General features: G+C 64.8%; 52 protein-coding genes and 3 pseudogenes (2 of these 55 running past the window's edge). 19 read left to right on the forward strand and 36 right to left on the reverse strand.

Translation table 11 applies throughout. The features are described 5' to 3' along the window. The 4 genes from EH231_RS28670 to mtf2 form a co-directional block, all read right to left on the reverse strand. Positions 1-6,899, reverse strand: partial view of a non-ribosomal peptide synthetase gene (locus EH231_RS28670; protein ID WP_124713806.1) — the 5' portion only. 3,436 nt of this gene lie to the left of the window's left edge; only the first 6,899 of its 10,335 coding nucleotides appear in the window; the start codon lies at positions 6,897-6,899; the stop codon falls past the left edge of the window. 25 nt (positions 6,900-6,924) lie between these two features. After that, positions 6,925-7,155, reverse strand: a complete 231-nt coding sequence (locus EH231_RS28675; protein WP_090423949.1) for an MbtH family protein — start codon at positions 7,153-7,155, stop codon at positions 6,925-6,927. 544 nt (positions 7,156-7,699) lie between these two features. Beyond that, positions 7,700-7,945, reverse strand: coding sequence for a hypothetical protein (locus tag EH231_RS28680; RefSeq protein WP_124713807.1), 246 nt, complete (start codon positions 7,943-7,945; stop codon positions 7,700-7,702). A gap of 80 nt (positions 7,946-8,025) precedes the next feature. Next, positions 8,026-8,832: a fatty-acid O-methyltransferase Mtf2 gene (gene mtf2 / locus EH231_RS28685; RefSeq protein WP_241178203.1), complete on the reverse strand. Its 807-nt coding sequence runs from the start codon at positions 8,830-8,832 to the stop codon at positions 8,026-8,028. A gap of 111 nt (positions 8,833-8,943) precedes the next feature. Here mtf2 and EH231_RS28690 point away from each other — a divergent pair, with 111 nt between their 5' ends. Further along, a complete protein-coding gene (locus EH231_RS28690; RefSeq protein WP_124713809.1) occupies positions 8,944-10,197 on the forward strand; it encodes a glycosyltransferase in 1,254 nt (417 codons plus the stop codon). Between the two features lie 81 nt (positions 10,198-10,278). On the opposite strand, the pseudogene EH231_RS28695 reads toward EH231_RS28690, so the two are convergent. The 5 genes and pseudogenes from EH231_RS28695 to EH231_RS28715 all read right to left on the reverse strand — a co-directional run. After that, positions 10,279-11,106: pseudogene (locus EH231_RS28695) on the reverse strand (class I SAM-dependent methyltransferase); the annotation flags it as partial. Between the two features lie 42 nt (positions 11,107-11,148). Further along, positions 11,149-11,934 (reverse strand): annotated as a pseudogene (locus EH231_RS28700) (TylF/MycF/NovP-related O-methyltransferase); the annotation flags it as partial. A 145-nt stretch (positions 11,935-12,079) separates the two neighbouring features. Beyond that, complete coding sequence (locus EH231_RS28705) at positions 12,080-13,348, reverse strand: glycosyltransferase (RefSeq protein WP_124713810.1); 1,269 nt, start codon at positions 13,346-13,348, stop codon at positions 12,080-12,082. A 31-nt stretch (positions 13,349-13,379) separates the two neighbouring features. Continuing rightward, the gene (locus EH231_RS28710; RefSeq protein WP_044515062.1) at positions 13,380-14,180 is read right to left on the reverse strand and encodes a TylF/MycF/NovP-related O-methyltransferase; all 801 of its coding nucleotides are present in this window, start codon (positions 14,178-14,180) and stop codon (positions 13,380-13,382) included. Between the two features lie 484 nt (positions 14,181-14,664). Then, a complete protein-coding gene (locus EH231_RS28715) occupies positions 14,665-15,921 on the reverse strand; it encodes a glycosyltransferase (protein ID WP_124713811.1) in 1,257 nt (418 codons plus the stop codon). A 489-nt stretch (positions 15,922-16,410) separates the two neighbouring features. Here EH231_RS28715 and rfbA point away from each other — a divergent pair, with 489 nt between their 5' ends. Beyond that, positions 16,411-17,277, forward strand: a complete 867-nt coding sequence (gene rfbA / locus EH231_RS28720; protein ID WP_090423942.1) for a glucose-1-phosphate thymidylyltransferase RfbA — start codon at positions 16,411-16,413, stop codon at positions 17,275-17,277. A 7-nt stretch (positions 17,278-17,284) separates the two neighbouring features. On the opposite strand, the gene EH231_RS28725 is transcribed toward rfbA, so the two are convergent. After that, on the reverse strand, positions 17,285-18,253 hold the full coding sequence (locus EH231_RS28725) for a sulfotransferase family protein (protein WP_420891979.1): 969 nt from the start codon (positions 18,251-18,253) through the stop codon (positions 17,285-17,287). A gap of 853 nt (positions 18,254-19,106) precedes the next feature. Here EH231_RS28725 and EH231_RS28730 point away from each other — a divergent pair. Then, entirely contained in the window at positions 19,107-19,445 is a 339-nt protein-coding gene (locus EH231_RS28730; protein ID WP_090423941.1) for a hemophore-related protein, read from the forward strand. 113 nt (positions 19,446-19,558) lie between these two features. Here EH231_RS28730 and EH231_RS28735 read toward each other — a convergent pair whose 3' ends face one another. The 4 genes from EH231_RS28735 to EH231_RS28750 form a co-directional block, all read right to left on the reverse strand. Continuing rightward, positions 19,559-22,489 (reverse strand): MMPL/RND family transporter, encoded by a 2,931-nt coding sequence (locus EH231_RS28735; protein ID WP_124713813.1) that lies wholly within the window; start codon positions 22,487-22,489, stop codon positions 19,559-19,561. Between the two features lie 10 nt (positions 22,490-22,499). After that, positions 22,500-25,382 (reverse strand): MMPL/RND family transporter, encoded by a 2,883-nt coding sequence (locus EH231_RS28740; protein WP_124713814.1) that lies wholly within the window; start codon positions 25,380-25,382, stop codon positions 22,500-22,502. Then, positions 25,379-25,798, reverse strand: coding sequence for an MmpS family transport accessory protein (locus tag EH231_RS28745; protein ID WP_090423938.1), 420 nt, complete (start codon positions 25,796-25,798; stop codon positions 25,379-25,381). Before EH231_RS28745 ends, EH231_RS28740 begins: the two co-directional genes overlap by 4 nt. A 712-nt stretch (positions 25,799-26,510) precedes the next feature. Further along, positions 26,511-26,882, reverse strand: coding sequence for a DUF2834 domain-containing protein (locus EH231_RS28750; protein WP_234927374.1), 372 nt, complete (start codon positions 26,880-26,882; stop codon positions 26,511-26,513). A gap of 89 nt (positions 26,883-26,971) precedes the next feature. Here EH231_RS28750 and EH231_RS28755 point away from each other — a divergent pair, with 89 nt between their 5' ends. Together EH231_RS28755 and EH231_RS28760 are read left to right on the forward strand one after the other, a co-directional pair. Further along, the gene (locus tag EH231_RS28755) at positions 26,972-27,601 is read left to right on the forward strand and encodes a TetR/AcrR family transcriptional regulator (protein ID WP_164481054.1); all 630 of its coding nucleotides are present in this window, start codon (positions 26,972-26,974) and stop codon (positions 27,599-27,601) included. A 26-nt stretch (positions 27,602-27,627) separates the two neighbouring features. Next, entirely contained in the window at positions 27,628-28,839 is a 1,212-nt protein-coding gene (locus EH231_RS28760) for an acyl-CoA dehydrogenase family protein (protein WP_090423937.1), read from the forward strand. 15 nt (positions 28,840-28,854) lie between these two features. Here the strand turns inward: EH231_RS28760 and EH231_RS28765 are convergent, their stop codons facing one another. After that, positions 28,855-29,121, reverse strand: a complete 267-nt coding sequence (locus EH231_RS28765; RefSeq protein ID WP_090423936.1) for a YdeI/OmpD-associated family protein — start codon at positions 29,119-29,121, stop codon at positions 28,855-28,857. A gap of 195 nt (positions 29,122-29,316) precedes the next feature. On the opposite strand from EH231_RS28765, the gene EH231_RS28770 reads away from it, so the two are divergent. Beyond that, on the forward strand, positions 29,317-29,985 hold the full coding sequence (locus tag EH231_RS28770; RefSeq protein ID WP_124713815.1) for an SDR family oxidoreductase: 669 nt from the start codon (positions 29,317-29,319) through the stop codon (positions 29,983-29,985). Positions 29,986-30,007: 22 nt separating this feature from the next. Here EH231_RS28770 and EH231_RS28775 read toward each other — a convergent pair whose 3' ends face one another. Continuing rightward, positions 30,008-31,099 carry a tartrate dehydrogenase gene (locus EH231_RS28775; protein WP_124713816.1) on the reverse strand — a complete coding sequence of 364 codons (1,092 nt, stop codon included), beginning with the start codon at positions 31,097-31,099 and terminating at the stop codon, positions 30,008-30,010. Between the two features lie 83 nt (positions 31,100-31,182). Next, positions 31,183-31,350 carry a hypothetical protein gene (locus EH231_RS34015; protein ID WP_090424774.1) on the reverse strand — a complete coding sequence of 56 codons (168 nt, stop codon included), beginning with the start codon at positions 31,348-31,350 and terminating at the stop codon, positions 31,183-31,185. A gap of 316 nt (positions 31,351-31,666) precedes the next feature. Here EH231_RS34015 and EH231_RS28780 point away from each other — a divergent pair, with 316 nt between their 5' ends. Further along, a complete protein-coding gene (locus tag EH231_RS28780) occupies positions 31,667-32,089 on the forward strand; it encodes a hypothetical protein (RefSeq protein WP_124713817.1) in 423 nt (140 codons plus the stop codon). A gap of 31 nt (positions 32,090-32,120) precedes the next feature. Here EH231_RS28780 and EH231_RS34490 read toward each other — a convergent pair whose 3' ends face one another. Beyond that, positions 32,121-32,477 (reverse strand): MerR family transcriptional regulator, encoded by a 357-nt coding sequence (locus EH231_RS34490; protein WP_241177821.1) that lies wholly within the window; start codon positions 32,475-32,477, stop codon positions 32,121-32,123. 244 nt (positions 32,478-32,721) lie between these two features. Beyond that, positions 32,722-32,988 (reverse strand): annotated as a pseudogene (locus EH231_RS34730) (hypothetical protein); the annotation flags it as partial. Here EH231_RS34730 and EH231_RS28790 point away from each other — a divergent pair. Next, positions 32,895-33,368: a DUF6194 family protein gene (locus EH231_RS28790; RefSeq protein WP_124713818.1), complete on the forward strand. Its 474-nt coding sequence runs from the start codon at positions 32,895-32,897 to the stop codon at positions 33,366-33,368. The pseudogene EH231_RS34730 and the gene EH231_RS28790 overlap by 94 nt on opposite strands. 38 nt (positions 33,369-33,406) lie before the next feature. After that, the gene (locus EH231_RS28795) at positions 33,407-33,955 is read left to right on the forward strand and encodes a VOC family protein (RefSeq protein WP_124713819.1); all 549 of its coding nucleotides are present in this window, start codon (positions 33,407-33,409) and stop codon (positions 33,953-33,955) included. A gap of 89 nt (positions 33,956-34,044) precedes the next feature. Here the strand turns inward: EH231_RS28795 and EH231_RS28800 are convergent, their stop codons facing one another. Continuing rightward, on the reverse strand, positions 34,045-35,208 hold the full coding sequence (locus EH231_RS28800; RefSeq protein WP_124713820.1) for an aromatic ring-hydroxylating oxygenase subunit alpha: 1,164 nt from the start codon (positions 35,206-35,208) through the stop codon (positions 34,045-34,047). Positions 35,209-35,277: 69 nt separating this feature from the next. On the opposite strand from EH231_RS28800, the gene EH231_RS28805 reads away from it, so the two are divergent. Further along, positions 35,278-35,877 carry a TetR/AcrR family transcriptional regulator gene (locus EH231_RS28805; protein WP_090423930.1) on the forward strand — a complete coding sequence of 200 codons (600 nt, stop codon included), beginning with the start codon at positions 35,278-35,280 and terminating at the stop codon, positions 35,875-35,877. Here the strand turns inward: EH231_RS28805 and EH231_RS28810 are convergent. Beyond that, positions 35,874-36,716 (reverse strand): PhzF family protein, encoded by an 843-nt coding sequence (locus EH231_RS28810; protein ID WP_124713821.1) that lies wholly within the window; start codon positions 36,714-36,716, stop codon positions 35,874-35,876. The two genes, EH231_RS28805 and EH231_RS28810, sit on opposite strands and share 4 nt — an antisense overlap. Positions 36,717-36,807: 91 nt before the next feature. On the opposite strand from EH231_RS28810, the gene thiD reads away from it, so the two are divergent. Then, positions 36,808-37,614, forward strand: coding sequence for a bifunctional hydroxymethylpyrimidine kinase/phosphomethylpyrimidine kinase (thiD, locus tag EH231_RS28815; RefSeq protein ID WP_124713822.1), 807 nt, complete (start codon positions 36,808-36,810; stop codon positions 37,612-37,614). 176 nt (positions 37,615-37,790) lie between these two features. Here the strand turns inward: thiD and EH231_RS28820 are convergent, their stop codons facing one another. Together EH231_RS28820 and EH231_RS28825 are read right to left on the reverse strand one after the other, a co-directional pair. Further along, positions 37,791-39,050 (reverse strand): glycoside hydrolase family 183 protein, encoded by a 1,260-nt coding sequence (locus EH231_RS28820; protein WP_241177822.1) that lies wholly within the window; start codon positions 39,048-39,050, stop codon positions 37,791-37,793. Next, positions 39,047-41,101 (reverse strand): DNA/RNA non-specific endonuclease, encoded by a 2,055-nt coding sequence (locus EH231_RS28825; protein WP_164481055.1) that lies wholly within the window; start codon positions 41,099-41,101, stop codon positions 39,047-39,049. The genes EH231_RS28820 and EH231_RS28825 overlap by 4 nt, the downstream gene beginning before the upstream one ends. A 152-nt stretch (positions 41,102-41,253) precedes the next feature. On the opposite strand from EH231_RS28825, the gene EH231_RS28830 reads away from it, so the two are divergent. Both EH231_RS28830 and EH231_RS28835 read left to right on the forward strand, forming a co-directional pair. Continuing rightward, complete coding sequence (locus EH231_RS28830; protein ID WP_090423925.1) at positions 41,254-41,886, forward strand: helix-turn-helix domain-containing protein; 633 nt, start codon at positions 41,254-41,256, stop codon at positions 41,884-41,886. Position 41,887: 1 nt separating this feature from the next. Further along, entirely contained in the window at positions 41,888-42,559 is a 672-nt protein-coding gene (locus EH231_RS28835; protein WP_124713824.1) for an FMN-binding negative transcriptional regulator, read from the forward strand. Here the strand turns inward: EH231_RS28835 and EH231_RS28840 are convergent. The 3 genes from EH231_RS28840 to EH231_RS28850 form a co-directional block, all read right to left on the reverse strand. Continuing rightward, the gene (locus EH231_RS28840) at positions 42,534-42,818 is read right to left on the reverse strand and encodes a hypothetical protein (protein WP_124713825.1); all 285 of its coding nucleotides are present in this window, start codon (positions 42,816-42,818) and stop codon (positions 42,534-42,536) included. The two genes, EH231_RS28835 and EH231_RS28840, sit on opposite strands and share 26 nt — an antisense overlap. A 205-nt stretch (positions 42,819-43,023) precedes the next feature. Beyond that, positions 43,024-43,434 (reverse strand): RidA family protein, encoded by a 411-nt coding sequence (locus EH231_RS28845; RefSeq protein WP_124713826.1) that lies wholly within the window; start codon positions 43,432-43,434, stop codon positions 43,024-43,026. Between the two features lie 166 nt (positions 43,435-43,600). Next, positions 43,601-44,083 carry a VOC family protein gene (locus EH231_RS28850; RefSeq protein WP_124713827.1) on the reverse strand — a complete coding sequence of 161 codons (483 nt, stop codon included), beginning with the start codon at positions 44,081-44,083 and terminating at the stop codon, positions 43,601-43,603. Between the two features lie 79 nt (positions 44,084-44,162). Between EH231_RS28850 and EH231_RS28855 the strand changes: the two genes are divergently transcribed. Together EH231_RS28855 and EH231_RS28860 are read left to right on the forward strand one after the other, a co-directional pair. Next, positions 44,163-44,942: an SDR family NAD(P)-dependent oxidoreductase gene (locus tag EH231_RS28855; RefSeq protein ID WP_090423920.1), complete on the forward strand. Its 780-nt coding sequence runs from the start codon at positions 44,163-44,165 to the stop codon at positions 44,940-44,942. Between the two features lie 82 nt (positions 44,943-45,024). Further along, positions 45,025-45,651, forward strand: coding sequence for a hypothetical protein (locus tag EH231_RS28860; protein WP_124713828.1), 627 nt, complete (start codon positions 45,025-45,027; stop codon positions 45,649-45,651). Between the two features lie 8 nt (positions 45,652-45,659). On the opposite strand, the gene EH231_RS28865 is transcribed toward EH231_RS28860, so the two are convergent. The 3 genes from EH231_RS28865 to EH231_RS28875 form a co-directional block, all read right to left on the reverse strand. Then, positions 45,660-46,637: a glycoside hydrolase family 6 protein gene (locus tag EH231_RS28865; protein ID WP_090424773.1), complete on the reverse strand. Its 978-nt coding sequence runs from the start codon at positions 46,635-46,637 to the stop codon at positions 45,660-45,662. A gap of 63 nt (positions 46,638-46,700) precedes the next feature. Then, positions 46,701-47,963, reverse strand: coding sequence for a sulfotransferase family protein (locus EH231_RS28870; protein ID WP_124713829.1), 1,263 nt, complete (start codon positions 47,961-47,963; stop codon positions 46,701-46,703). Next, on the reverse strand, positions 47,960-49,069 hold the full coding sequence (locus tag EH231_RS28875) for a DUF1214 domain-containing protein (RefSeq protein ID WP_124713830.1): 1,110 nt from the start codon (positions 49,067-49,069) through the stop codon (positions 47,960-47,962). The genes EH231_RS28870 and EH231_RS28875 overlap by 4 nt, the downstream gene beginning before the upstream one ends. A 70-nt stretch (positions 49,070-49,139) precedes the next feature. Here EH231_RS28875 and EH231_RS28880 point away from each other — a divergent pair, with 70 nt between their 5' ends. Then, positions 49,140-49,802, forward strand: a complete 663-nt coding sequence (locus tag EH231_RS28880; protein ID WP_164481056.1) for a TetR/AcrR family transcriptional regulator — start codon at positions 49,140-49,142, stop codon at positions 49,800-49,802. Here the strand turns inward: EH231_RS28880 and EH231_RS28885 are convergent. The 3 genes from EH231_RS28885 to EH231_RS28895 all read right to left on the reverse strand — a co-directional run bounded on the left by EH231_RS28885 (position 49,742) and on the right by EH231_RS28895 (position 53,404). Continuing rightward, complete coding sequence (locus EH231_RS28885; protein ID WP_090424771.1) at positions 49,742-50,305, reverse strand: TetR/AcrR family transcriptional regulator; 564 nt, start codon at positions 50,303-50,305, stop codon at positions 49,742-49,744. The genes EH231_RS28880 and EH231_RS28885 overlap by 61 nt on opposite strands. 115 nt (positions 50,306-50,420) lie before the next feature. Next, positions 50,421-51,713 carry a lipase family protein gene (locus tag EH231_RS28890; protein ID WP_124713831.1) on the reverse strand — a complete coding sequence of 431 codons (1,293 nt, stop codon included), beginning with the start codon at positions 51,711-51,713 and terminating at the stop codon, positions 50,421-50,423. Between the two features lie 86 nt (positions 51,714-51,799). Next, positions 51,800-53,404 carry an FAD-binding protein gene (locus EH231_RS28895; RefSeq protein WP_124713832.1) on the reverse strand — a complete coding sequence of 535 codons (1,605 nt, stop codon included), beginning with the start codon at positions 53,402-53,404 and terminating at the stop codon, positions 51,800-51,802. 93 nt (positions 53,405-53,497) lie between these two features. On the opposite strand from EH231_RS28895, the gene EH231_RS28900 reads away from it, so the two are divergent. Beyond that, positions 53,498-54,097 carry a TetR/AcrR family transcriptional regulator gene (locus EH231_RS28900; RefSeq protein ID WP_234927373.1) on the forward strand — a complete coding sequence of 200 codons (600 nt, stop codon included), beginning with the start codon at positions 53,498-53,500 and terminating at the stop codon, positions 54,095-54,097. A gap of 71 nt (positions 54,098-54,168) precedes the next feature. After that, complete coding sequence (locus tag EH231_RS28905; RefSeq protein ID WP_124713833.1) at positions 54,169-54,807, forward strand: DsbA family protein; 639 nt, start codon at positions 54,169-54,171, stop codon at positions 54,805-54,807. Here the strand turns inward: EH231_RS28905 and EH231_RS28910 are convergent, their stop codons facing one another. Continuing rightward, positions 54,808-55,185: an ArsR/SmtB family transcription factor gene (locus tag EH231_RS28910; RefSeq protein ID WP_090423914.1), complete on the reverse strand. Its 378-nt coding sequence runs from the start codon at positions 55,183-55,185 to the stop codon at positions 54,808-54,810. Positions 55,186-55,252: 67 nt separating this feature from the next. Between EH231_RS28910 and EH231_RS28915 the strand changes: the two genes are divergently transcribed. Continuing rightward, positions 55,253-55,672 carry a DUF5313 domain-containing protein gene (locus tag EH231_RS28915; RefSeq protein WP_090423913.1) on the forward strand — a complete coding sequence of 140 codons (420 nt, stop codon included), beginning with the start codon at positions 55,253-55,255 and terminating at the stop codon, positions 55,670-55,672. 11 nt (positions 55,673-55,683) lie between these two features. On the opposite strand, the gene EH231_RS28920 is transcribed toward EH231_RS28915, so the two are convergent. From EH231_RS28920 to EH231_RS28930, 3 genes are all read right to left on the reverse strand, one after another. Then, positions 55,684-56,622, reverse strand: a complete 939-nt coding sequence (locus tag EH231_RS28920; protein WP_090423912.1) for a M56 family metallopeptidase — start codon at positions 56,620-56,622, stop codon at positions 55,684-55,686. After that, positions 56,619-56,993: a BlaI/MecI/CopY family transcriptional regulator gene (locus EH231_RS28925; protein ID WP_090423911.1), complete on the reverse strand. Its 375-nt coding sequence runs from the start codon at positions 56,991-56,993 to the stop codon at positions 56,619-56,621. Before EH231_RS28925 ends, EH231_RS28920 begins: the two co-directional genes overlap by 4 nt. An 85-nt stretch (positions 56,994-57,078) precedes the next feature. Beyond that, positions 57,079-57,248 carry the 3' portion of a cytochrome c biogenesis CcdA family protein gene (locus EH231_RS28930; RefSeq protein ID WP_124713834.1) on the reverse strand. 727 nt of this gene lie beyond the right edge of the window, so 170 of the gene's 897 nt are visible here — the last part of the coding sequence; the start codon falls outside the window, past its right edge; it ends in the stop codon at positions 57,079-57,081.

Here is a 57,248-nt window from a genome sequence, read left to right on the forward strand (position 1 = left end):
CGCATCCATTCATCGAGCACGAAGAAGGCCAGGTGCTCCAGCGGCACGCCGATCGGGCTGGAGTTGCCCTCGACGTCGGCACGGCCGATCTCACGGTACGAGGCGTGGACCGTGGTTTCGGTGATGCCGTACATGTTGATCATCCGGGGCAGCCCGGGGTGACTCCGCAGCCAAACCGAAAGACGTTGCGGCTCCAGCGCTTCACCACCGAACACCACGGTCTGCAACTCAAGTTCACGCCCCAGTTCGGGCGCCAGCGCGTCGGCGGTCTGCAAGGCGTAGAACGCCGACGGAGTTTGACTCAGGACGTTGACCTTCTCGCTGACCAGCAGCGCATGCAGATCTTCGGGCGAGCGGACCACCGAATCGGGCACGACCAGCAGCCGGCCGCCGGACAGCAGCGGGCCCCAGATCTCCCAGACCGAATAGTCGAACGCCAGCGAATGGCACTGGCTCCAGACCCGGCCCACCGACAGTTCGGTGCCGAGGGCCTCGAGCAGTCTGGTGACGTTGCGGTGCGTGACCGCCACTCCCTTCGGCGCGCCGGTGGTTCCTGATGTGTAGATGATGTAGGCCACGTCGTCGGGCACCACGGCGAGCGGTGATTCAACAGTTGCGGCAGGCAGTTCGGCGCCGGGATGAGAATCGTGGTTGTCGATCTGGAGCACGGGCACACCGGATGGCTCCAGCCTGTGGCGCAGCCCCGCTGTGGTGATCGCGACGACTGGGCCGGCGTCGGCGAGCATGAACTCGATACGGGCATCGGGATGCGCCGGGTCGATCGGTACATAGGCCGCCCCGGTCTTCACCACGGCCAGGATCGCGACGACGGCCTCGGCATTGCGGGGCAGCAGCATCGCCACCCGCCCACCGGGGCCGGCGCCACGGCTGGACAGCAACTGCGCCAACTTATTTGATGAATCATCGAGCTCGCCGTAGGTCATCGACCGGCCATCGCAGGTCAGCGCCACCGCGGCCGGGTCACGGGCCACCTGCCCGGCGAACAGCTGCGGAATCGATACCGGCTCGGTCGCCGGCCGGGTCAGGACTGCGCGGTTGCCCCAGTTGTCCAGTCGGCCGTGCTCATCGGCGTCGAGCAGATCGATCGATGCCAATGTCCGAGCCGGATCGGCGACCATGGTATTCAGCACATGCCGCATCCGATTGGCAAGGGCCACAACATCATCCGTACCGAACACGCCACTGTCGAACTCGATCCGCAGTCCCAGCTCCTCCCCTGGCATCGCCACCACCGACAGCGGATAGTGGTTGTACTCGCGGCTGGTGAAGTCGGTGATGCCCAACTCCTGTGCGCCCAGCAGCGCCTGGGTGTCGATCGGGTAGTTCTCGTAGACGAAGAGCGTGTCGAACAGCCGGTCGTGCCCTGCCGCTCGATGGATCTCGGCCAGCGACAGGTGCTCATGCTCGACGGTGTCGTTGTGCACCCGCTGCAGCTGGTCCAGCAGATCGGCCACGGTGCTGGCCGCATTGATGCTGGCCCGGACCGGCACCGTGTTGATCAGCAGGCCGATCATCGAATCGGCGCCCGGCAGATCGACCGGCCGTCCCGATACCGCGGTGCCGAAGACCACGTCGCGCTGCCCGGTAAGTGCCATGAGCACCTGCGCCCAGGCCGCCTGCAGCACGGTGTTCACCGTGGTGCGCTGTGACCGGGCCAGCTCGGTGAGTGCCCGGGTGATCTCGGCAGGCAGGCGGTAGGACTCGGTGCCCCGGGGTCCTACCGGCGTCGGGGGCCCGACCAGGGTGGGAGTCTCGAACCCGGCCAGGACGTCGCGCCACACGACCTTTGCCGCCACGTGATCCTGACCCGCCAGCCAGCTGACGAAGTTGCGGTAGGAGGCGGGCGAGGGTAGCCGGTGCCCGAAGTACCCGGCGAAGATCTCCTGCAGGAGGATCGGCAGTGACCAGCCGTCGATCACGATGTGGTGAATGGTGAGGACCAGCTTGTGCTGCTCGTCGCCGGTGCGCATCAGCGCGGCCCGGAAGGTCGGCTGCTCGGCCAGATCGCAGACGGCGCGGCGTTCGGCAGCGCACAACTGCTCAAGCCGATCGTCGACATCTCCTGCGGTGTCGGCCGGCTCGGCGTACTGCCACGCGGTGACCGGGTCGGCCTCCAGTACCTGTACCGGCTCGCCGAACTGGTCGTGGAACCGCGCTGCCAGGTTGGGATGGCGCGCGATGACCGTACTCACCGCTTGGCGTAGCCGTTGTGGGTCGAGCTCACCGGTGACGGTCACCGCCAGTTGCACCGCGTAGACGTCGTCCCCGACGGTCCCGGCATCGTCGGCGACGCTGGACTGGAAGAGCAGTCCCTTCTGCAGCGGGGTCAGCGGAAGGACATCGGCGATCCGGTACTGCTGGGTGAGCTCGTCGACCTGTCCCTGGGTCAGCTGCAGCGGGACGACATCCGACGGAGTGAGGCCGCCGCCGCCGGACCCCACGTGGGCGCAGATGCCGGTTAGGGCCTCGAACCAGAGCCGGCTGAGCAGGTCAACCTGTTCACGACTCAACACCGAAGGCGCCCACATCCAATTGGCCTGCAGCCGGGGGCCAGTCGGGCCTTCCAGTGTGCCGGCGTTGAGTTCCACGCTGTGGGCCAGCGCCATCGGAACCGCCGAAGCCACCTCGGTCATCGACAGGTTGTCCTGGCTGATCCGCCACAGGTCCTCGGACAGGTCCACCGCGCCCACACCCAGTCGACCGAGGTAGTTGAATCCAACGGTCGGGTCGGATGCACCCAGGTCCACATCCGGATTGAGGTAACGCAACAGCCCGTAGGTCAAGCCGTCGGGCAGGGCCCGCAGCTGTTCCTTCGCGGCCTTGATCACCGGTCCGAGAGCCGCGGCACCGGCGGTCACGTGTGTCCAGGGCACCCGGCCCACAGTCAGCGCCACGGGGTACTTGGCCGTGAACCAGCCCACGGTGCGGGACAGATCGACATTGGGCGCCAGATCTTCGGCGCGCCCGTGACCCTCGACATCGATGCCGATCGGCACACTGCCGGCACCTGAGAACTCCGCCCAGGCCATGCCGAAAGCGATCAACAGAATGTCCTGCACCCCCGCGTGGAATGCCGCAGGGACCTCTCCCAACAGCATCCGGGTGGTCGCTTCATCCAAAGCCACGGTCAGCCGCCCGGCGCTGGCGAAGGTGTCCAACTCCGGCTGAACGGGTGGCAACGCGGCCGGGGTCGACGCGACTGTCCGCCAGGTGTCGGCGTGCCGCACGACATCGGTGTCCCGCGCGCGTTCGGCCAGCAACTCGGACCAGCGGGCCAACGACGTACCACCGGTAGGCAATGCCACCGACTGCCCATTGCTGTGCTGCACCCAGGCGATGTTCAAGTCTTCCAACAGGATTCGCCAGGACACACCGTCGACCGCCAAATGGTGGATGATCAGGGCAAGTTGATTGGTGTCCTGCGCCCACAAGGCACGCACCATCGCCCCATCGGCGGGGTTGAGCCGCGCCCGCGCGACCCGCACCGCTTCGTCCGACAGCTGCGTGACCGCGGTCAGGCAGTCGCGGGCGCTGACGGTCCCCTTGTCCGGAACGGTCAGCGACCAGTCACCACTGCCGTCGGTTCTGGTTCTGCCCGTGGCGTCTGTGACCTCGGCCCGCAGCCGCAACGCGGCGTGCCGGTCCAGCAGTGCCTGCAGGACGATCTCGGCATCGGACTGGGTCACCCCGGCCGGGGCCTGGATCACCAAGGTCTGGTTGAACTGGTCGATGCGGCCGGGCACGTCCTGAAGCCACTGCATGATCGGTGTCGGGTCGACCGCACCGATGCCCTCGTCGATGACGGCCTCGCCCCCGGCGAGCTTGGCCACGCCGCCGAGCCGGGCAACGGTCTGCTCGACGAAGATGTCACGCGGCCGGCACCAGACTCCCGCCGCCCGGGCCCGCGCCACCACCTGCATCGACAGGATGCTGTCGCCACCCAGATCGAAGAACGAATCGTCCACGCCGACCCGCTCCAAGCCGAGGACCTCGGCATAGATGCCTGCCAGGATCTCCTCGACCGCATTGCCCGGAGCCCGGTATTCGGTGTTCCCGCTTTGGTATTCGGGCGCCGGCAACGCGCGGGTGTCAAGTTTGTTGTTGGCCGTCAACGGCATCGCGGCCAGCACCACCACCGCGGCGGGCACCATATATGGCGGAAGTTGTTCCGCCAGTTGGGCCCGGGCTTCCACGGGGTCGACGCTTCCGGTGACATACCCGACGAGCCGTTTGTCGCCGACGCGGTCCTCTCGGGCGATCACCGCGGCGTGTTCCACCCCGTCCACCCGAGCGAGAGCGGAACGCACCTCACCGAGTTCGATGCGGTACCCGCGGATCTTGACCTGCTCATCCGCACGGCCCAGATATTGCAGCTGGCCGTCCTCGCCCCACCGCACCAGATCGCCGGTGCGATACATCCGCTGTCCTGACACACCACCGAACGGGCACGCCACGAACCTCGAGGCCGTCAGATCCGGCCTGCCGAGGTATCCGCATGCCACCCCGTCCCCGGCAACGTACAGTTCACCCACCACGCCGGTCGGCACCGGCTGCATCCAGGTGTCCAGTACGAACAGTGCGGCGCTGGGCACGGGTGAGCCGATGGGAACGACGGATTCGGCCGCTCCGGCCTGCAGCGGTGCGCTCATCGCCGCACAGATCGTGGTCTCGGTCGGGCCGTAGGCATCGAACATCACCCGACCGGCTGCCGCCCAGCGATCCACCAACTCGGTCGGGCACGCCTCGCCTGCCACCACCAGCACTGCAGATTCCAGGCCCTGCGGGGACAGCATCGCCACGGCGGACGGGGTCTGGGTGAAGACGCTCACCCCCTCCGCGACCAGCAGCCGATGGAAGTCCTCGGGAGAGCCGGCCACCGATTCAGGCACCACTACCAGACGGCCGCCCCGTAGCAGGGCATGTCCGATCTCCCACACCGAGGCGTCGAAGCCCAGCGAGTGGCACAGCGGCCACACTGCTCGCCGCGGCAGGCTGGCGTCCAGCGAGATCATCAGCTGGGTCAGGTTGTGGTGGGTGACCGCTACGCCCTTGGGCGTGCCGGTGGTTCCCGACGTGTAGATCACGTATGCGATGTCGGCAGGCGCAGGCGCCTGCACCGGGGTGCCGGGCTGCGCCTCGATCGCCGGATCGTCGATGTCGATCACGATGCCGCGGTAGCCGTCGAGCCGTGACCGTAGTTTCGCGGTGGTGACGGCGGCTATCGGTGCAGCGTCGGCCAGGATGAACTCCATCCGCGAGGCGGGCACGGCCGGGTCGATCGGCACGTACGCCGCACCGGTTTTGAGTATCGCCAGCATTCCGACGACGGCCCGGGCCGAACGGTTCGAGTACAGAGCGACCCGCTCGCCCGGGCAGACTCCCTGGGCTGCCAGCAGATGCGCCAACCGATTCGCCGCCTCGTCGAGCTCGCGGTAGGTCAGCGTGCGGCCTTCGAAGGTCAGTGCGGCGGCATCGGGCGCGGCGGCCACCTGTTCGGCGAACAAGTCGGGTATCGAGACCGGCGCCGCCTTGGGCCGGGTGAGCACAGCCTGATTGCCGATCTCGGCCAGCTCGGCACGTTCGTGCCCGCCCAGCAGGTCCAGTGAAGACAGCGGCCGCTCCGGGTCGGCGGCCATCTCCACCAGGACTCGTTGAATGCGGTCGGCCAGATCGGAGACCTCGAAGTCCGCGAACGGGCGCCCGGTGCCCGCCGTGCTCAGGAAGAGCTGGTCACTCGCCCCGATGAAGAACAAGCCGAAGTGCCCCATCGGTCCATGGTTGGTGTACGACACCGTGACGGGGGCGCCGGCCAGGTCCAGGGTGAGACGGGAAGGGATGAAGTTGACCGCCACCCGGTTCGACGCCTGCCGGGACCCGCCGTTGAGGGTGTGCACGGGAAAACGCTGATGCTGCAACAGTTCTCGGATACGCGAATCGACGTGCTGGCAGAATTCGCCTAGGGTCCAGTCCGGTGGCGCCTTCAGCACCAACGGCACCACCCCGGCGAGCATCGCCGGCAGGGTCTTCGACTCCGGCGTCACGCGTCTGCTGACCGGGAAGTCGAGTGCCACCTCTGAGGCGTTGGCGGTCCACGCCCGCACCAGAAGTGCGCACGCCGCGGTGGTCACGGAGTAGCGACGGACCCGCAGCCTCTTGGACAGTTCTTTTATGTGACCCACGGCGACCCGGTCAACTTCGACCGAGGCCGAGGGCGCGTACGCGTCCCGACCGTTCTCCGCCGAGGGCGGTCCCTGGTCGACACCGCCTTCAGATGGAAGGTTGTCCTGCCAGTACGCCAGATCATCCTGAAAGCTCTGGGATGCTTGGTATTCCGTCTCGCAGTCGACGAGATCCTGCAGTGTGCCGAAGTACGCCGGCGGCACCGGCTCTCCCGAGACCAGCGCCGTGTAGATCGTGGCGATCCGTCGACTGACCAGTGCCATGCCCAAGCCGTCGACAGATATGTGATGTCCCAGCCCGAACAGGAAGTACTCGTCCTGCCGCGTCCGGAAGAGCGCGAACTTCACGAGCTGGCCGGTCAGCGGCAGGGGCGTGTGCTGAATCGCCGACGCCATCTCCCGGGCTTTCTGCACGGGATCGGCGGAGCCCCTGACGTCGTGGAACACCAACTCCAGATCGGAGTAGTCAACCGCCTTCTGGAAGACCTGGCCGTCGACCTCGACGAACGCAGCCCTGGCCGGCTCCGCCTCTTGGAGGGCCTGGCGGATCGCCCGCTCCAGGAGGTCTCGCTGCACCGCGCCGTCAATTCGCCCCAAAAGGCCGAGTTGCCACTCGGTGCCGGCAAGGCCGCTCTCCTGGGACAGCCAGATATCCAACTGCCCGCGAGAAAGCGGCAGTGTTCCACCATCAGGTTCCATATATGTGTTCAACTTCCACTGACGATTAGCGCTGAATAGACCCGTCGCGCGCCAACCGCTCACGCAGGCTCTTGGGTCGGATATCCGTCCAATTCTGCTCAATGAACTCCAAGCAGTCAGAACGGTTCGCTTCGCCATAGACCGTCCGCCACCCTGCGGGCACTTCGGCAAAGCTCGGCCACAAGCTGTGCTGCTCCTCGTCATTGATCAAGACATAGAAGCTGCCGCTGTCGTCGTCGAACGGGTTATTACTCACGTTTCTCCAGGCTGGTCGGTGACTTCGCAAAGATATCGCAAACATACGGGAGCCCGCATCGCCCAGTTCCCAGTTTCATCCAAGTCGACCCAGCAACCCGCCACAGCGAACTCTAACTAGTCACGCTAACCAGTTAACTGCTCTTTCAACATCATGTGCTTTTGTGAGGTCATGATCTTTTGACGAAAGCGTCACGTTATTGCGTATTCAGTGAGATTGTGAATTTTGTGTGGTCTCACCGGCCGGCAACCGACCCCGAAACTCGAATTATCCCCGCAATGGCAATCGCAGCAAATAATTGGATTTGGGACGCAAACCGATAATCAGTCGCCACACATTGAATCGATAATGAGAGCAGCGTCGACAGTGGTTAACTGAAACTCGGTAGCCGCGAAGAACGCCCAGCCCACGGGGCGGACACTAGGGGCGGTGTGCGATTGCCATCTATGCAGGGGCGGGGCGCGCAGGCGGGCACGCAGAAGCCGGCGACGCGCCCCGCCCACAATCCGCGACAGGCAGCGCAGCTATAGCAATACAGCTGGGGCTACCGGTCGCTCTGTTCGGTGGGATCCTGGGACGACTGAAGCGCCGACGAGCCGGCAGGCACGACCATGACGAACACCGGCAGCTTCAGCTTGACGCCCCCGCCGACCGGCATTCGGATGGCCAGCGAGACAACTTCGAGTTCGACACGCTTCCCACGCTGCGTCTCCATCTCGAGATGACCGGGCAAGCGCTTGGGCGTCGCCAGCCAATCCAGGCCACGTTCGATCGACTCGAGCAGACTCATGCACTCACCATACCTGCGAGCAAAGTCCAGAACCCGTGAACGGCGACGTCGGATGCGCAAGGAGGACGCTAATTGCGAGGCTATGCACCGTGATTCGATGGAGCTGCGGAGTTCTGGAAGCAGTACATCCGATACTCGGAGGTTCCCCCCGGCCGCAGGCTCTCGCATGCCTTCCGAGCCGGTGAGAAGCGGCGGGTGAGACCCCGCAGCGGCCGTGGTGCGACCTGGTCGATCACGTACTGCCACTGGTGCATGCTCTTCTCCATTCCTCGGACCACGTCGGCGCTGATAGTCCGCTGGGACACCAACCGCAACGGCGCGTCCGCGAGCGCCTCCTCCCAGGCTGGAATGTCCCCGAGGAGACGGGCATCCGTGTAGAGGAAGTGCCCGCCCGGCCGCAGGACGCGGCTGACCTCGGTGAGGAACCTCTCGAACTGCGGGTACAGATGCGAGGATTCAACATTGATCAGCGCATCGAAGGTGTTGTCGGCAAAGGGAAGATCTTCCGCGGTACCCTCGACGAAGTCGAGATCCTTTAATTTATGCCGCTTTTGGCAAAACGCGATGGCCGACGGGTTCAGATCGAGTCCGGTGTAGGTCGCCGGATGCAACGTCCGCGCCAGGTAAGAGGCACCGCCACCATGGCCACAACCGACCTCGAGCACCCGTTTCCCCTGGATATCCACTTGCGTTGCGGTGGCGTGATATAGCTGGATGAAGTAGCGATTGCGTTCATCTGAGTCCGAGAGCGGCACGCCCATGGCCGGATCTTCTTCGTACCCGTAGTTGAGGAACACCACATCCTCGGCCTCCAGCTTGCGGGTGGCGTACGGGTAGATGAACTTTTGCACATACTGCGCGAGCTTCTCGTTCTGATTCTTGATCATCCGGTCACGAGACTCACGCACGCGATCTTTGAGGTCCATAAGCTAACTATCCCAAACTCAAAGGGCGGTAAGGTCAACTACGCGAGATATCGAGTGAAAGGCTAGGGCGGCATGAGATTTGCGCTGGCATGCTACGGAACTCGTGGCGACGTCGAGCCCTCGGTCAGCGTCGGGCGCGAACTTCGGCGCAGGGGCCACGACGTCTCGCTGGCAGTGCCTCCGGACCTGGTCGAGTTCGTTCAAGCGGCCGGCCTCGAAACCGTTTCCTACGGGCCCGAATTGGCGGACTTTCTGCAGGAGGACTTCCTGCGGGACTTTTGGACTCGGTTGCCACGCAATCCGATCGGCTCCCTGCGCGAACTCTGGGCACCCATCGCTCGCCATTGGCAGGAGACGAGTGCCACGCTGACGCAACTGGCGAGAGAAGCGGATCTGCTGTCCACGGGGCTGAACTATGAGCAGCCGGCGGCCAATGTCGCTGAGTACTACGGCATCCCATTGGTCGCGCTGCACCACTTCCCGATGCGACCCAACGGCCAGTTGATCCCCGCACTGCCCTCATCCCTGGTCCGCTCGGCAAGTGCGGTGTCAGAGTGGCTGATGTGGCGATCCACCAAGAAGGCAGAAGATGTGCAGCGCCGAGATCTCGGCCTGTCCGCAGCCTCGGCGCCCTCACCAACGCGGATGGCGGAACACGGAGCCCTGGAGATCCAGGCCTACGATGCGATCAGTGTTCCCGGGCTGGCGGCCGAGTGGTCGAAGTTGAACGGCCGCAGGCCTTTTGTCGGTGCACTGACGATGGGGCTCGCAACAGACGCTGACGACGCGGTCGCGTCCTGGATCACGGGCGGAACCCCACCTATCTGCTTCGCCACGGGCAGCATCCCGGTTGAATCGCCCGCGTCGACGATCGACATGATCAGTTCCGCCTGCGCCAGCCTCGGTGAGCGGGCGTTGATCTGCGCGGGCGGTACCGACTTCGGCGGCATCCCCATCCCCGAGCACGTGAAGGTGGTCGGGCCGGTGAACTACGCAGAAGTGTTCGGCGCCTGCCGGGCAGTCGTGCACCACGGCGGCTCCGGAACCACGGCTGCCAGTCTGCGGGCCGGGGTGCCTACGCTGATCCTCTGGAGCTCAGCCGATCAGCCGTACTGGGGAAACCAGATCAAACGCCTGAAAGTCGGTACCGCACGGCGTATCTCGAGTGCCAGTCGCGAAACGTTGGAGACGGACCTGCGCCGCATCCTGAGCCCGGGCTACGCGGCCCGGGCCCGATCACTCGCCACGCAGATGACCAGTCCAGGCGACAGTGTCGTCAAAGCTGCCGACCTGTACGAGCAGGCCGTCCGCCGAAGGGCACGCTGACGGCACCAGGACTCAGCCGGGGCGGCTGGATTCCGCGTGTTCGGCAGCCATCTCGGCAGCCACCGACGATGACCTGAACTGCTCCGGCGGCTTGACGAGGAGGCCCTGGCCCGTGGGCAGGGCGCATATCTGCACCCCCAGTTCATGCGCCACTTCGTCCATGGCGATCCGCTGATCATCCCGCCCACGATTGGCGTAATCGTCGAGCAGCACCAAGGCGCCAGGGGACAACCGCGGCCAGAAGTACCGCAGCGTCGCGACTTCTGGTGGAGCACAGTTCATGTCGATGTGGAGGAAGGCGATGGACTTCGCCTCGACCTGCTCGAGCGTCTCGGGCACCGCGCCGACGACGATGCGTTGGTTGCGCCACTGGGAGAAGTTGGCCCGGACGCTGTCCACCGAACTGCCGTAGATACCGAAGTCCAGCGCCGCCTGGTTCTTGATCAGCGCGCCGGCTTCGCGCTCGCCCGCGGTGACGAACCGCGGGTCCATTCCGGCGAAGGTGTCCAGCAGGTAGAACATCTTCCCCAGCTGATCCCAGTCCAGGTACTCCATCACCGCACTGCTCAGGAAGCCGTGACTGACGCCGCACTCGACGAAATCGCCCTCGATGGTGCTAGCGGTGGCAGCCGCCCACAGTCCGACATGCACCCTCCAGTGCCAGTGGTGGATGTCCTTTCCACCCAGTGCGAGCACACCGCGTTGGTAGGCTCGCCGGAATGCCGGATCCTCCATGAACGCATGGCTGTTGAAGCAGATCAGGGCATCGTCGGAGTACACGTCGGGCAAGACCTTGCGCGGGATCCAGTACGCCGTGCGCAGTGCGGCCCACGCGATCCGGAACTTGAGCGGCCACTTGTTCGCCGGGCGTGCGACCGGTGTCTGCCCATCTCCGAAACCCCGGGTCATCTTGGCGGGGTGGCTGCCCGGCTCGTCGCGCCGATCCGTCCGCCGTGGTGGCTTGATCAGCAATCCCTGACCGGTGGGTAGGGAACAGATCGAGACGCCCAGCTCATCGGCCACCTCGTCCATCGCGATCCGCTGCTCATCGCGCCCACGGTTGGCGTAGTCGTCCAGCAGGACGAAGGCGCCCGGGGCCAGCCTCGGCCAGAAGTGCCGAAGCGCCGCCACTTCAGGTGGGGCACAGTTCATGTCGAGATGCAGGAAGGCCACCGCGTCCGAGTCGACCTGTTCGAGCGTCTCAGGCACCGCACCGACGACTATGCGTTGGTTGCGCCACTGGGAGAAGTTGGCCCGGACACCGTCCACCGAACTGCCGTACATTCCGTTACGGACGAGCTCTTCGCTCTTCTCCAAGGCGCCGGCCTCCCGCTCCTCAGCGGTGACGAACCGCGGGTCGAGTCCGGCGAAGGTGTCGAGCAGATAGAACGTCTTCCCGAGCTGATCCCAGTCGAGATGCTCCATCACCGCGCTGCTCAGGAAGCCGTAGCTGACGCCACACTCGACGAAGTCACCCTCGATCTTGCTGGCGTTGCCTGCGGCCCACAAACCTACGTGCACCCGCCAGTGCCATTGGTACCAGTCCATGTCGCCGAGTGCGCGCGCGCCCCGTTCGTATGCTCGCTGAAACTCCGGATCGTCCATGAACGCGTGGCTGTTGAAGCAGATCAACGCGTCGTTGCTATAGACCTCGGGCAACAGGTTGCGCGCCAGCCAGTATTCGGCGCGTACCGCCTTCAGCCACACTCGGGTGCTGAGTTTGAGCCGTTCAGGCATGGGCACCACCCTGGCAGCGGTGAATACGGGACCGGTGACGGCGGGTCCCGGCCCGTCTGGATTCGGATGCTTCAAACATGTTGACTCACAGTGTGTTCAGGGAATTGGCTGGTTGACAGTTCGCATCGGCGGCGGTGTGTAGGGCTCAGGCCGAACACCTCTGACGTGCATAGCTCTCGATCAGGTCGGCGGTCCGCGCCACGCTCTCGGCAGCCGGGACCATCCGGGCGGCGACGCTGCGCGCACGGGCAGCGCACGCGGGGTCGAGGACCTTGCCCAGATCCGCGACCAATGTGTCTTGGGTGGTGCTGGAGAAGCTCCGTACTGCACCGACATTCAGCAGTTTGACGCGGGACGCCCACACCGGCTGCACGCCGTCGATCCACAGCACCAAGGTGGGCACCCCCGCGCGCAGGCTGGCCGCCAGCGTTCCCGCCCCGCCGTGGTGAACGGCCGCACGGCAGGCCGGAAAGACCGCGGCGTAGTTGACCGCGCCCACGACCTTCACGTGGTCGTACCGCGGGACGTCGCTGTAATCGCTCCATCCGGAACACACCAAAGCGCGCTGCCCGAGCTCAGCGCATGCCGACGCGATCATTTCAACTGTCGCAGACGGAGATTCGACCGGCATACTGCCGAAACCGAAGCAGATCGGTGGTGTTCCCTCCGCGACCCACGATGCGATCTCCTGGTCCGCCTCGGTCGCCAGTTCCATGGTCAACGTGCCGACGAACGGACGTTCGCTACGCCACTGCGCCCACTCCTCGGCCAAACCCGGGAAACACACCTCGTCGTAGGCCTGAACTTCGAGCGCTCCGCGGGCGGCGATGCGCGCTGACACCGGCCCCGTCGCCTTGGGCAGCCCCAACTCACGACGCTGAGCGTCCTCGACCTTCTTGTTCAGCCGCCACCCCAACCAGTCGTAGGCCCACATCGCAGCCCGCGCCAGCGGTCCCGGCAGCCTCGAGAGCAACTTGCCGTTGACCCGCACCGGGGTGTTGTGCAGGGTGGCGAACGGAATGTTGTGATACTCGGCCACATTGGCCGCCGGCTCCTGATAGCTCTGACCGGCGAACAGTAAATCGGCGCCCGCGGCCAGGGACGTCAGCGCCGTGCTCATCTCGGTCCATGAGCGATCGCTGAGATCCCACATCTCGCGCCACAACCGTCTGAGCTCGCCGACCCGCCAGAACCGGTGGAAGAAGCACGTCCAGAAGTCGCGGTACACGCCCAGCCAGGCCTGGGTGTCCAGCCCGTACGGAACCGCGACCAGGCCCGCACTCTCGGCGAAGCCGACCAGATCGGGCGGAACGGCCATCCGCACGTCATGCCCTCTGCGCATCAGCTCGCGGCCGGCAGCGACCGAGGGTTCGAGATCTCCGCGTGTTCCATAGGCGGCCAGGACAAGTTTCATTGCGAATCCCTGCCTTTCAGGTGCGATGGGCTCATTCCTTGCGCCAGAGCACCCCGGTGCCGTCGATGTCGACTATCTCGGCAGAGATTCCGTGCCTCGCACGATAATCCGTCACTGCCTTCCGGCACCCCTCGATCGCGTGATAGTCGTCGATGATGCAGAAGCCACCCGGAGTAAGCCGCGAGTAGAGTCCGTCGAGCGCCTGGATCGTCGATTCGTAGAGGTCGCCATCGAGCCTCAACACCGCGATGCGTTCGATCGGCGCATCGTGCAAGGTGTCCTTGAACCAGCCGGGGAGGATGCGAACCTTGTCATCCAGCAACCCATAGCGGGCGAAGTTCGCCCTGACGTCCTTCTCCGACACCGCCAGGATGGGCGCCGCCAGATGCAGCCGGTCCCCTTTGTCCGCCTTGTAGTTGGCGGCATCCGGCGGCGGCACACCTTCGAACGAGTCGGCAAGCCACACCGAACGGCTCTCATCGCCGTACGCCGCGAGTACCGCGCGCATCAAAATCGAGGCGCCACCGCGCCAGACCCCGCATTCGACCAGATCACCGGGGATGTCCTCGGCGATCACCGTCTCGACGCAGTGCTGCAAACTCGTCAGCCGCGTCATGCCGATCATCGTCAGCGCTTCCGCAGGCCAATCCAGACCCAGATCGCGTTTGTGGCGATCGAAGGGCCGCTTGCGGACAAGCATCAGATTGCCGATCTTGAAAACTGGGCGGTGCAACCAGTTCCAGCCAACCGGCACCAATTCGTCGACCCCGTATCTGGTGAGGTCCTGGCGGAGCAGGTCCAGGTATGCAGATCGGGTGTCGTGATCCGTCACGGTCAAAAAACTGCCCCCTTACTCGGTTGCTGGTCAGGCCATGAGCCTAGCCTCCCGACAGCGTCTCCAGTGCATTTCAGATAGGACCAATGTCCTTGGAAATCTGGCACTTTGGCAAATCGATGAATAGTTCGTCGAGGCAATGCAAAAGACGCGAATTCGATCGCTTCGGGATTCCCGCCCACCATGTGGGGGGATACCCGGCTGCGGCCAAACTGGCAAAGAAAGACCCACCCGAACTCGCCATCGAGCCTTCTCCTCAACACGTCGCAAGCCAGCCCCTTTGGCCCACCGGGACGGTGAACAAGACCGCGGACTCCACCGCCGAATCGGCTCGATGATCTGCACCGCAAATGCCGAAACGGGCAGAGCGGAGTTCCGGACAGCATCGGTTTAATTGACGCCGGCGGCAGTCACTTCCGAATATCAGGAGTTAGCTGTTCGCCGCCCGGCGGTCCGCCGAGATCGGCGAGACTTCCAGGCGTCACGCTCCGGCGAAGCGCTCGAGGAGATCCGCGGCTTTTGCGACGCTGTCGGACGGTGAGGTCATCCGTCGTGCCAGGTCGCGCGCCCTGGCCGCATATGCCGGGGTCAGGATGCGGCGCAGATCCGCTACCAACGATTCGCCTGTGGTTGCCGAAAATCTCCGTGCGGTGCCGACTTTCAGTCTCTTGAGCTGATTGCCCCACACCGGCTGATCGCCCACCGACCAGAGAATGAGGGTGGGAACGCCCGCGCGCAGGCTCGCAGCCGTGGTACCCGAGCCGCCATGGTGCACGACGGCTCTGCTGAGCCGAAAGACGTCCGCATAGTTCACCACGCCGACGACCTTCACGTGGTCGGACACCGGGATGGCGGTCAGGTCGGTGCCGCCCGCGCAGATCAGCCCCCGCTGCCCGAGTTCCGCACAGGCCGCGCTGATCATCGCCACCGTATCCGCCGGGGACTCAACGGGAATGCTGCCGAATGCGAAGCAGATCGGTGGCGGCCCGGCAGCCATCCACGCGGTCACCTCCTCATCGGCACGAGTGGACAACTCCATGGTGAGTGCGCCGACGAACGGACGTCGTCCATTCAGCTTCGACCACTCGGCCGCCAGCCCCGGAACGCAGACCTCGTCGTAGGCCTGGATCTCCAACGCACCCCGCTCGGCCATCCGCCGCGGCGACGGGCCAGTCGACCTCGGCAGACCGAGTTCACGCCGCTGCGCATCCTCGTGGTGCTTGGTCAGCCGCCAGGCCAGCCAGTCGTAGGCCGTCATGGCGGTGCGGCCCACCGGCGGCGGCACGACCGGAAACAGCCGTCCGTTGGGCCGCCACGGCATGGTGTGCAGCGCGACCAAGGGAATCCCGTAGTACTCGGCGACGTTGGCCGCCGGCTGCTCGTATCCCACGGCAGTGGTCAGCACGTCGGCACCGTCGGCGAATGCCATGAGGGTCCGGCTCAGTTCAGCCCACTGCTCGGTGACCATCTTGAGGGCCTCCCGGCACAGCACTACCAGATCCTGAACCCGCCAGAAGTGTCGCGCCCACGTGGTCCACAGGTCGCGGTAGCCGTCCAGCTGCGGCTCCACCTCCAACCCATAGCCGACCGCCGGCAGCCCCGCGGCCTCGACGAAACCCACCAGGTCCGGGGGCACCGCCATCCGCACTTCGTGTCCCCGGCGCACCAGCTCGCGTCCGACCGCCAGGGAGGGCTCGATGTCCCCGCGCGTTCCATAGCTCGACAGTGCGATTCTCATGACAGTGCTGCGACCCCCACCGGTTGGACACTAGTAGACACACACGACGATTGGCGGCTTCATCGCCGAATAGTCCACGCCGTCAACGACTTTTAGGGTAGTCGTCTGAAAAAATGTCATTTCGTACGACAGATTTCGCTAATCGACAAACATCCGGATCATGGGCCGTGGCACGGAACATTCCCGTGCGATATTCGCACTGGCAAATTCTGAGGGTCGCCACCTACGTGGTTGCCAACGCCACTTTGCCGGTGTGAGCATTCACGTGGACTCACGCTGACGGTTGGGGCGACCTGCGCAGAGCCCCGCTGCTCCACCCATGACGTCGTCAACATTCCGGCGTAGTCCGATTTCATCGCAAACCATTTCGTCGCGATTGCTCTGCTGGCACGATAAGGTGGCCCGTGTGTTGCCCGATGACAATCCAGAAAACGTCGCCGCGGCAACCGATCTCATCGATTCCTTTGTTTTCGAGGTGTAGGGGCACGCATGCGCGGAATTATTCTCGCCGGTGGTTCCGGCACACGACTGCATCCGATCACGATGGGTGTGAGCAAGCAGTTGCTTCCGGTATACGACAAACCACTCGTCTATTACCCGTTGTCCACGTTGATCATGGCCGGTATTCGCGACATCCTGGTGATCACCACACCGGCCGACGCGTCGGCGTTCGAGCGACTCCTGGGCGACGGATCGGCATTCGGGGTGAGCCTGACCTACGCCGTCCAGCGTGAACCCGAGGGACTCGCGCAGGCGTTCAAGATCGGAGCCCAGCACATCGGCACCGACACGGTGGCGCTGGCCCTCGGCGACAATGTCTTCTACGGCCCGGGCCTGGGCACCAGCCTGCGCCGATTCCAGAACGTCAGCGGTGGAGCTATTTTCGCGTACTGGGTGGCCAATCCGTCCGCCTACGGCGTGGTCGAGTTCGGCGAGGGTGGCATCGCCCTGTCGCTCGAGGAGAAGCCGGCCACGCCAAAATCTCACTATGCGGTTCCCGGTTTGTACTTCTATGACAATGACGTCATCGAGATGGCCCGTTCTCTGCGCAAGTCTGCGCGCGGCGAATACGAGATCACCGAGATCAACCAGATCTACCTGAACCAGGGGCAGCTGTCGGTGGAGGTGCTGGCCCGCGGGACGGCCTGGCTCGATACCGGCACCTTCGACTCCCTTCTCGACGCCAGCGATTTCGTTCGCACCATCGAACGCCGCCAGGGGCTGAAAATCGGTGTTCCCGAGGAGATCGCTTGGCGGGCCGGGTTCATCGACGACGATCAGCTGGCGGCCCGCGCCAAGGAACTCCCCAAGTCCGGGTACGGCGACTACCTGCTGGAACTGCTTCGGCGCAAGTAGAGGCGGCTCAGGCCCAGGTTCCCCGACGCCCGTGTACGAGGGCGACGCCTTCGAACAACGGCTTGATGAAGGCCCGGGAGAACCGGTACCGGCGATTGAACTGGCCCTGGAAATCCTCTATGGCCGTGCGGAACCCGTGCTCACTGGCCCGGAACCCGTCGAAGACACGGTCCAAGGAGGATTCCTCCCACGGTTCGTCGCGTGCCGCAGAGACCAGGGCCTCGTAGGCCGCGGACAACCAATCGGTCCCGAACGGTTCGATGATCGGGCCCCGCTGGCGTTGGTGACGCATGTCTTTCGCCAGGAACTTCTCCACGGCGGCCCGGTCGCCGGTATCCAGGTCCACACCGAGAGTGTGGGAGATGCGTTTGATCTCCCGGCTCCAGTCGTCGAGAAAGTTCGAGTAGTCGACGAATACCCGCGGCAGTCCACGGGTCTCACGTTCGGCCAACAGGTTGTACTTCAGCCACAGGGCGCTCGTCAGCTGCGGTGAGGCATCCATCAGCTTGGCCAGCGATCCGATGACTTCCTGTGGATCGCGCACGGCCAGCACCGCCGCGATGTCATATCCGGCCTGGTGGGCTGCGTCGAACCACATTCGCGCCAGAACCGAGATGTGCAGCACCTTCACCACCACTACCCGCGCGGCGGGCAACGTCTGCAGATAGTCCCGGATCTTGGCAGTGAAATCCGCGGTCTCTTCGGAACTCAACCCGCCTTCTTCCTGGAGACGCAGAGTCGGGTCGAAGTAGCTGCTGCCGTGGCGGTATAGGAACTTCTCGTTCAGATAAAGCCCGGCCCGGGGCTCCCAATAGCCGCGCTCATTTCCACTGTCGGCTCCCATCATCCCGCCGGGCAGGGCAGCCCCGCACAGCGAGAGAACCCGGGTCAGTGCCGAGGTCCCGGACCGTCCCATGCCGAGCACGAACAGCACGATCGGGCGGCCAGGTTCCTGCGTGCGCTCGTCCGGCGCGATCATGAACACGCCTCCGAGCTCAATACCGAGTACGAGAACGAATTACTTAACTCGAGCAACAACTTCGGCAATTTCAGCGCAGCACCGACCATCATGTTTCCCCGTCTCCGAATCTTCCCGACCGTACGTATCCAACCAAACGCACGAAAGCCACTGCGGCACAGAGGTTAGCCCTGCTTCGATGTTGAATACAAGGCTTATCGGTGAGAATCGCTCTATTTGACTCGACTGCAAAATGTGCGCCCTGAACAGCCCCATCAGCAATTCGACGGCACGGAGTATTCACGTTTATTGGCTGGCCTGCGACCCGATCGGGATCACAAGTGGCCACCGTCGTGGCCGCCCTCCTCCGACCGTTTGCCATGACAGGAACACCCGTCGCGCACCCACTTTCGGGGAGCGACCTTCCAGCATCGGAGATCGGACCTAACCTGCTGATTTCCATCGGTTCTCCGACACGAGGGCGCACCCGGCGCGTCGTATCGTGCAGGCTCCTTGTTGCTCTCCGCCCATCGGCTGGCGGTCCGCACCCCCATCGGTGGCCGTCGGCTAGGCAACACCCTGGATCGGTTGTGAAATCTTTTTCACACTGCTCCAGCAACCATATCGAGAACTCTCCGACGACGGCTGCGCTGGGAAAGACGCAATCGCCCGGACTATCGGGAAATATTGCCGCAATGCCGCCCCTGAATGGGGTGTAACACCGCGGAAGCAAAACCGGAAATTGGAGGTGGGCGTCCGGCATAAAGTTTGGTATTGATGAGTTAGTGGTAAATACCTCGACGAGGCCGCACGGCCCCGGGTCGTCGCCTGACTACCCGAGTTTGAGCCACAGTCACCAGGAGGGGAACCAATGAAGAAACTTCCACTTGCCAGGCTCGCGGTCGCCGTGGCCGGCGCCGGCCTGCTGCTCAGTGCAGGAGCCGGTCTCTCGTCGGCCGAGCCTGATCTCGGGCCGTTGGTCGACTCGCCCTGCACCTACGATCAGGCGATCGCAGCGGTGCACGCCGAGAATCCGATGGCCGCGCAGTACCTGGACCAATCGCCGCCCAACCTGCAGTTCCTACGGGTCTTCCTGAGCTCCCCGAAGGACGAAAGGGTGAATCTGCTGAATCAGATCAAGAACAACCAGGGCGCGGACCAAGCCCTGCCCGTGTTCAAACAGATGCTGACCAGCTGCGTCAAGTACTGACCCAAGCACAGCAGAGGGATCGGGCGCCGGCCATCAGCCGGCGCCCAATCTCGTTTCTGCGCAACACCTTGAGATGAAAGCTGCTGCCCCGCTGACGATCCGGCCGACGGCGGCTAGTCAGACATCCTGATCGGCTGTGTCACCGTGTCTTTGGGGAGGCCCTGGCCCAGCAGTGAGCGGACCGCGGGACGTGGCCCATGCGGACGCAGCATGGCACTGGCCGGACGCGGACGCACCCGCTGCGGCCACCAGAACCAACGCCCCAGCAGGGCAGCGATCGACGGTGTCATGAAGGACCGCACAATCATCGTGTCGAACAACAGACCGAGGCCGATGGTCGTGCCGATCTGACCGATGATCTGCAGATCGCTGACCGCCATCGCCGCCATGGTGCACGCGAACACGATGCCCGCGGTGGTGACGACCTTGCCGGTGCCGCCCATCGCTCGGATGATGCCGGTGTTGATGCCGGCGCCGATCTCCTCTTTCATCCGCGACACGAGTAGCAGGTTGTAGTCCGATCCCACCGCCAGCAAGATGATCACCGACATCGCCAGCACCATCCAGTGCAGATGGATTCCAAGGATGTACTGCCAGAGCAGCACTGAGAGCCCGAACGACGCACCCAGCGACAGCACCACCGTCCCGACGATGACCAAGGCCGCGATGAAACTTCGGGTGATGAACAGCATGATGAGGAAGACCAGGCAGATCGCGGCGATCCCGGCGATCCACAGGTCGTACTTGGAGCCGTCCTGCCAGTCCTTCGCGGTCGCCGCGGCGCCGGCGATGTAGATCTTGCCGCTCGCCAGCGGGGTGCCCTTCAGTGCCTCCTCCGCCGCCGTCCGGATCTGCTCGACGCGTTGGATTCCCTCCGGTGACTGCGGGTCGCCGTTGTGGGAAATGATGTACCGCACCGATCGTCCGTCGGGAGACAGGAACGATTTCATCGCTTTCTGAAAGTCCGGGTTCTGAAACACTTCCGGCGGAAGAAAGAACGAATCATCGTTTTTCGCGGCGTCGAAGGTCTGCCCCATGACGGCGGCGTCCTTGCTCGTCTCGTCCATCTGAGCCATCAACCCCGACATGGTGGTGTGCATCGTCAAGGTGCTCACGCGCATGGTCTTCATGATCGCGATCATCTTCGGGAACTGGACCAGCAGCTTCGGCATGATCGAGTCCAGCTCGTCCATGTTCTCCACCATGACCTGCAAACTGTCGTCGAGCTTGTCCACACCGTCCATGGCGTCGAAGATCGACCTCAGCGACCAGCAGATCGGGATGTCGAAACAGTGTGGCTCCCAATAGAAGTAATTGCGGATCGGTCGGAACATGTCGTCGAAGATGGCGATACTGCCGCGGAGATCTCGAGCGACTTCGTAGACTTCGTGGGTTCGCTGAACCATGTTGTGCGTGGTGGCGGCCATCTTTTGCATCACGTCGTACGTGTGTTGCATGGTGTCGATCATCACCTGCATGTCGGCAGCCTGCCTGACCATGTCGTCGATGCGAGCCTTCTGGAACTCCGTGGCCTGGACCTGGCCCGCGCTCTGCAGGCTGAGCATGAACGGGATGGAGGTGTGGTCGATAGGGGTGCCCTCGGGCCGGGTGATGCCTTGAACTCGAGAAATGCCGCGCACCTTGAATATTGCCTTGGCCAATCGGTTCAGCACGATGAAGTCCGCTGGGTTCCGGAGGTCACGGTCGGTCTCGACCATGAGGACCTCCGGTGTCATCCGCGACTGGGAGAAGTGGCGTTCCGCGGCAGTGAAACCCATGTTGGCCGGGATGTCCCCGGGAATGTAACGCCGGTCGTTGTAGCTCGTCGTGTACCCGGGCAGCGCGAGGAGGCCGACGAACGCTGCCGCCAGCGACGCGATCAGGATCGGCAGCGGCCACCGGACGACCGCGGTACCGATTCCACGCCACCGCCGAACCCGCAACGTGCGTTTGGGTTCCAGCAATCCGAACCGACTGGCGAGCGCGATCCCGGCCGGCACCAGCGTGACCGCGACCGCGACCGCCGCGGCCATACCGATCGCGCACGGGATACCCATGGTCTCGAAGTACGGCAGCCGGGTGAAGGTCAGGCACAAGATCGCTCCGGCGATCGTCAGACCGGAGGCCAGCACCACCGGCGTGACCCCGCGATACATGCTGTAGTACGCCTGCTCCCGGTCTTCACCGGCCTGACGCGCCTCCTGATATCGGCCGAAAAAGAAGATGCCGTAATCGGTTCCGGCCGCGATGGCGAGGAAGACGAGCATGTTCACGGCGAACGTGGAGAGCACGAAGACTTCGTTGGCGCCCAGAAAGGCGACTATGGCCCTGGCCGCCGCCAACTCGATGCCCACCATGGTGAGCAGCAGGATCACCGTGACGACCGACCGATAGACCATGTAGAGCAGGATGAAGATGATCACGACGGTTACCGCGGTGATCTTCAGAATCGACCGGTTTCCGCTGTGCTGCATATCGGAAGCCAAAGGCGCAGCGCCAGTTACGAATACTTCCACACCTGACGGCGGTGACGACCGGTCGACGATGTCGCGCACGGCGGCCACCGATTCGTCGCCCTGCGGTGTGCCCTGGTCCCCCGCGAGGTTGAGCTGGACGTAGGTGGCCTTGCCGTCGGGGCTTGTCACGCTCGACGCGGTCAGGCGATCGCCCCACAGATCCTGCACGTGCTCGACATGCTTCGGATCGCTTCTCAGCGCACGAATCAACTCGCTGTAGTAGCGATGCGCCTCATCGCCCAGGGGTTCTTGTCCCTCGAGCACGATCATCGCGGAACTGTCCGAGTCGGACTCCCCGAAGTTGTGACCGATGCGTTTCATCGCCTGCGCCGAGGGCGCGTCCTTGGGCATCAGGGACACGGCGTTCTTCTCCGCGACCCGCTCGAGTGAAGGGATCGCAGCCGACCAGTCCCCGCCGACCGATGCCAGCGTCAAGATCAAAGTGACAGCCAGCCAACCCACGATGATGAGCGGCGACAGCGTCCGTACGGTGCGCGCGATAAACGGCCGCCGAGTGTTCTCAGTCATGCAGCCGCCGCTAATCCCTCAACATCAAGTTGCGCACCAGCGGACGCGGACCCATCGGCCGCAGCATCGCACTGGCCGGACGCGGACGCACCTGCTGGGGCCACCAGAACCAGCGGCCCAGAAGCGCTGCGATCGACGGGGTCATGAACGCGCGCACGATCAGCGTGTCGAACAGCAATCCGAGGCCGATCGTGGTGCCCACCTGACCGATCGTGAGCAGGTCACTGACGATCATCGACGCCATCGTGGCCGCGAACACCAGACCCGCGGCCGTCACAACCTTGCCGGTCCCCGCCATCGCCCGGATGATGCCGGTGTTGATGCCCGCGTGGATCTCTTCCTTCATCCGAGAAACCAGCAGCAAGTTGTAGTCCGAGCCCACCGCCAGAAGGACGATGACGGACATCGCCAGTACCACCCAGTTGATCTGGATCCCGAGGATGTACTGCCACACCAACACGGACAGGCCGAAGGACGCCCCCAGAGACAGCGCGACCGTACCCACGATGACCAGCGCGGCGACAAAGCTACGCGTCATCAGCACCATGATCAGGAAGATGAGGGCCAGGGCGGTGACACCCGCGATCAGAAGATCGATCTTCGATCCGTCCACCAGGTCCTTCACCCCTGCCGCGGTACCGGCCAGGTAGAGCTTGGAACTCTCCAGCGGGGTGCCCTTGAGAGCCTCCTCAGCCGCGATCCGCATCGGCTCGACCCGGGAAATGCCTTCCGGCGTCGCAGGATCGCTGCGTTGAGTGATCAGCATGCGCGCGGCTTTCCCGTCCGGGGAAAGGAAGATCTTCATGATGCGCTGGAAGTCCTTGTTCTCCAGGACATCCGGCGGCAGATAGAACGAGTCGTCGTTGTTCGACGCGTCGAAAGCCTTTCCCATTGCGGTGGAGTTGTCGCTGGATTCATCCATCTGGGTAAAGAGCCCCGACATCGTGCTGTGCATCGTCAGCATCATGGTTCGCGTGCTCTGCATGGTGGCGATCATCTGCGGGAACTGCAGCAGCATCTGAGGCATGAGCAGGTCCAATTGGTCGAGTTCCTTGACCAATCCCTGCATTTTGGTGGTCACCTCGTCGATACCGTCGAGCCCGTCGAATATCGATCTGATCGACCAGCAGAGCGGAATATCAAAGCAATGCGGCTCCCAATAGAGGTAATTGCGCAGCGGTCTCCAGAAATCGTCGAAATCCGCCATATGGTCGCGCAATTCACCCATATCGGACTGCAGTTCATGGGTGGTACCGACCATGCGGTGAGTGGTCCCGACCATCTGCTGCATCAGTTCGTACATCCGCTGCATGAGGCTGATCGTCGTCGACATATCGTCGGCCTGTTTGACCAGATCCTCCATACGTTCCTTCTGGAACGGCAGGGAGAGGCGCTGGCTGGCATTGGACATACTCAGCATGAACGGGATCGAAGAATGCTCGATCTGAGTTCCCTCCGGCCGCGTTATGGATTGCACATTGGCAATTCCGGGAACCGCGAACACCGCCTTGGCCAGCTTGTTCAAGATCAGCAGATCGGTTGGATTCCGCATATCATGATCGGCCTCGACCAACAAGAGATCGGGCGTCGTCATCTTCGATTCCGGGAAATGGCGAGAGGCCGCCGCGAACCCTTGGTTTGCCGGAATGTCCTGCGGAATGTATTTCTGGTCGCTATAACTCGGGTTGTACCCCGGCAGCGTCAGCAACCCGATGAGGGCCACCGCGAGGGTGGCGAGCAGGATCGGGGCCGGCCACCGGACGACGGCGGTACCGATGCGCCGCCAACGGCGGGTGACGACCGGGCGCTTGGGATCGAAGATGCCGAACCGGCTGCCCGCCGCGATACAGGCCGGCACCAGCGTCAGCGCGACCGCCACCGCTATCAAAATGCCCACTGCGCCAGGGACTCCGAGCGGCTGGAAGTACGGCAGCCGCGTAAAACTGAGGCAGGCGATCGCTCCCGCGATCGTCACGCCGGAGGCGAGGACGACTTTGGCGACGCTTCGGTAGGTGGTGAAGTACGCCGCCTCTCGATCCTCACCGGATTGCCTGGCCTCCTGATATCGACCGGTGAAGAAGATCGCGTAGTCGGTTCCGGCCGCAATGCCCACCGAGACAAGCAGATTGACCACGTAGGTGGTGAGGCCGACTAGCCCGTGCAGGCCGAGAAAGGCGACGCACCCGCGGGCCACCTGCAGCTCGATGCCGACGGTGAACAGCAGGATGATGACGGTGATGAACGATCGGTAGAGCAGGAGCAGCATCAGGAAGATCACCCCGATGCTGACGAGCGTGATGAGGATGACCGTGCGGTTCCCGCTCTGGCCCATGTCGGCGACGATCGCGGCCGGACCGGTGACATATGTCGTGATCCCGGGCGGCGCTTCCGTGCGCTTGACTACATCCTGGACCGCCTGCACCGATTCGTTCGCCGCGGCCTGTCCGAAACTTCCGTGCAGGTTCAACTGCACGTAAGCGGCTTTGCCGTCGGCGCTCTGCGCGGCACCGGCGGTGAGAGGATCACCCCAGAAATCCTGGATGTGCTGGATGTGCTCGGGGTCTTGCTTCAGCTGACTGACGAGGCTGTCGTAGTACCTGTGAGCTTCGTCGCCGAGGGGCTCCTCGCCCTCGAGGACGATGACTGCCACGCTCTCCGAATTGGACTCCTGGAACAACTCGCCCATACGGGTCATCGCCTTGACCGCCGGCGCATCCGGTGGGCTGAGCGACACCGAATGGTCGCGCTCGACCACCTCGAGTGGAGGGACGGCCACAGTCACCAGCACCGTGATCGCCACCCACCCCAGGATGATCAGGGGCGAGAACCGGCGAATCACCGAAGCCAGTCGCGGCCTGCGTTGTTGGTCTGTATCCATGTTTTTATCGCTCATGCAGCCTTCAGCAGGCAAGAGGTGAAGGCATTTATCTGATTCGAAGACTTCTCAGCCTTGACCTCATTGTCGACGGTAATGCGGCAGCCGATATTATTACTGTCTCCTTGCGCCATGACGCTTCCAACGGCGGTGGTCTTTGTGATATCGAATTCCAGAATCCAAGGCAGGCTGACTTTCTTTATGAATTGCGGGTCGGCATTCACATCGAAATAGCTGATATTCGCCACCGTTCCCGGCGGCCCGAATACCTCGTACGTCAGCTTTTTTGGGTCGAATGGCTTCGTATCATTGACCTGGGTGTCGGCGTACGTAGCACGCTTGTCACTGCCAAAGATGGTGTGCAGGCGCGAAACGGTAAATCCCGCGGCGGAGATCACCACGACCGCGAGTAACGGAATCCATAACCGCTTCAACAACCGAAAAATCGTAGATCTCCTCCACTATCACCCACCCGGCACAGGTGCAGCGAATACGCATGACACCTCACGGAGTCAGCTTGGTCGTTGAAGAGTAAACCATGTCATGCGCCGCCCCATCAGCCTGTTCCGCACAGCTTCACAGCGAAGTCCATATACGTACGGCGGCGTAAATTACCGCCCAAATTCAATTCAAAACCGGCGACGCGTTTCCCATTTTTGGACAATGCGAATTGGGCAAATTTGTGATTTCCCGCCGGCGCGGGCGGCGACCGGTAGATAGTCCCCGACCGTCACGTTCTGGCTAACACGGGCGCAGCGCCTCGTTGGTTGCTGCGACTGCACAGACCCGGGGGCCGGCCTCCGGTGGCCCGCGACGCGAGATGGCCACCAGGCCCGGGTGCCGCCTGTGGACAGCCGTCTCCGCAGACACTCACACCCCACGCCGAGGCCCGCCCACGACGATCCACAGCGGACTGCCCCGCCGCAGCCGCCTGGTCACGTTCTCGCCCGCATGCGGCCGACATACGACTTCACGAACTCTCAGAGGGCGCTCGACACCGCCCACGAGCTGTACCGACGAGTGGCAATATGCGCCGGCGTCCGGCGGCTCCAACCCAACCGCATTTGTACGTCGGAAGATTCGCCGCTCAGCGCCCTAGAGGGAGTGGATCAATATGACCGCGCTGGTTTGACAGCGACGGCGGTTTTACAAATTTCCGTCGCGACTTGGCTGCAACACCCGCCGATCCGCCAGCACCAATTGCCGCCGGATCAGAAACAGTGGGAACGCCACGCTCACAGCGATGACCGCGCTCAGGACGATGTAGATCCATACTTTCGGGATTCCGATCCGGCGCGCCTCGACAACCATGAACACGAACGCCGCCAGCCCGAACAGCAGCAGATCGTTGGTCAGTGAAGACGACCCGTAGTTGGCATAGCCACTCCGGAAGAAGTCGATCAGGCTGGTGCTTTCGGTGGTGAAGTAGCCGATGTTGTTCCACCAGGTCGCGACGAGCGCTACCACTGCGATCACCGCATAGGTGCCGCACAAAATCTTGTCGTTTCGTGTCAGCATCGCCATCATCCCGTCCTCCCCGTCAGACCGACACAGTCCAGGTCAACCTATCGATCCGACGGACGGGTGGGGTCAGTTTGCAGCCCAAAATGGTGAGTGAGTACTCTCTCACCGTGTCAACCGGACGGGACCGACTCTTGGCCACAGCGTTGAAGCTGTTCGCCGCGAAGGGGTATGCCGCGACATCGGTGGCCCATATCCAGCAGGCAGCCGGCCTGGCGCCGGGGTCGGGCGCGTTGTACAAGCATTTCGGCTCCAAACGAGAACTGCTGGAGTCCGCGGTCACGCACCGCATCGATGCGATCGTGAGCGCCCGCGAGCAGTACGACGCAGGCAATCCCAAGACCGTCGAAGAAGCTGTTCGCAGCGCCGGACAACTGATCTGGACCAACCTCACCCAGAGCGAGGAACTGCTGCGCGTCATGTTGCGCGAACCCGATGAACTCGGGGAGCTCGACGAGAAGACCTGGCAGGTCATCACCGACAACGCCTATCAACGGTTCGCCGATGAACTGGCTGCGTCCAATCGCTCAGGCCGTACCCAGATCCCCGATCCCGAGGCCACCGCGGCGGTCGCGATCGCCGGGTTGTCCTATGCCGCGACATTGCAGGCGCTGACCGGACGCTTGCCGGGCAACGTCGACCACGAACGTTTCTTCGAGGCCTGGGTCATCCAGACCGTCAGCACGATCAAGCAACACCGCTCTCAAAAAAACTGACCGCCAACATATTTCAGGAGTCAACCGTGACGTTCTCCATGCAACTGAGCGAAGACGTGATCGAGGTCCGCGACTGGGTGCACCAGTTCGCCGCCGACGTCGTGCGTCCCGCGGCCGCCGAATGGGACGAGCGCGAGGAAACGCCCTGGCCGGTCATTCAGGAGGCCGCCAAGGTCGGGCTGTACTCCCCTGAGTTGTTCGCCCAGCAGACCGCCGAGCCCACCGGCCTCGGCATGCTGACCGTGTTCGAGGAGCTGTTCTGGGGTGACGCGGGCATCGCGCTGTCAATCCTCGGTACCGGTCTGGCGGCAGCAGCCTTGGCGGGCAACGGAACTCCCGAACAGATCGGCACCTGGCTGCTGCCGATGTTCGGCACAGCCGACGAACCCCAGCTCGGCGCCTTCTGTTCGTCCGAGCCGGACGCCGGGTCCGACGTCGGCGCCATCCGCACCCGGGCTCGCTTCGACGAGGCCACCCGCGAGTGGGTGCTCAACGGCACCAAGACCTGGGCCACCAACGGCGGTATCGCCAACGTCCACATCGTGGTGGCCTCGGTGTATCCGGAGCTCGGCTCCCGCGGCCAGGCCACGTTCATCATCCCCCCGGGCACCCACGGTCTGACCCAGGGACAGAAGTTCAAGAAGCACGGCATCCGGGCCTCGCACACCGCAGAGGTCGTGCTGGACAACGTCCGGCTGTCCGAGGACCTGATCCTGGGCGGACGCGAGAAGTTCGAGGACCGCATCGCCCGGGTGAAGTCGGGGGCCTCGGCGGGCGGTCAGGCCGCGATGAAGACCTTCGAGCGCACCCGGCCCTCGGTCGGCGCCATGGCGGTCGGCGTGGCTCGTGCCGCCTACGAGTACGCCCTCGACTACGCGTGCCAGCGAGAGCAATTCGGCCGCAAGATCGGCGAGTTCCAGGCCGTCGCGTTCAAACTCGCCGACATGAAGAGCCGCATCGACGCCGCCCGGTTGCTGGTGTGGCGGGCCGGCTGGATGGCGCGCAACAACCAGCCCTTCGACAACGCCGAGGGTTCGATGGCCAAGCTGGTGGCCAGTGAGACCGCGGTGTATGTGACCGACGAGGCGATTCAGATCCTCGGCGGAAACGGCTACACCCGCGACTACCCGGTCGAGCGGATGCACCGCGACGCCAAGATCTTCACGATCTTCGAGGGCACCAGCGAGATTCAGCGACTGGTGATCTCCCGGGCCATCACCGGGTTGTCGATTCGGTAGTGCCGGCCGCGGCGGCTACTTGCCGGTGCGCTCGCGGTGCTTGCACCCGGGCCAGCAGCACGGCCGCCGCTGACCTTCTTCCAGTTCCTCCTGCGTCCGACGGATCCGTCGCTCGCGCGTCGCCTGCTGCTTGGCGTCCTCGACCCAGCAGATGAACTCGTTGCGCGCGAGCGGCGTGATGTCCTGCCATGCGGCCAGCGCCGTGGAATTGCCGATCAAGGCTTCGCGCAGGTCCCCCGGCAACTTGTGCACCACTCCACCGGGCACGCGTTGGGCCGTCATGAAGTCAGGTTAAGCCCATCCGCTCAGCAACCCGGCTGCGACATGACCTAGCCCTTATCGTGACCTTAGAGGGGTCTTATTTTTCTTAGAGTTGGGGTACGGTGGGTGCTCAGGGCGGTCGTGGCACGGCATAACCATCGTGTTCTCTCAGGTCATCCCGACCAACCGCCTCGGCAGTGACGGAAGGAACCCGACATGCAGCCTGCAGCAGCCACCCGGATCGCTCTTGTCACCGGCGCATCGCGGGGTATCGGCGCCGACGTCGCCCAGCAGCTCGCCGGTCCGGACACCCACGTCGTGGTCAACTACCGCGAGAAGGCCAAACGCGCCAACACGGTCGTCGACGCCATCCGCCGTGCGGGCGGTCGTGCCTCCACGCTCGGGGCCGACATTTCCGACGAGGCTGCCGCCGCCGCGATGATCGAACGGGTGGGCCGCGAGTTCGGCCGCTTGGACGTCCTGGTGCTCAATGCATCAACCGGGCTGGACCTCGGAACCGATCCGGGCTACGCGATGCGGTTGAACCGCGACGCGCAGCGCCGGCTCGCCACGCTGGCCCTGCCGCTGATGCCGGCGGGCGGTCAGATCGTGTTCGTCACCAGTCATCAGGCGCACTTCTTCCCCAACAAGGCCGTGCCGAAGGGTTACGGACCGATCGCCGCGAGCAAGCGGGCCGGTGAGACCGCGCTGTATGCGATGCGTTCCGAGTTCGACCGACGGGGAATCGATTTCACCGTGGTGTCCGGCGAGATGATGTCAGACCGGGAATTGGCGACGACGATCGCCCGCGCAGCGTCGGCACCGTACCCGTCCGGGATCGTCTACGTCGGAGGGCCCGACTTCCTCTGCAAGATGTCGGCCTGACACATAACGGATCGTCCGAGACCTACGAAGCAGAGATATTCGACTGTAGCTGGTCACGGACCGCAGTCCCAAGCGTGCTTGTCGTCGCGGTTCCGCCCATGTCAGGAGTCAGGATGTCTCCTCCACGGGCCAGGACATCCTCGACAGCTTTGAGTATCGCTGCTGCGGCATCACGTTCACCCAGGTGGTCGAGCATCAACGACGCGCTCCATATCTGACCGATGGGATTGGCGATTCCGCGTCCGGCGATGTCGGGTGCAGAACCGTGAACCGGCTCGAACAGACTCGGAAATCGCCGTTCCGGGTTGATGTTTCCGCTGGGGGCGATGCCGATGGTGCCGGAGCACGCGGGGCCCAGGTCCGAGAGGATGTCACCGAAGAGGTTGCTCGCGACGACGACGTCGAACCAGTCAGGGTGCATAACGAAATTCGCGGCGAGGATATCGATGTGGAACTTGTCCACCGCGATGTCCGGGAACCGCTCACCCATCCGCTCGACGCGCTCGTCCCAGTACGGCATCGTGATGGAGATACCGTTGCTCTTCGTCGCCGAGGTCAGGTGCTTCTCGGGTCGACGTTGAGCAAGCTCGAAGGCGTACTTCAGGATCCGGTCGACGCCGACCCGGGTCATCACCGTCTCCTGCACCACCGTCTCGCGGTCCGTGCCCTCGAACATCTTGCCGCCGATGCTCGAGTACTCGCCCTCGGTGTTCTCCCGTACGACGACGAAGTCGACGTCGCCGGGCCCTCGCCCGGCCAGCGGACTCTTCACTCCGGGCATCAATTTGACCGGACGTAGGTTCACATACTGGTCGAAGTGCCGGCGAAACTGCAGGAGGCTGCCCCACAGCGAAACATGGTCGGGCACAACGTCGGGCCAGCCGACGGCGCCGAAGTAGACCGCATCGAACCGGCTCAGCTCCTCGAACCATCCGTCGGGCAGCATGGCGCCGGTGTCGGTGTAGTACTCCGCGCACGCGTAATCGAACTGCTCATAGTCGATGGCGAAGCCGAAGGCCGCCGCCGCAGACTCCAGAACCTTGAGCCCCTCGGGGACCACTTCCTTACCGATGCCGTCGCCCGGGATCACAGCAAGTCGGTGGGTGGTCGTCATTCCGCCACCCTACGTTCCGGCGGTTCGCCGCCGACGACAAGCGAGGGGCGCCCGGGATGGGCGCCCCTCGCTTGTGTCGTGTATCAGCGGCCGTTGCCGACTATCGGTGTGACGACACCGGTGCTGGCGTGCTGCTGAATGTCGTGCACCCACTGGTGATGGGTGATGTCAGCTTGCGCCGGAGCTGCCAGGCCGACGATGGCGGCGGCGAAACCAGTGGCGATCATGCCGGCGAAACCAAACTTCTTCATGTCGAAGCCCTTCGTTCTGGGCGTTCGAGCCGTGGCGTGGGAGTCGCGGTTCGGACGTCTCTCCACCGGTTCGGGGGATTCCTACCCGGTCTGACTTCCACAACACGCTGCTCAAGACGGTTAATTCCGCTGGCAGAAATTGACCGGCCAATGGCAGCAATCGCGCGATTCATGAAGAGTTCAGGAGGATCTCAGGGCGTGGCCGCAAGGACCGCAAGCTCGGTACGTGACCGGCAGCCCGTCGTCGCCAGCGCCAGGCTCACGTACTTCTTGACGGTGTCCTCTCAGTCAGGCACAGCGTCTTGACGACATCGCGTTGCCGTTGCGACGGCTGCGCGAGCGGCTCGGTCCGGGAGGCAGGCAGCAGCGGGCGCGCCAGGCCGCGCAGGCGCCGGCACAGCAACCGCAGCGCGGAGGCATCCCGCGCGTCGACCGCATCCGGGTCAGGATCGAAGACTCCGAGCAGCCCGTGCGCGGCCCTGCCCATCGGGAAGGTGAACGCATTGCACGATTGCAGGCCGGCCCGATGCAGAAACTGCTCGACATAGGAGGGGCCGACGCGGGCACACTGGGCAGTTGGCGCAGGCTGACCGATCCCGCGGTGTGCAGGTGCCGCAGGGCCACCGGGGTGGATGCCGCGGCGCGCGCCTGGCAGGTGCGCGACGAGCTGGCCGAGACCCAGACCGACGCGATCACGCACATGGCGCAGAAGTATGAGGCCGAAAGGGCTGACACCTAGTCGGTTTCGGTCGCGATCGGCGCTCCCTCCGCTAGGCAGGCTGGATGATCTGAGCCAACGTCGATGCGGCGCGCAGGAGCGACAGGCTGCGTTCGGTGATGGAGTCCAACCGCGTGTCGAGCGCCTCGAGCGAGCGGTTCACATCGTCGAGGTCCCGGATCGCCACGACCGCCCGCCGAACCTCGGGGATGCGATAGCCGGCAGCGCGCAAGGCTGCCGTGATCCGCGCCTCGCGGATGGCCTCAAGCTGATAGCGCCTGGTCGATCCGGTCCGGTTGGTGATGCGCTGCGGCTTCACCAGCCCCTCCTTCTCCCAGAAACGGAGAGTGGAGGTACGAACGCCGAGCGCCCGGGACAGTTCGGTGATGGTCATCGCGTCGGCTTCCACGGGGGGCAGCCTCGGTCTCGGTCTCGCCCTGGATGGCCTCCAGCGCTCGACGCGCGACGAGTGCCTGCTCACGCTCTCCGTTGAGCCCGATGTGCAACGAGCACACCAGGGTTGCCGCCTCCCCGGCAGGCAACGCGCGGATTGCGTGCATGGTCCGGCGGGCCTCGACCGGACCCACTGCGTGGGCCAGATCGCGATACGCACGTAGGTCGTGGATCGCGGTCGCGGAGAACTGTCGGTACCCGTTGTCGGCCCGGACCGCTGATGCGATGACCCCGCGACGCTCCAAGTCACGAATCTGCTGGACCGAATAGCCGGTCGCCGTCGCTACCGCCGAGACGGTCAGCATGCTCGCCGCACGACCATCACGACCACGCCTCAAACCCTCCATAAGCCCTTCAACCGCACACTTCAACCATGAGTATGGACCAGATACTGGAGACGATCCGACGATTCGACGGTGTCCTCGAACTGGCGCCGACGGCGGACAGCGAGTTCCCCGAGATCGCATGGGGCGACCACTTCTTCTACTTCGCGCCCAACGGTCAAGTGCCACAACGCGAACAGCCCTACGCCACCATCGTCACGAAGAACTATCCCGACGATACGTCCTGCGACCTCGACCAGCCTGGCCGGTGGCGGCTGAACATCCACGTCGGGCGGAGCACCTTCATCGAAGTCATCGGCGCAGATCCCCGCGCCGAGTCGACCGCCGTCGACTTCACCGCCGTCGACACGGTCCTGCCCCATCCGGTCTATCGCGCACAAGGCTGGATCTCGATCATCAACCCAGGCGCGCGCACTAGGGCGCTGGTGGTCAGCCTGCTCGGCAGGGCGCACGAGGCGGCGCGTCGGCGAGCAAAACCGGAGTCTTCCCACCACACCCCTTGAGTACTACATTCGGTAGTAGCCGACTCCCAGGGGGCACGATGCGGTGGCGCGGAGTAAGTCATGTCGAGTTCGCGGTCTTGGACTACGACGAATCGATCGCGTTCTACGACGCGATGTTCGGCTGGCTGGGTTTCAGCAGTTTCTCGTCGCTGAACATGGAGTACCAGTCGATCTACTACATGACGCGATACCTCAACCCGCACAGCTACATTGGCATCCAACCGGCTCGTACCGGGAAGAGACTCACCCACCCCGACCAGGCCGTCGGGATCAATCACATCGCGCTGTGGGCCCGAAACAGGAAGGAAGTGGACCGCTTTCACCGCGAATTCCTGACCGCCAGGGGCGTCCCGGTCACCCACGAGCCGAAGAACTACCCGCAGTATTGGCCCGGCTACTACGCGGTCTTCTTCGACGATCCGATCAACGGAATTCACTGGGAACTGGTCTGGATTCCGAAAGTTCCTACCCCGCGCCAGGTCTGGTCGTTCTATCGGACGATGCGCGCCTTCGGTAAACAGCGACCGGACTTGGCGAACTCCGTGCCCGGCATCACCCGGCAGGCGATGCGGCCGCTGCAGCGATGATCCGTTACAGAACTCGACTGCCGGGACCCCAGCGATTGCCCGCTACCCGAAGTGCAGCGAGCCCGCGCGATCCTCCGCCCACCGTCGGGCTAGGCCAGAGCCACCCCCAGTTCCTGGGCGAACACCTTGATCATGTGCTGAACCGCAATTTCGTTGCGGCCGATGATCATATGGTCGTGCTGACCGTGACGGACTCCTTCACCGCACTGAGGGAGCATGGCGAAGTCCTCGTCGCGTACCGCGGCGTGGACCCCCTCGTAGACGGCGTCATAGGCCGCCCGCATGTCGTCATTCGTCGCCGGAACCCGGCCCATCCAGCTGTGCCGCACCGTGCAGCGGGTCGGTTCCCCCTCCGGCAACATGTCGATGATCTCCACGCCCACCGGGCTGTTCGCGAGGATGAGGTTCGGGTAGACCCAGTAGATGACACCCATGTTGGCCGACGGCTCGAACGAGGCACTCGGATCGTCAGTGAGATTCTTGATCCAGTTGAACGGGAATCCGATGCGGTGATGCCTGCCGAACTCGTCGTAGATCGCGGTGTTCGGCAGGGTGTTCTGCCCGATCAGGCTCTCGCCGTGGACGAACGGGAAGTGGTAGCCCTCTGCGAACGCCTCGAGCGCTCCCTTCCACGACACCTCTGAGGAGAACTCGCGGTCAGTGTGGTAGCCGTACGCCTGGTAATTCCATTGCGCCAGTTCAGGTCCGAGCGCTCCCAGGTGGTCGTCGAGATCAATCGTGGCGTCCGCGGTCAGGACCGCCCAGACGAATCCGTAACGCTCCTCCGACGGCAGCTCCACCAGGCCGTACTCCTTGGGGTCCATCGTGTCGAAACCGGCCTTGCCCGGGACCATGAACAGCTCACCGGTGTTGCGATAGGTCCACGCGTGATACGGGCAGACGAACCGTGACGCGTTGCCGGACCCGCAGGCCGGCATCGCGCCGCGGTGCCGGCAGTAGTTGAGGAATACGTGGCTGGCGCCGCTGCGGTCCCGGGTGACCAGCAGCGAGTCCCCGAGCACCGAGCGGACGACGAAGTCGTTCTTCTCCGCGACCTGGGCCGACGGCACGATCGCCAGCGGGACCCGGCGCAGGATCTGGGATTCCTCGATCTCGGTGATCTTCGGGTCGCGGTAGTAGTGCAACGGCACCTTCAGCACCCGGTCGGCCATATCCGTCGTCCCCTCGACGGCGTGCCGCAGAGCGCGGCGGGTCAGGTCCTCATCGGTGCTGCTCACTGGGCTGGCGGTCATGATCTGACCATACAATGAGCATCGACTGTATTGTCAAGATCCGATCGTCGTTCATGCGACGATCAACAGATGCGCAGGCACGGCTGGTCGGGAGACATTCCCGCCGATGACGACGAAGCCGTCGGCCGCATCATCGGCGCGGCCCGCCAGGCGATCGACGCGCGCGGCACGGTGAGCGTGTCCGAGGTGGCTCAGGCCCTCGGGGTGACGCGCCAGACGATCTACCGCTACTTCCCCACGCTCGAGAGCCTCATGGTCGCCACCGCTGTCTCCTCGGTGGACGGGTTCCTCGATCGGCTCGCCGCAGAACTGGGTTCCATCACCGACCCCAGCGAAGCCGTCGTCGAAGGCATCGCCTACACCGCCGAACAGATCCCACACGACCGCTACCTCAGCCTGGTCTTGCAGCCCGGCAAGGCCAGCGCCTTCACCGCCGGCGTGACGTCGGACCTTGCCATCGAGTTCGGCAAGTCGATCCTGCAGCGCTTCGATATCGACTGGGCTGCAGTCGGATTCGCCGGAGATGCGCTCGATCAGCTGGTCGAGTTCATGCTACGGACGCTGCAGTCGTTCATCGTCGACCCGGGCGGCCCATCCCGGCACGACACCGGACTGCGCACCTACCTGCGGGACTGGGTGGCCCCGGCAGTCGCCGCTCACGCGCTTTAGAGCGTCGCGACACCCTCGAAGCAGGTCGTGGTGGCACCGCCGACCCACACCGACCCATCGGGTTCAGCCACCACACTGATCTCGCCGGCCCGGCCGAGCCGCGCCCCCTGAGAGACCCGGTATTCCGCCGGCGCCGCACCGGTACCCGTCAACCATTGCCCCACCGAGGCATTCATGCTGCCGCACACCGGATCCTCTGGAACGCCGACCCCGGGTGCGAACGTCCGCATTTCGTAGTCGTGCGCCGATCCGGGCGGATACTCGCCGATGACACCGACCATGGCCGTGGGGATCCGGGCCAGGTCAGGTTCCAGTTCGAGCACTCGTTGTGCGCTGTCCAGCACGAGGACGGCCCATCCGGGACCGTTGTCCGCCCACTGGTGTGCGAGGACATCGGTGCGTGCCACCCCGAAGGCGTCGACGATCTCATCCAGATACTCGTCGTCGAGAAACCCCGACCGCAGGGTCGGTGGCGCCTGGAAGTACAACTCGCCGTCGCGCTGCCGGACCTCCACGAGGCCGGCACCGCATTCCTGCACAACACGTCCCTGACGCCGGGGTTGTCCGCCGTGTCCGAGCCAGGCGTGTGCGGAACCGAGTGTGGGGTGCCCGGCGAACGGCAGTTCGCTGCCAGGAGTGAAGATCCGAAGGCGGTAGTCGGCCTCAGGCCTTGTCGGCGGCAGCACGAACGTCGTCTCCGACAGGTTGGTCCAGCGTGCAAGCCGTTGCATCGCAACGTCGTCGAGGCCTTCGGTGTCGAGTACGACCGCGACGGGGTTGCCGAGGTACGGGGTTCGGGAGAACACGTCGACCTGGGCGAATGCACGATGACGGGGCATGGTCCTCCCACCTCTGAAGAGCGCAGCAACGTACGCCAGTATCCGCCGAGTTCATGCTGGGCGCTCACAGCCCAGGCGTACGCTCACCCACGTGGTCGATCTCTCGTATGTCATCGCCGGGTCCGAAGCCACCGGCGGCGCCGGCCTGCAAGCTGACCTGCGCACCTTTCAGGAGCTCGGCACCTACGGCGTGGGCACCGTGACCTGCATCGTGTCGTTCGACCCCAAAGCCAACTGGGGCCACCGATTCGTGCCCGTCGATCCACAGGTCATCGCCGATCAGATCGAGGCGGCGACGTCGGCGTACGACCTCGATGTCGTCAAGATCGGCATGCTCGGCACCCCCGCAACGATCGACGTCGTCGCAGGGGCGCTCGCCGGCCAAACCTGGCGGCACATCGTCGTCGACCCCGTGCTCATCTGCAAGGGGCAGGAACCCGGCGCCGCGCTCGACACCGACACCGCACTGCGCCGTCAGATCCTGCCACTGGCGACCGTCGTCACCCCGAACCTGTTCGAGGCCCGCACCCTCGCCGGGATGGACGCCCTCTCCTCGATCGACGACCTCGTCGAAGCGGCCCGACGCATCGCCGACCTTGGCCCCCGCTATGTCCTCGTGAAGGGCGGCGTCGAGTTTCCCGGTGACGACGCGGTCGACGTCCTCTTCGACGGCGACGACGCCGAAATCCTGCGCGCACCGAAGATCGGACACGCCCGCGTCGCGGGCGCGGGATGCACTCTGGCAGCGGCGATCACCGCCGAGCTGGCCAAAGGGGCCGGTGTCCCGGGGGCGGTGCGCCTGGCCAAGGACTTCACCACCGCTGGAATCGTCGATCGGATCAGCGGTAACGCACCGTTCGACACCGTGTGGCAGGGTGCGCGCGGCACGACTCGCTGATACCGGCCACCCGGGCGCGATTCCCAAAGCCCCGGCGAGAGATACACCTGGAGCAGAACCTCGGGCATCCGCGGGTGCGGCACCGAATGCTCGCCCACCACCTGGATCTGCACGTGATTCGCCCCGGCCGCGAGATGCTCGCTCAATCCGCGCGCGACCGTCCCCGGGTCACCGACCTACAGGTTTCTCAGGTCAGCCGGGTTGTGGACCACTGAGGTGGTGTCTGCGAGGGTGGCCTGGAACTGCATCACCCGATAGGGATATCCGGTGGTGGTGTTCCATTGCGAGACAAGCAGACCTGTTCCACCGACGACGTCGAGTTGCGCACCAGGCAGGACGTATCCACCGTAGAGTTGCGCAACCGCGCCGTCGGCATGGTCCTCCTGCTCCCACGTCGTGCCGACCACCGGTGTCTGAATCGGGGTCTGATGGAGGTTCGCCGTCGGCGAGGCGATGACGTGGTAGCCGAGCGCGTACTGCGAAGCCAGGAAGCCGCCGAGCACCCATTTTCCGGGCGCCAGGCGCCGCAGCGTCAGTTCCCCCCAATGCTCGTCCGCGGGAGTGATCGGTGTCGGCTCATTGCCCCATCCCCAACGCTGACCATCCCAGCCCCATCCGACGTATCGGGTGTTGTCACCGATACCGGCGGGTCGTACGCGCCGCAGGATGATGCCCTTGTCTCGTTGAAAGCCGGTGGATACCACGTAGACCCACCCGTCGCCGGGTTCGTAGTCCCACGACCAGCACTGAGCCTGGCCGTGGTGCAGGTCGGCGGCGAACTTCGCTTTCTCCCCCATGTGGTGCCAGGTGATCCCGTTGTCGGGCGAGGACCAGATCTCGGTCCAGATGACGTTCGGGAAGCCACGATTGACGATGGCGTGCAGATACAGGGTGTCGTCGACGCGCAGCAGGTCCGAGGGCAGCACCGTGCTGATACCCCCGCGACTCCATCCGGTGCTGGGGTCGTCGTGGATGTAGAACCACAGTTGTTGCGCGAAGTTCGGGTCGGAGCCGCCGGCACGTTCGTAATGGATGGGATGTTGCGCGTCGCCTGAGCCGATGAGTGCCACCGGAGCCCGCCACAGTCCTTCTCCGACGTGTACGCCCGAGAACGTGTCGCCGAACACCGAGACCAGGGTGCCGTTCGGAGCCAGCACCGATGCGCCGAGATCGGTTGCGGTGACACCCCATCGGTCGGTGATTCCGACGCCGGTGACATCGGCGAGCTTTACGCCACGCCGGGCGGCGGTCTGCGCACGCGAACGTCGGCCGTTGGTGGCGCTCTTCCAGCGGGACAGCGTCGACCGGCTGATGCCGGTGTCCGCCGCTATCGCCGCGACGGCCTCAGCGGAGTTCATCCGGTGCAAGGCTTTTCGACGCACTTCCACCGAGTAGCGGCCGCCCACCCGGTCGACGGCCTCCTTGGTGACACTCACCAGCCGGCCTCATCCAGCGAGACCAGTGGAGGTGCGACAGCCTCGAGTCCCACTGTCATCGTGTCGTGGTCGCGCAGCGCTCCGAACGACAGCCCCGAAAGGCGCTCGATGTCGGCGACGGATTTCTGGAACATGACGACTTTGTCGATATCGGTGAAGGATTCGGCATCGGAGCCGAAGGCCGCGTCCAATGCCGCGTTCTGATCGGCCAAGAACGCGGTGGCACGGAGATCTCCGTCCTCGGCACTGACCCGGACGACGATCTTCCAGAACTGCCGCGGCACGTTGACACCCCGGTACAGCGGATCGTTGCTGCCGAACACCGGGCCGGTGATGACGGTGATCTGCCGCTTCTCGGCGCCGGCGTTGTCGAGGGCGTAGTTCTCGATACGGGCCCAGAGGTGCTGGTTGAATGCTGAGATCTGCGGGCAGCAGTTGGCGAAGTGGAATGTGTCGTCGGCGGCCTGCTTTGCGGCGACCGGACTGCCCCAGGCCGGATCGAGGCGACGCACCATGTGGCCACGGTCGAACAACCGCGGCTTCTGCCGCTCGAACACATCCTGGTCGAGCTGCTGCTCAGGTCTTAGGCGCGGATCGACGTACCAGGTCTCGACAGCCTCGACCTCTCCCGTCGTGCGGTTGATCTTGCGCAATCGGCGGCCGTCGATGTTGACGATGGTGAAAAGCGGCATCCGCCGGTCAGCCCGGATCACCAGGCTGAAGTGGTGGTAGCGCAGCACCGCGTTGGCCGTCGATCGCCTGAGGCCCTTCGGAACTGCGCACTGCGCCAGCAACTTGGCCGGGATGGACGGAACGGCGACAGCTTTGGACAAGAACTCCGGGTCGTAGCCGGAGCGGTTGCTGTAGTCCGGGTTCGGTGCGTCATTACGTTCGAGGATCGATGGTTGGACCGCACCTGGCGCTTCGTCGGTGATGCTGACAACCGGCGCCGACGAATTGAGGCCGGGGACGTTGCCGGTGATGGTCAGTCTCGGCAGGAACAAGTCGGCAGTCACCACCGACGGTGACGCGCCGACAACCGAGGTTTCGCCAACACCACTGACCTGACCTGGCACGGTCGCCGTTGCCTCCAACGGGGTAGTGGCAGCCGGGGGGTTGAGCGCTTCGGCGAGCAGATCCCTTACACCGGCGGGCAATTGGTCGTGGCGGACACGGAGTGCGTCGACGATCGCGCTGATCCGGATGCCTTCATTGCAGTCGTCCGGCACGGGCTGACCGGTTTCGAGCTCGGTGTCGTTGTGGCCGCCGCCCGCGTGATGCAGGGCGACCAGCACGAATTGATCGTTGAACACCGGGCTGCCGCTGGAGCCGTGCAGCGTGTCGGCGGCGTAGTAGAGCGTGACGCCCTTCTTACCGCGGCCGATGACCCGGTTCTCCCGTAGGGCGATCTGTTTGTAGTCGGCGTCGGGGTGTTCGATGATCGTGACGTGGTCACCTTCGGCGTGTTTGTCCCCCGCCGATGACATTGCGCTCCAACCGAAGTCAGGCAGATTTGCACTTCCCGCCGTGCGGGGTCCGACCGCGATCAGCGATACGTCGAGTTCGTTTTCGTCGCTGGTCCAGAAGAACGTCGCCGGGTCGAGCCGAAACTCCGTGACCGCCGCGGGCACATCATCGATGTCGAGCTGGTAGTTGAACTGGATCGAGGTCGACGCGGCGCTCTGCACGTCCGCGATGACATGGTTGTTCGTCATGAACAACCGCGGCGACACCATCACCCCAGTACCCAGCGGCCGGCGCTGTCCGTCGATGACGCGCGCCACCGCTCGCGCGGACAACCTCGCCATCTCGACGTAGTAGATCGGCACGAAATCGGTCGTCGGGCCGATGATCTTCCTCAGTTCACCCCGCATCTGCGGCTTGACCAGCGCGGCCACCTTGTCCTTGCCGGACTGTGGGAGGCCCTTGAGCAGATCAAGGTCGCCGTCGACCACCTTGTTGATCTGCGTTGAGGTCAGGTCACCGGCCGTGATCGCAGCAACGCGGCGAACCAACCGGCCGTGGTCGGGTTCCATGAACACGTTGGACATAACGCCTACCTCGGTTGCGTCGGGATATCGCGGCTTCCAGTCTTTTCCCTGCGTGTCATCAGCACACGCGTAGGCGACTACTCGATTCCCCCGGCAGTGCACCGAGGGCGACATCGGATTTCACTGCACCGAGAGTGCGCTATATTGCACTCATGGATGAGGCCGCGGCCAAGCTGGCCACCGCGATCGGCGCCCGCGTGAAACAGGAACGCGCGGCCCGGGGCTGGACGCTGGATCAGCTTGCCGCCGCCGCATCGGTCAGCCGGCGCATGGTCATCAGCGTCGAGCACGGTGAGGTCAACCCCAGCGTCGGAACGCTGCTGCGGCTCAGCGACGCGCTGGGTGTCGGGCTGCCCGCCCTGGTGGAGCCCCCGGAGACCCGCCCGGTGAAGGTCACCCGCGCCGGTGACGGTGCGCAGCTGTGGAGCGGCGCGGCCGGCGGCCGCGGCGTTCTGGTGGCCGGCACCACCCCACCGGATGTCGTCGAACTATGGGACTGGTCGCTGGGCCCCGGTGACCGTCACGCCAGTGAGGCCCACGCGGGCGGCACCGAGGAGCTGATTCACGTGCTCGAGGGCGCGATCACCGTCGAGATCGACGACCAGGTGATCCCCCTGGACACCGGGGACGCGGTGTCCTTCCCCGGCGACGTCGACCACGCCTACGCCAACCCGCACGCCGCCCCGGCGCGGTTCTCCCTGACGGTGTTCGAACCCGGTGTCGGATCCCCCGCTACCCGACCGGACGCGTCACCCCCATCCGCCCACCGCAGGCAAGGAGAATGACATGTTGATCCACCCATGGGACGCCGCCCTCGACGAGGCCGAATGGCAGGACTGGCTGGCCGGTACCGATCGATTCGGCATCCTCGCGGTCAACAACGTCGACCCGGCTTTCGCACCACTGACGGTGCCCACGCACTTCACCCACGCCGGTGGTGAACTGCTGCTGCATCTGGCCCGCCCCAACCCGGTCTGGCCGCACCTGGAGGCAGCCACCGAGGTACGCCTGACCGTGATCGGCGACTACGCGTTCATCCCCACCTACTGGCGAGCCAAGGCCGGCGGCCCCGATGAGGACGGAGTGCCGACGAGCTACTATTCATCGGTTCAGTTCATCTGCCGCCCAACGATTTTGGACGATCCCGAGGGCAAGGCCCGGATCCTGGCCGCTCAACTCGCCGACTTCCAGTCCGAAGGCCGCCACGCGGTCGTCGCCGTCGACGAAGATCCGTACGGACGCATGCTGCCCGGCATTCGCGGCATACGCCTGGAGGTACTGCGGGTGGAAGCCAAGTTCAAATACGACGATGCCAACCCGATCGAGCATCGCGAGCGGGTCATCGGAAACCTCGAACAGCGCGGGCATGGCCTGGACACCGCGGCCGCGGCCCAGCAGCGCCGACGTCTGGCCGCGATCGGCGATTGGAAGCTCAGGCGGAAGGAAAACGGAAGATAAGGGCGTCGAGAAGGCGCCTCACCTCGTTGAGTCGCGTGCGCACCGCGGTCTGATGATGATGCGCACCAGGTCGTCCGGCCCTCACCCGGTCGTCGATCCGTGCCAATTGCGACTGGAGGTCGGCCATCTCGGCCTCGAGAAGCGCGATGAACGCCTGTGCCTGGCGCACATCGGCGCTGGCCCGGTGAGCCAGATTCACCACCGGTGCAGGCGCGGCCACCGGCCGAAGCCAGAGTGGGTCAACAGGGTCTGCCGTCATCGACCCACGGTCCCAGCGCCCCTCGGCGATCCGGTTTCCCGGCCGTATCCGTCCGGTAAGGAGCTGTTCACATCGGCCTCAACCGGTATGTGAGTTCCACCGGAACAGCGCACTGGCGATGTCCGCGACATGCTATCGCGATGCCCTGTATGTCACGGCTATCGACGCAAACTGCGGCGCTTCCAACCCCCGGCCGGGGTCGACCTCACGCCGGTCGTTTGATCGGAACCACAGCGATCGCCTCGATCTCGACGAGCTGATCGGGATATCCGAGGACTGTGACGCCCAGCAACGTGCCCGGCGGTCGGTGATCCTCGAAGGCAGATACCACTTCATTCCACGCCGCAGCGAGATCGTCGCGCCGGCTGCTGGCGACATAGATCGTCGTCTTCGCCACGTCACCCAGCTCGGCACCGCACTCCTGCAACGTAATCCGGAGATTGCCCACCGCCTGACGGGCCTGGGCCGCAACATCGCCGGGAGCGACAACCCGGCCCTGATCGTCGAGCGGACACGCGCCCGCGGTGAAGATCAGGTCCGGTCCGTGCGTGATCGCGGCGTAGGCATAGGGCACGCCAGCGAACAGCCGGGCGCCATGCACCAACTCGATGGCCATGACCTAGTGTCGCAGGCCGACATTCGCTGGGCGGAATACCCTCGCACCGTGTCCGAGGCCATCGCACCTCTGCCACAACGAATCTTGTACTGCGGTATGTCAATTGGCTACCTCGACTCGACACTGCCGCAGCTGCCCATACCGCGTGCGCCGCTGTCAGAGACGGCTACCTTTCTGCGGTGAGTTCCGTGCCGCGGTGCATTTCATAGCTGCTGCGGGCGCCACCGGGAAATTCGACGAATTCCACCGCGGTGCCGTCGGGATCGTTGACGAAGAACATCCGGACCCGGTCGATGGGGAACGGCTCCTGGGCGGGCTGGAAGCCCGCATCGACCACAGCGCGGTACGTCGCGTCGAGATCGGTGACCGACAACGCGATGTTCTGGTTGCCCAGGAAGCCCCGTTTCCCCGATCCAGGTGGCGTCGACGTACCGAGGCTGACCAACTCGAGCATGACTCCGCCCACCACTCCCCCGACGACACGACCCTCCTCCTGGCGGGACGCGTGAAGGACCGCGTCGAACGGCTCACCGGAAATCAACTGGTCGAATACCACTTCCATGCCCAAAAGGCCGCGGTAGAAGTCCAGGGACCGGTCCACGTCGGTCACGCCGACAACCAGATGGCACAAACGTAGATCACTCAGCATGGGGTTCCTCGACTTCCTCGTCAGCGCTTGATCATATGAGCTAGCGTGCCAAATCTGGCCGACTCCGAAAGGCAACTTCATGTCCACCTACAGCCATCCGCACTCGCTGGACGGCCACGTCACGATCGTCACCGGGGCCGCCCGTGGCGTCGGCAAAGGCATCGCCACCGCCCTGCTGTCCCGCGGAGCCCGCGTACTGGTGACCGACATCCTCGATGACGTACTGGCAAACACCACAGCGGAATTCGCCGAGGCCGGGTTCGGCGTTGCATCCGTGGTGGCCGACCTACGCGACGCTGACAGCGCCCAGCGCATCGTCGACGCGGCGCTCGACGCCTTCGGAACGGTGGACGGATTGGTCAACAATGCCGTGGCCAGCTCCGGACCGATACCGTTCGTCGACATCCCCGCGGATGAGTACGAGCGGGTCCACGACACCGGGCCACGGGCAACCTTTCGCCTGATGCAGGCGATTCACCCCGTCATGATCAAGGGCGGCGGTGGATCAATCGTCAACCTCGGCTCGGCCGCGGGCACGGTAGGCACGCATTCATTCGGCGCGTACGCCGGCGCCAAGGAAGCCATTCGCGGCATGTCCAAGGTGGCGGCACTGGAATGGGGCGTCGACCGGATCCGGGTCAACGTGGTTTGCCCGCTCGCCGAAACCGACGGCCTGAAAGTGTTGCGCGACATAGCACCCAAGCAGTACGAGGCAGTCGTCAGAAGCACCTCCCTCAAGCGAATCGGTGATCCCACCACCGACATCGGTGCTGTCGTCGCCTTCCTGATCGGCGACGACTCCGCCTATCTCACCGGGCAGACACTTCTCGTCGACGGCGGGGCCGGTTCGTTCCGCTAGCCGCAATCGCCGCCAAACCGCTGGTCACCCTTGTAGGTTCGAATTTGCCGAGGAAAGCACGAGCCAATAAGGAGGAAGACCAATGACGAAACATTTCGGGAGCGCGTTCTCCCGCCGCACGTTCATCCGCGGTGCCGCCTTGACGGTGCCCGTCGTCGGCGCTGCCGTAGTCGCACCAGTTGCCTTGGCCGCACCACAGGAATGCGGTGATCCATCCGGCAAAGTCGGCAACTGCGCGGCTCAACTACCGCAGCAGTTCACTTCGACGAGTTTCAGCACGACAGCGATTGTCGGAGGCACGAACTACTCAATCTTGTTCAGCACGAACATCCGACGGGGTCCGCTCATCCCGTCGGGCACCACGGGTTATCGCATCAGAAGCGTCAGCGTGTCCGGCACGAAGCTCGACGGCGCGCCGTTCTATCTCACGCCGGGGATCGGTGAGGTCGGCCCGCGGCTGCTCAACGCCCTGTCCGCGTCGTCGTTGGGTTTTGCCCTCGATGTGCCGTGGGACGCCAACCAGCTCGTGCGTTCGTTCCTCTACACCTACGACGTCGAGTTCCTCACCGGCCTGACGATCAATCAGACCTGCCGCTACACGACGACGATGACGCTCGCCGACAACGGGATGACGCTCGGCGGCGTCGGCTCGGTCAACTTCTCCACGCCGATGCTCGCCGAGTGCGAGACGGCCCCGCCGCCCCAGTAGCTCTTGGGCTAGCCGTGCGCCTTGCGCACCAGGTCGATGGCGTACTGGTTGACGAAGGTGCCCGCGGAGGCCTCGCCGGTACCGCACGCGCCGTCGGACTCGCCGGGACGCTTGACCCAGAGGAACGCGTCGACGTTTCCGTTCCCGGTCGCCGTGGTCGGTGCCGCGCCGAGGGCCCGGCCGCTGGGGTTGCACCAGTACATCTCGCCCTCGGCAGGCCCGGCACCGTTGCGCGACGTGTCGATGACGTAGGGCTTCCCACCCGTCGCACCCGAGATGGCATCGCCGTAGCCGATCTCCTCTTCGGTGGTGAAGAAGTTGGCGGTGTTGAGGCTGAAGCCGCGCGCCTTGGCCACCCCGACCCGGTTGAGCCGGTTCGCCATTTCACCGGCGGCCGTCCACCGCGAGTGGCCCGCGTCGACGTACAACGCGGTGCCCGGGTTGCGGGTCAGCGTGTCGACGGCGTAACTCATCAGGTTGTAGCGTTCCTCGCGCTGATCGCCCGACAGGCAGTCGGCCATCGCGAGGGCATCGGGTTCGAGGATGACCGCGGCCGGCCCGCCACCGATGGCGGCGGCGACGCCGTCGATCCAGCCCTTGTAGGCCGCGGCCGACCCGAAGCCACCTGCCGCGTAGCTCCCGCAGTCGCGATGCGGGATGCCGTACAGCGCCAAGATCGGCATGGTGCCTGCAGCCTGCGCCGCGGCAATGTACTTCGCGTCCACTGCGGGGCTGGAGACGTTGTCCATCCAGTACGCCGTGGGTGTGTTGGCGATCGCCTGCAGCTCGGGGCTCGGGTCGCCCTGAGCGGCGCGCGCGGCCTTCGACGAGGGGTTGACGTAGAACGAGTGCCCCTCCAGCGGGTTGCCGTCACTCGCCAGGCGCACCGTCGGCGCCGGGTCGGCGGCAAGCCCCGCACCGACCACGGAGGCAACTGTCAGAAAAGGGACGATCAACCGTGCGACTGCGCCAGCAGCTGAGGACATCACCTCAGGGAAAGTAATGGCGCGACGCGATAAGCGCCAGTCGCTGCCCGCCGCGACGGCGCGTCAGGACTGGGCGCGGCCGGCCTCGGACGTGTCGAGCGCCTGTGTGTAAAAGCGCATACGCTCGCGCAACTCGTCGGGGTTGATGCCGAACTCCTTGGGCTGATAGCGGTGTCTGCCCTTGCCGTCGCGCGGTTGGGCGCGGTGGTGTTCGGCCAGCATTCCGGCGATGTCCGGCGGCTCCATCTGTGCTGCGGCGTAGATCCGACGCACCATTGCCTCGGGGTCGGCGACCACGTCGGAGTACTGGATGTCCAGCCAGTTCGCGGTGGACGCCTCGGCGCGGGCGGCGACGGCGCGCCGCAGCCACAGTTCGGTCTGCTCGGTTTGAAATCGGCCCACGTCGGCCCCGTCGACGTGATCGCTGTAGGTGGATCGGTAGGTCGCGAACAGGCTCGCACCGGAGGCGACGGTCTCCACGATGTCGCGGTGCAATTGCACGATGCAGGCGCCCGGATACGCTGCCACCACATGGCGGAGCTCTGCGGTGTGTGCCGGTGCCTTGAGGACCCAGCGGCGCCCGTCGCCGGCGTCGAGGATCTGCAGCATGCGACGGTGCTGCCCGTATTCGGGTGCGAAATCCTGACCGGCCAGCCAGGTCGCGTAGCTGTCCAGGCGGGTCGTGGCGGTGAACCCCCAGTTGCGCAAGGTGGTGCCCATGCCGAGCACACATTCCTCAGGCAGGTGCGGCCCCGAGTCGTGCACGACCGCCATCATCGGATTGAGGACGTGCAGCATGTACTGGCCGGCAGCAGCCGCGTCGAGCCGCCGGTCGCGCTCGCCGGAGTCGAGGTCCCCGGGTAATCGCCACGGCGTGCCCAACTCGGCGGGCAACGGTGCCCGCAACCGGGGATCACGGTCGAGCAGCCGGAACAGGAACGTCGTGCCCGTGCGCCAGCCCCCGGTGATGACGATCGGCGGCAGCAGCGGCCGGTCCTCGGTCGCGGGGTGCTCCTGCAGATACCGGACGATCGCGATCCGGGCGGCCAGCCGGCCCGCCGCCGTTCGCTGCGCGGTTAGCGCTCCGAGCGCGTTGAGCCGTCCGTCTTCCTCGGCCGACGCGAGGTACTGCTGCAGGCCCGGACGCCACTGTTCGGGGGCGCCGAGCACCCCGGCGCCCGCACCGCGGGTGGCGCGGTCGACGACGATGTCGACAGCGTCGGTGCCGAGCCGATACCGGTCAGGACGGACAGCCCGGTCCTCCTCTGCCGCCGCGTACGCCTGACGTGCCTCGGGTGTGCGGGTGGGTGGGGTCCATCCGGTCATGAGCGCTCCGCCAGGTCAGCCAGACGGACGACCCGCGTCGATGGCACGACCGGCTGCTGCTGGGGTTGCAGGAACCGCATGACGACGATTCCGAAGGCGCGGCCCTCACTATCGATCCAGTCGCCGGCCGCCGGGCCGGGATCGGTCACCGAGACCACGAATCGGTAGCGGCCGTCGTCTAGGTTCGCGGTGGCGCCGGTGTAGGAAACCCGCCGATGACGGTAGTCCAGCGAGTTGAGAAATCGGCTGTACGCCAAGATGTTCCAGTACCGGCACGGCACCAGCGCGCCCTCGATCAGGAGCGCTTCATCAGGCTCCAGCTGCCAGCCGCCGCGCAGGTAGTGGATGGCCGGTTCGGTGAACACCGCTCCACCGGTCATCTCGGTCCAGTGCCGCAGCTGGTTGGGTGTCTCGCGGTCCGCAGCTGCGGCCGCGTTCCAGATGCGGGGCAGGTGCGTCACCGCTGCCGAAGCCTTGGCCAGCTGCTTGCCGAACCGTGCGGGATCGATCGGTGCCGGCATCGGGGGCTCCTCGACCGGCTCGATGTCGCACCGGCCGAGGCGATCGGTCTGCACCTCGTCATGGAAGTGCCGCACCCAGAGCACGGTGGCCCGCTCAGGCAGGTCCAGCCAGTCACCGGCCTGCGGTCGTTCACCGCCAACTGCCACCTCGTAGCCGCCATCAGCCTCGAAAGTGATTGCATCACTGTCGATACGGGCGGTTGCCTTGGCGTCACTCCCACCGGGGCCGTAAACGGTGATCGATACGTACGACGCGTCTCCCCGGTTCCCGCGGATCCGATATCGGCCATCGGGGCGGATGTCGGCGACCCAGTAGTGGAAGTCGGGATTGTCCATCAGGAACTTCTGGCGCCATCCGTTGAACGCGATGAGATCGGGCTTGTCGCGATCGACTTCGAAGCGTCCCAGTTGATTTGACAGTGCCCGAAGCAGAGCGCGGAAGCCATCCACGCGCTCGGTCTCCGGAAGTCCGGCGGTATCGCCGGCGAGTTGCTCACCCGCCGTCCGTAATCCGTCGACGAATGTGTTCCAGGCCGCCACTTCGGCGCGGGGTTCTTCTGCGGCGCTTTCGTCGGGCGCGGTCACGATGCATCCCCCTCACCAATTCCGGAAGCATGCGCTTCCGAAATTGGATGGTGCCCGCTACACTCGCGGCATGTCAAGGCCGTACCGCGGCCAGGCCGCCGATGCACGATCGGCGGATCGCCGTGCCCGACTGCTGCAGGCAGGCGTCGATCTGGTCGGCACTCAAGGAGTGGCCGCCATGACCATGCGCGCCGTGTGCCGCGAAGCCGAGCTCAGCCAGAAGTTCTTCTACGAGAGCTTCACCGGCACAGACGATCTGCTCCGCGAGGTCTACCGCAGCACCTTCGAGCAGGCCCGCCGCGTCATCAACGCCGCGGGCGACCCAGAGGCCGATCTGACCTCACGCACCCGCGCTGGGGTGGGCGCCGCAGCGCAACTGGTCAGGGACGACCCCCGCTTCTGCCGGATCCTGTTGGTGGAGCCCATCGCCGACCTGACGTTGCGGCAGTTCGTCCGCGACACCATCGGCACGATGACGATGGGTGGTCTCACCGCCCCGACCGGCAGCACAGCGGCACGGGCGAAGATGCAGTACGCCACCGTGTTCGGCGCCATCATCTCGCTGTTCATCGAATGGACCGAGGGCAATCTCGGCTCGGACCAAGAGGCCTTCGTCGATCACGTGACCACCATGCTGCTGTCGTCACCGTTGTTCGGCGGCCAGGGCGCCGTTCAGGCAGTGCCGTCAACCGGCCATCCAGCCAGAACTCCCCGGATCAGCCGGTCGAGCTGATCGGCGTTGTCCACCAGGGGTTGCCCGATGACGAACGTCATCATCACCCCGTTCACGAATGAGAACAGGGCTTTGGCCTGGTCGTCGATGACTTCCGGTGCCATCGGATTCTCTTCGGCGGCATGCCATTCGGTGACGACGGCACGCGCGAGTCCGTAAAACCCTTCCACGGACTCGCTCAGCGTCGCGGCGAGATCATCGTCGCGGCCGGCGTGCAGGGCCAGTTCATAGCGGGCTTTGGCCCGGGTCAGCCATGGCTCGGTTGCCGAATACATGACGAGAGCGGCGAATCCGGACGTGCCCGCGAACTCCGTCGGGTCGGCGTCGGTCAACTCGGTGAGCAGGGACAGGTCCGCAAGATCGAGTTCATTGAGGCGCGCGGCGATCCCATGCATCAGAGCACTACGGGTCCGGAAGTAGAACGAGGTGGTGCCGTCGGGCACCCCGGCCTTCTTGTCGACCTTGGGATGGCTGACGCCGCGCGCACCGTCCGCGCCGAGCAGTTCAATGGCAGCGTCGGCCAATTCGCGGCGACGCTGGGGTGCGTTGTACTTCCTGCGTTCAGCGATGCATCGCAGTGTATCGGTCGCCCAGCCGAGGCTCGGCGACAACGGTTGGTCAGAACTGCCCGCAGTTGGGCGTGGTGGGTTCACCGTTGAAGCGGGCGGCGATCCACTGCATTGCGGGCTCTCCGTCTACCAGCATGGGGAGCGCGTGGTTGATCACCAACTTGTTCAGGAACGGCGGTTCCTCGTTGGTGCGGAACTCGACGTCGGCGCCCTGCGCACACCAGTCCCTGCCCAGCTGGTTCGCGGCAGTCCACGGCACGAGCGGGTCGTAGCGGTTGCTGTTGATCAGTACCGGAGCGTTCGGCTTGTACCGGCCCAGCTTCTGCAGTTCGAACAGGCTGCTGAACGGTTCTTCGTTGACGAGTTGGTTGATGTCTTCAGTGAAGTACGGCTGCAGATGACGGAAGGCGAAATCGACGATCGTCTGCCCCACGCATTGGCGCGACACCGACTCGAGCATGTCGTTGCCGCGTTGAGTGAGCTTCGAGCGGATCGCATCGGCGGCTTCCGGATAGGCGGCGATGACACCGTTGAGCGCATACCCGACGACACCCACGAGCGCACTACCGTCGGCGTAGGGCAGGAGTTCTTTGAGGTTGGCCGGCGGCGCCCCGGCGTAGGTGCCGACGATGTTCAGGTCGGGCGCGTATGCCGAAGCCAACTCCGCCGCCGACGCGGTGGCTCCACCGCCCTGCGAATATCCCCAGAACGCCACGGGGCCATGCGGATCCAGTGACGTCTCGGGCAACTTCATCGCGGCGCGAGCGGCATCCAGCACGGCGTGCCCCTCAGCCAGGCGGTTCACGTACGTGTGCATCGAGTCGGTGCCGAGACCCTGGTAGTCGGTCATCAGGATGGCGAAGCCACGGGCCACCAAGGTCGCAACGAAGGCCTCCTCGTAGTTGACCATGATGTCCCAGCCACCCGAATAGTGGATGCCCTGGTTGAACTGGCGCGACGGCGCGCACTGGTTGCCCTGCCCCTGAGTTCCGGGCGCATAGACGAGCAGCGGACGCGGCCCCTTACCGGGCCAGTCGTTATACGGCTCGAAATAGGTACCGGTAACGGCGATCGGATTCCCGCGAGAGTCCGTGCTGCGGTACATGATCCGCGTACCGGTCGCCATGATGGCGCCCAGCTGACCGGAAGGCTCGAGCACCAGCCGGCTCGGTTCGGTGCGAATCACATCGCCGGGGACGCCGGCCGGCAACGGGTCCGGCGGGAGATAGAAATCCGCGTACTGCGGTTCGTCACCAGTGTCGGCCAACGCCGTCGTCGTAGATGCGACGAGCGATCCGATCATCAGCATGAGGACGACGACAATCCCCCCGGCATTGCGCATTACCGGACAGTAACAAGAAAATGTCTTGCTATGCCACTTTTCCTCTAACAAACTAGAGAAAATGGCAAAACGCGCAGTTCAGGAGCCTATGATGACGGCACGGGGTCCAGCTCGACGGCGTGTTCTGCGGCCCGACGGCCCGAGAACACACAGTCGGCGATCGACAATCCACTGACGTAGGAGTTGGCGCAGATTCCGATCGCGGTCCGACCCGCGGCGTAGAGACCCGGAATCGGCTGCCCCTCAGGCGTTGTCACCGCTCCGGTGAGTTCGTCGACGATCAGGCCACCGAGGGTGAACATCGGGCACGGGTTGATCAGGCTGGGTTTGACTGATATCGCGATCAACGAGAATGGGCCCTGTTCAACAGGTTTCACGAACTCGGCTGGCTTCCCCAACGGATCCGGCAACCCAGCCGCGGCTGCGGCGTTGTGGGCCTCCACGGTGGCGCGCAGCCCCGCCGGATCGACACCGGCCTTGGCGGCCACCGCCTCCAGTGTGTCGCCCACGACCCGGTCGGTGCGCAACATCGCTTCCATCTGCAGGCGCTGAAACCAGATGGCCTGCTTGGGAAGTTGCGCTCGCGCCTCGTCGAGCAGACGCCGATCGGCCAGAATCCAGCCGCGGCCGCCGTGGTCTTGAATCATGGCGTGCCCGACGGCCGCACCGTAGCGGGTCTCGTCGATGAATCGTTGCCCGGCTTCATCGACGACGAGGGCACCAAGAAACGCGCTCGGCGGGGTGATGAATCGCCAGGCCGATACGTTGTCGAGGCGATCGACGGCGGCACCGACATCGGCGGCAAGAGTGATTCCGCTGCCGTCGTCGGCGCTGGTGCCGAGCTGGAGTCCGTCGCGGTACTCCGGTGCGTGCTCGCCGATCCATTCCCGATTGGCGATGTAGCCGCCCGCGCTGAGGATGACCGCCTGGCGCACATGAATTTCGACGGTGCGGGCATACCTCCGCTCCAGGCGGTTCAGGAGCTTTTCCATCACGGCCCGCAGTGGCGGGTAGTAGATGCCCGGTTTGATCGCGAGCTCGGCGTATGCGCGATAGCGGTGGCGAACCCAGGCCGACGCATCGGCGAGCGTGCTGGCCCGCACTCCGATCACCCGGCCCTCCGAGTTGGTCAACAGCGCGACAGCGCGGGTGTGGAACTGGGTGCGGACCCCGAGGGCCGCCGCCGATTCGGCCAGGGGCTGATAGATCTTCTTGCCCGAGGCTCCCGGCCCCTTGGCCCGGTGACCACGTTGCGCAGGCGGCGTGATGGCGCGGAAACGACCGGAGTTCTCGCTGCCCGAGTAGTACAGGTAGTACTTGTTGTTCGGGTAGGACGTCTTGTACGGGCACACCGATGCTTCGAAGGGCACGCCATGTTCGGTGAGCCAGTCGATCATCGCCGGGCTGGTGTCGACGAAGCGGCGAAGCGTCTCGGGACGTACGGCGTCGCCGATCTCGGCCTGCAGGTAGGCGTACATCGCATCGGCGTTGTCGTCGACACCGGCTTGACGCTGCACCCAGGTCCCGCCACCGGCGTAGATGATCCCGCCCGACACCTGAGTCGCGCCGCCGCCGTTGAATCGGTCGATCGCCAACACGTCGGCACCCCTCGACCGCGCTTCCAGGGCGGCACAGACCCCCGCGGCTCCGTATCCGACCACGAGGACATCGACTGTGTGCGCGTCTGGCATGGCTCTCCCTGAAAGTGATCGACCGCCACTCTTAAACTCATAGTTTGTACTCAAAGTACAAACTATGCGCAAGGACGCTCGTAGACTGCGCTCGTGGCTGAACAGACCGGGCGAACCGTGCCCCCTGCGGTGGCCGAGAAGCTGTACACGGCGACGGACCTCATTGCCGCCCGCGGGCTGCAGAAAACGAAGATCGAGGACATCGCCAAAGCGTCAGGCGTCCCGAAGGCAACGCTGTACTACTACTTCAAGGGCAAGGACGACATCCTGGCTTTCCTCTTCCGGGATTCCCTCGACGCGCTCGCACGCGACGTCGCCTCGGCCGCCGACGCCCCCGGGCCGGGCAGAGACCGCCTGGCCGCAGTGATCGAGGTTCAGGTCGCACACACGATGCACCGGCCGGGCACAGCCCAGGCACTGGTCGGTGATCTGGGCCGCGCAATTCGACTGCCCGAACTCGCGTCGGCCGTTCAAGAGGCTTTCTATGAGCCCATCGCCCGAGTGCTCCACGCCGGGGCCGCCGATGGCTCGCTGCGGAACCTCGCCGACCCGCAGAGCACTGCGATCAGCATCTTCGGCGCGATCATGATGACCGCGATGCTGCACAACGTCATCGATTCCGAGAAGACACAAGACGAAGTCGCGAGCGAGGTCATGCACCTCATCGAGCACGGGCTCGCGCCGTCACGCTGATCGGTTCGGACATGATGGAGCCCATGAGCCCCATGAGAACCCGAACCGCCGACCGGCGGGCAGCCACATCGATGGTCGTCGCGACGGCGCTGATCCTGCTGGCGGCCGTTGTGATGTGGGGTCCCGGCGCCGGACGCGCGTACGCGGCGCAAGCATCCCCGGCCGGGGATGCCCTGTCGATCGGCGACCCTGCCGCGCCGGGCCAGATCGACCTCTACCTGGATCCGCTGTGCCCCTACAGCGGGAAGATGATCCGCGACCAGGGCGCCGAGATCGGCCGTCGCATCGAGGCAGGCAAGCTCCACATCAATCTGCGGCTCGTCAATTTTCTCGAAAAGTACTCAGCCAGTGGCACTTACGACAGCCGCGCGATCTACGCCGCCTTCATCGTCGCCGATCACTCGAAATCGAGCGACATCACCTGGCAGTTCATCGAGCAGATCTTCTCCGCCGATCAGCAGCCGAAAGAGAAAGGCCCGACAGATCTGAGCAACGATCAGCTCGCCGGTCTGGCCGATCGCGCCGGCGCGCCGCCGTCAGTGCAGGACATGATCAAGCTGGGGCTCCCCATCCCCTTCGACGGACATGTCATCGCCGCCAACAACCTGCCGCTGCTGCGGCAACTCCCCGACTCCGGAGTGCCGATGGTGGTCATCGATGGCGAATCGGTCGACGGAAACTCCGATTGGCTCGATCGCCTGCCGCGCTGATTATCGAGAGGTCCCGATCGGCGGCAGCGAGCCGACGGCCTCGAGCTGACCGTGCTGGGCAGCGAGGGTGTCGGCGAGGAATGTCCGGGCGATGAGCAGTAGCTCGGCGATCTTCGGGTGCGCGAGCGTGTAGTACACCGCGTTGCCGACGCGATGCCCGCTGACCACATGATGCCGCTTGAGGACCGCGAGATGCTGGGACAGCAGGGTCGGTTCGATATCGGTGGCAGCCAGGATCGCACTGACCGGGGTTGGCTCCTCGTTGACGGACAGGATCTCCAGCACCCGGATACGTGCCGGGTGCGCCAGCGCCTTGAACAGGTTGGCCTTGATCTCGTACAACGGCCGCTCGGGACCTTCCAGGACGCTGTCGGTCACCGCTGCCCCAATGATTGATGGATTGATGAAATTCGCAATCCATCATAGCGACCGTTACCCTTCAGCAATGCCCACCGGCCAAGCCCCACGCACGAAACCGGGCCCGCTGCAGTACATCGGGTATTGCTACGGCAAGCGGCTACCCGACTCGATGCGCGACTGGGTGGCCAACGACCTGGCAGGCCCCGGAGCCACCATCCGGATGATGGTGCGCGTCGCCATCCCGGCCATCCTCGTCCTGGCACCGATCTGGTTCATCCCCATGTCGCTGTACCTGCACGCCAGCATGACCGTGCCCATCTTCATCCCGTTCGTGTATTTCTCCCACGCACTGAACAAGGTGTGGCGGCGTCACATGCTCGTCAAACACGGTTTGAACCCGGCGCTCATCGACGCACTGTCGCGCAAGAAGAATGCGCACATCCACCAGGCCTACGCCGAACGCTACGGACCGCGCACCGGCCCGAGCAGCAGCGGCGATATCTGACCGTTTATCGGTCAGGACTGGAGGGCGCACAACGTGAGCGCGAAGGCGGGTGCGGCGGCAGTCCCGATGACGATGAGCGACGTCGCCAGCGACCGTGGGTGCCACCACATCGCTCGGCGGGGCTGCATCAAGCGGGTAACCCGGTCGGTCACCGCGGTACCGGTCGCGGCCAGCACACCTTCGGGGAGCCGGAGCCGGGTGCTCAGCGTGACGAGACCGGCCAACAGCGGCTCACGGCCATGCCTGCGCGTCGCCGCATCGTCGGCGCACATCTCCAGTAATGCCGGTACAGCCTGCGCCGCCGCTCGCATCAACGGCAGCCGCGGCAGCGCCGCCGCGAGCGTACTGAGCGTCGCGATGATGTGGTGATGACGCCCACGCAGGTGGGCCCGCTCGTGGGCCAGAACCGCGGCCAGGGCCGGCGGATCCAGTAACTCCAGGGCGGCGGTCGTGACCACGATGGCGCGCTGCCTGCCGCCGGAGACGCAGTATGCCGTTGGTTGGTCAGCCGTGATGGCGATGACGCCGTCATGGTCGGTGCGCCTGCCGATGATCCGGACCGCTTCGACGTGCCGGCGATTGGCGCGCCGCGTTCTGTACAACGTGACGATGACACGGCGCGTGGTATTGGTCGCCACCGCGGCAGTGCCTGCGAGCAGGGTGACGACCAATACCGTCGCCACGGTGGGCGGTAACGTCACCGCGCTGGCGATGCCCAGAGTTTCGACGCAGAACGTCGGTGCGCTGCGAGTGATCAGACTGTGGGCGGCACCAGCGATCAGGATGACCAACGCCGCCACCCATGCGAATGACGCGGTTGCGACGACTACCAGCCAGCCCGCTACCGAGAGCCGGGGATGGATGCGGGCTGAGATCGGACCGGTGAACAGCACTGGCGCCAGCCAGCTCAAAGCCATCGCGTAGCCGAGGAGAAAGGTGACCGCGTTCATCGCGGCTGCCCCTCGGTGAACCGCTTGAGCGCCTGCCGGAGCTTTGTCGAGTCGTCGTCGACGATCTGCTCGAGGAAGAAGTTCAGGATCAGCTCGCTGTCACCGCCAGATTCGAACACGGTGCGCATGAGCTGCGCGGAGTGTTCCTCGCGGCTCATCACTGGCCGGTAGCTGTAGGCGAGACCGACCTTCTCCCGCTGCAGCCATCCCTTTCGGAACAGGTTGTCCATCGTCGACATGACCGTGGTGTAGGCGATCTGGCGCTTGGCGACGAGCTCATCGTGCACGCTGCGCACCGTGGAGGGCTCCGTACGTGACCAGAGCACTTCCATCACCACAGCTTCGAGATCGCCAAATCCCTTAATTCCCATACCTACTACCGCCCACCCAGGTGCGCCGTCACCGTGTTCCGGCCTCGCGCGTCAAACCTATGTAGCGCGATAGTAGCTGCTCTGCTCATTCCGTCGCGCTTCCGATGCCCGCGGTATAGGGATCGGCCTTTACCGCGGCAGATTCCGCAGGGCGGGTTCGCGAACGGGCGCGCCGCCGCCACAACCGAATTGACCGCCACAGGATGAGCGCAACCACCACGCCCAGGATCAGCCAGGGATCGCTGACGCTCGATG

Origin of the sequence: Mycolicibacterium nivoides (assembly GCF_003855255.1) — a bacterium.
Lineage (GTDB): Bacteria > Actinomycetota > Actinomycetes > Mycobacteriales > Mycobacteriaceae > Mycobacterium > Mycobacterium nivoides.

Bases quoted from the DNA above. Each gene is read 5' to 3' on its own strand.
- EH231_RS28680 (WP_124713807.1), bottom strand. From the start codon at position 7,945: ATGAGTCTGCTCGAGTCGATCGAACGTGGCCTGGATTGGCTGGCGACG.
- mtf2 (WP_241178203.1), bottom strand. From the start codon at position 8,832: ATGATCAAGAATCAGAACGAGAAGCTCGCGCAGTATGTGCAAAAGTTC.
- EH231_RS28690 (WP_124713809.1), top strand. From the start codon at position 8,944: ATGAGATTTGCGCTGGCATGCTACGGAACTCGTGGCGACGTCGAGCCC.
- EH231_RS28705 (WP_124713810.1), bottom strand. From the start codon at position 13,348: ATGAAACTTGTCCTGGCCGCCTATGGAACACGCGGAGATCTCGAACCC.
- EH231_RS28715 (WP_124713811.1), bottom strand. From the start codon at position 15,921: ATGAGAATCGCACTGTCGAGCTATGGAACGCGCGGGGACATCGAGCCC.
- rfbA (WP_090423942.1), top strand. From the start codon at position 16,411: ATGCGCGGAATTATTCTCGCCGGTGGTTCCGGCACACGACTGCATCCG.
- EH231_RS28730 (WP_090423941.1), top strand. From the start codon at position 19,107: ATGAAGAAACTTCCACTTGCCAGGCTCGCGGTCGCCGTGGCCGGCGCC.
- EH231_RS28735 (WP_124713813.1), bottom strand. From the start codon at position 22,489: ATGACTGAGAACACTCGGCGGCCGTTTATCGCGCGCACCGTACGGACG.
- EH231_RS28740 (WP_124713814.1), bottom strand. From the start codon at position 25,382: ATGAGCGATAAAAACATGGATACAGACCAACAACGCAGGCCGCGACTG.
- EH231_RS28750 (WP_234927374.1), bottom strand. From the start codon at position 26,882: ATGCTGACACGAAACGACAAGATTTTGTGCGGCACCTATGCGGTGATC.
- EH231_RS28755 (WP_164481054.1), top strand. From the start codon at position 26,972: ATGGTGAGTGAGTACTCTCTCACCGTGTCAACCGGACGGGACCGACTC.
- EH231_RS28765 (WP_090423936.1), bottom strand. From the start codon at position 29,121: ATGACGGCCCAACGCGTGCCCGGTGGAGTGGTGCACAAGTTGCCGGGG.
- EH231_RS28770 (WP_124713815.1), top strand. From the start codon at position 29,317: ATGCAGCCTGCAGCAGCCACCCGGATCGCTCTTGTCACCGGCGCATCG.
- EH231_RS28775 (WP_124713816.1), bottom strand. From the start codon at position 31,099: ATGACGACCACCCACCGACTTGCTGTGATCCCGGGCGACGGCATCGGT.
- EH231_RS34015 (WP_090424774.1), bottom strand. From the start codon at position 31,350: ATGAAGAAGTTTGGTTTCGCCGGCATGATCGCCACTGGTTTCGCCGCC.
- EH231_RS28790 (WP_124713818.1), top strand. From the start codon at position 32,895: ATGAGTATGGACCAGATACTGGAGACGATCCGACGATTCGACGGTGTC.
- EH231_RS28795 (WP_124713819.1), top strand. From the start codon at position 33,407: ATGCGGTGGCGCGGAGTAAGTCATGTCGAGTTCGCGGTCTTGGACTAC.
- EH231_RS28800 (WP_124713820.1), bottom strand. From the start codon at position 35,208: ATGACCGCCAGCCCAGTGAGCAGCACCGATGAGGACCTGACCCGCCGC.
- EH231_RS28805 (WP_090423930.1), top strand. From the start codon at position 35,278: ATGCGCAGGCACGGCTGGTCGGGAGACATTCCCGCCGATGACGACGAA.
- EH231_RS28810 (WP_124713821.1), bottom strand. From the start codon at position 36,716: ATGCCCCGTCATCGTGCATTCGCCCAGGTCGACGTGTTCTCCCGAACC.
- EH231_RS28825 (WP_164481055.1), bottom strand. From the start codon at position 41,101: ATGTCCAACGTGTTCATGGAACCCGACCACGGCCGGTTGGTTCGCCGC.
- EH231_RS28830 (WP_090423925.1), top strand. From the start codon at position 41,254: ATGGATGAGGCCGCGGCCAAGCTGGCCACCGCGATCGGCGCCCGCGTG.
- EH231_RS28835 (WP_124713824.1), top strand. From the start codon at position 41,888: ATGTTGATCCACCCATGGGACGCCGCCCTCGACGAGGCCGAATGGCAG.
- EH231_RS28840 (WP_124713825.1), bottom strand. From the start codon at position 42,818: ATGACGGCAGACCCTGTTGACCCACTCTGGCTTCGGCCGGTGGCCGCG.
- EH231_RS28845 (WP_124713826.1), bottom strand. From the start codon at position 43,434: ATGGCCATCGAGTTGGTGCATGGCGCCCGGCTGTTCGCTGGCGTGCCC.
- EH231_RS28850 (WP_124713827.1), bottom strand. From the start codon at position 44,083: ATGCTGAGTGATCTACGTTTGTGCCATCTGGTTGTCGGCGTGACCGAC.
- EH231_RS28855 (WP_090423920.1), top strand. From the start codon at position 44,163: ATGTCCACCTACAGCCATCCGCACTCGCTGGACGGCCACGTCACGATC.
- EH231_RS28860 (WP_124713828.1), top strand. From the start codon at position 45,025: ATGACGAAACATTTCGGGAGCGCGTTCTCCCGCCGCACGTTCATCCGC.
- EH231_RS28865 (WP_090424773.1), bottom strand. From the start codon at position 46,637: ATGTCCTCAGCTGCTGGCGCAGTCGCACGGTTGATCGTCCCTTTTCTG.
- EH231_RS28870 (WP_124713829.1), bottom strand. From the start codon at position 47,963: ATGACCGGATGGACCCCACCCACCCGCACACCCGAGGCACGTCAGGCG.
- EH231_RS28880 (WP_164481056.1), top strand. From the start codon at position 49,140: ATGTCAAGGCCGTACCGCGGCCAGGCCGCCGATGCACGATCGGCGGAT.
- EH231_RS28890 (WP_124713831.1), bottom strand. From the start codon at position 51,713: ATGCGCAATGCCGGGGGGATTGTCGTCGTCCTCATGCTGATGATCGGA.
- EH231_RS28895 (WP_124713832.1), bottom strand. From the start codon at position 53,404: ATGCCAGACGCGCACACAGTCGATGTCCTCGTGGTCGGATACGGAGCC.
- EH231_RS28905 (WP_124713833.1), top strand. From the start codon at position 54,169: ATGGTCGTCGCGACGGCGCTGATCCTGCTGGCGGCCGTTGTGATGTGG.
- EH231_RS28915 (WP_090423913.1), top strand. From the start codon at position 55,253: ATGCCCACCGGCCAAGCCCCACGCACGAAACCGGGCCCGCTGCAGTAC.
- EH231_RS28920 (WP_090423912.1), bottom strand. From the start codon at position 56,622: ATGAACGCGGTCACCTTTCTCCTCGGCTACGCGATGGCTTTGAGCTGG.
- EH231_RS28925 (WP_090423911.1), bottom strand. From the start codon at position 56,993: ATGGGAATTAAGGGATTTGGCGATCTCGAAGCTGTGGTGATGGAAGTG.